Source organism: Prevotella sp. Sow4_E9_plate (assembly GCF_052116205.1).
Classification (GTDB): Bacteria; Bacteroidota; Bacteroidia; order Bacteroidales; family Bacteroidaceae; genus Prevotella.
In genome coordinates, this window is the sequence record NZ_JBQKLN010000003.1 from 115,343 (window position 1) to 173,013 (window position 57,671).

At 43.7% G+C, this 57,671-nt stretch carries 47 protein-coding genes and 1 riboswitch (2 of these 48 running past the window's edge); of the genes, 27 read left to right on the forward strand and 20 right to left on the reverse strand.

Features of this window, described 5'->3' with window-relative positions; all coding sequences use genetic code 11:
- The 3 genes in view from ACTQ53_RS02190 to ACTQ53_RS02200 are tightly spaced (at most 6 nt apart) and all read left to right on the forward strand, a layout consistent with a single transcriptional unit that may run on beyond the window.
- Nucleotides 1–811, forward strand: partial view of an SPFH domain-containing protein gene (locus ACTQ53_RS02190; RefSeq protein ID WP_117662731.1) — the 3' portion only. It extends 158 nt beyond the left edge of the window; 811 of the gene's 969 nt are visible here — the last part of the coding sequence; its start codon lies off the left edge, out of view; the stop codon is at nt 809–811.
- Between the two features lie 6 nt (nt 812–817).
- The gene (locus ACTQ53_RS02195) at nt 818–1,060 is read left to right on the forward strand and encodes a DNA-binding protein (RefSeq protein WP_295345853.1); all 243 of its coding nucleotides are present in this window, start codon (nt 818–820) and stop codon (nt 1,058–1,060) included.
- Entirely contained in the window at nt 1,050–1,805 is a 756-nt protein-coding gene (locus ACTQ53_RS02200) for a hypothetical protein (RefSeq protein WP_441931858.1), read from the forward strand. Before ACTQ53_RS02195 ends, ACTQ53_RS02200 begins: the two co-directional genes overlap by 11 nt.
- A 29-nt stretch (nt 1,806–1,834) precedes the next feature.
- On the opposite strand, the gene ACTQ53_RS02205 is transcribed toward ACTQ53_RS02200, so the two are convergent.
- Entirely contained in the window at nt 1,835–2,248 is a 414-nt protein-coding gene (locus ACTQ53_RS02205; protein ID WP_006846346.1) for a secondary thiamine-phosphate synthase enzyme YjbQ, read from the reverse strand.
- A 293-nt stretch (nt 2,249–2,541) separates the two neighbouring features.
- Nucleotides 2,542–2,653: riboswitch (SAM-I-IV-variant riboswitch) on the forward strand.
- On the opposite strand from ACTQ53_RS02205, the gene ACTQ53_RS02210 reads away from it, so the two are divergent.
- Nucleotides 2,653–2,904 (forward strand): hypothetical protein, encoded by a 252-nt coding sequence (locus tag ACTQ53_RS02210; RefSeq protein ID WP_441931860.1) that lies wholly within the window; start codon nt 2,653–2,655, stop codon nt 2,902–2,904. It overlaps the preceding riboswitch by 1 nt.
- 31 nt (nt 2,905–2,935) lie before the next feature.
- Here ACTQ53_RS02210 and ACTQ53_RS02215 read toward each other — a convergent pair whose 3' ends face one another.
- Complete coding sequence (locus tag ACTQ53_RS02215; protein ID WP_441931861.1) at nt 2,936–3,790, reverse strand: TIGR02452 family protein; 855 nt, start codon at nt 3,788–3,790, stop codon at nt 2,936–2,938.
- Nucleotides 3,791–3,945: 155 nt separating this feature from the next.
- On the opposite strand from ACTQ53_RS02215, the gene ACTQ53_RS02220 reads away from it, so the two are divergent.
- The 7 genes from ACTQ53_RS02220 to ACTQ53_RS02250 all read left to right on the forward strand — a co-directional run bounded on the left by ACTQ53_RS02220 (nt 3,946) and on the right by ACTQ53_RS02250 (nt 15,737).
- Nucleotides 3,946–4,188, forward strand: coding sequence for a hypothetical protein (locus ACTQ53_RS02220; protein ID WP_117586144.1), 243 nt, complete (start codon nt 3,946–3,948; stop codon nt 4,186–4,188).
- Between the two features lie 5 nt (nt 4,189–4,193).
- A complete protein-coding gene (locus ACTQ53_RS02225) occupies nt 4,194–4,412 on the forward strand; it encodes a DUF3791 domain-containing protein (RefSeq protein ID WP_441931863.1) in 219 nt (72 codons plus the stop codon).
- Nucleotides 4,409–4,888, forward strand: coding sequence for a DUF3990 domain-containing protein (locus ACTQ53_RS02230; protein ID WP_349225428.1), 480 nt, complete (start codon nt 4,409–4,411; stop codon nt 4,886–4,888). The genes ACTQ53_RS02225 and ACTQ53_RS02230 overlap by 4 nt, the downstream gene beginning before the upstream one ends.
- A gap of 586 nt (nt 4,889–5,474) precedes the next feature.
- A complete protein-coding gene (locus tag ACTQ53_RS02235; RefSeq protein ID WP_441931864.1) occupies nt 5,475–8,375 on the forward strand; it encodes an SNF2-related protein in 2,901 nt (966 codons plus the stop codon).
- A 41-nt stretch (nt 8,376–8,416) separates the two neighbouring features.
- A complete protein-coding gene (locus ACTQ53_RS02240; RefSeq protein WP_441931865.1) occupies nt 8,417–11,278 on the forward strand; it encodes a site-specific DNA-methyltransferase in 2,862 nt (953 codons plus the stop codon).
- A gap of 8 nt (nt 11,279–11,286) precedes the next feature.
- Complete coding sequence (locus ACTQ53_RS02245) at nt 11,287–14,535, forward strand: DEAD/DEAH box helicase family protein (protein WP_441931866.1); 3,249 nt, start codon at nt 11,287–11,289, stop codon at nt 14,533–14,535.
- Between the two features lie 281 nt (nt 14,536–14,816).
- A complete protein-coding gene (locus tag ACTQ53_RS02250) occupies nt 14,817–15,737 on the forward strand; it encodes an Rpn family recombination-promoting nuclease/putative transposase (protein ID WP_295345862.1) in 921 nt (306 codons plus the stop codon).
- Between the two features lie 1,399 nt (nt 15,738–17,136).
- Here ACTQ53_RS02250 and ACTQ53_RS02255 read toward each other — a convergent pair.
- Entirely contained in the window at nt 17,137–18,003 is an 867-nt protein-coding gene (locus ACTQ53_RS02255) for an SGNH/GDSL hydrolase family protein (protein WP_441931867.1), read from the reverse strand.
- 158 nt (nt 18,004–18,161) lie between these two features.
- Here ACTQ53_RS02255 and ACTQ53_RS02260 point away from each other — a divergent pair, with 158 nt between their 5' ends.
- The 3 genes from ACTQ53_RS02260 to ACTQ53_RS02270 all read left to right on the forward strand — a co-directional run bounded on the left by ACTQ53_RS02260 (nt 18,162) and on the right by ACTQ53_RS02270 (nt 20,466).
- Nucleotides 18,162–19,334, forward strand: a complete 1,173-nt coding sequence (locus ACTQ53_RS02260) for an MFS transporter (protein WP_441931868.1) — start codon at nt 18,162–18,164, stop codon at nt 19,332–19,334.
- Between the two features lie 243 nt (nt 19,335–19,577).
- Nucleotides 19,578–19,784, forward strand: a complete 207-nt coding sequence (locus ACTQ53_RS02265) for a hypothetical protein (protein ID WP_441931869.1) — start codon at nt 19,578–19,580, stop codon at nt 19,782–19,784.
- Nucleotides 19,785–19,920: 136 nt separating this feature from the next.
- The gene (locus ACTQ53_RS02270) at nt 19,921–20,466 is read left to right on the forward strand and encodes an AAA family ATPase (RefSeq protein ID WP_441931870.1); all 546 of its coding nucleotides are present in this window, start codon (nt 19,921–19,923) and stop codon (nt 20,464–20,466) included.
- A 203-nt stretch (nt 20,467–20,669) separates the two neighbouring features.
- On the opposite strand, the gene ACTQ53_RS02275 is transcribed toward ACTQ53_RS02270, so the two are convergent.
- From ACTQ53_RS02275 to ACTQ53_RS02295, 5 genes are all read right to left on the reverse strand, one after another.
- The gene (locus tag ACTQ53_RS02275) at nt 20,670–22,829 is read right to left on the reverse strand and encodes a six-hairpin glycosidase (protein ID WP_441931871.1); all 2,160 of its coding nucleotides are present in this window, start codon (nt 22,827–22,829) and stop codon (nt 20,670–20,672) included.
- Between the two features lie 226 nt (nt 22,830–23,055).
- Entirely contained in the window at nt 23,056–25,587 is a 2,532-nt protein-coding gene (feoB, locus tag ACTQ53_RS02280) for a ferrous iron transport protein B (protein ID WP_441931872.1), read from the reverse strand.
- A gap of 248 nt (nt 25,588–25,835) precedes the next feature.
- On the reverse strand, nt 25,836–29,180 hold the full coding sequence (secA, locus tag ACTQ53_RS02285) for a preprotein translocase subunit SecA (RefSeq protein ID WP_441931873.1): 3,345 nt from the start codon (nt 29,178–29,180) through the stop codon (nt 25,836–25,838).
- A gap of 236 nt (nt 29,181–29,416) precedes the next feature.
- Nucleotides 29,417–29,776 (reverse strand): hypothetical protein, encoded by a 360-nt coding sequence (locus ACTQ53_RS02290; protein WP_295346291.1) that lies wholly within the window; start codon nt 29,774–29,776, stop codon nt 29,417–29,419.
- Entirely contained in the window at nt 29,773–31,134 is a 1,362-nt protein-coding gene (locus ACTQ53_RS02295; protein WP_441931874.1) for an Lnb N-terminal periplasmic domain-containing protein, read from the reverse strand. The genes ACTQ53_RS02290 and ACTQ53_RS02295 overlap by 4 nt, the downstream gene beginning before the upstream one ends.
- A 100-nt stretch (nt 31,135–31,234) precedes the next feature.
- On the opposite strand from ACTQ53_RS02295, the gene ACTQ53_RS02300 reads away from it, so the two are divergent.
- From ACTQ53_RS02300 to ACTQ53_RS02315, 4 genes are all read left to right on the forward strand, one after another.
- Nucleotides 31,235–32,530 carry a hypothetical protein gene (locus tag ACTQ53_RS02300; RefSeq protein ID WP_441931875.1) on the forward strand — a complete coding sequence of 432 codons (1,296 nt, stop codon included), beginning with the start codon at nt 31,235–31,237 and terminating at the stop codon, nt 32,528–32,530.
- Nucleotides 32,531–32,592: 62 nt separating this feature from the next.
- Complete coding sequence (gene lptC, locus ACTQ53_RS02305) at nt 32,593–33,252, forward strand: LPS export ABC transporter periplasmic protein LptC (RefSeq protein ID WP_295346286.1); 660 nt, start codon at nt 32,593–32,595, stop codon at nt 33,250–33,252.
- Between the two features lie 12 nt (nt 33,253–33,264).
- Nucleotides 33,265–34,533: a hemolysin family protein gene (locus ACTQ53_RS02310; RefSeq protein WP_294971474.1), complete on the forward strand. Its 1,269-nt coding sequence runs from the start codon at nt 33,265–33,267 to the stop codon at nt 34,531–34,533.
- A 200-nt stretch (nt 34,534–34,733) separates the two neighbouring features.
- Nucleotides 34,734–36,881, forward strand: coding sequence for a peptidylprolyl isomerase (locus tag ACTQ53_RS02315; RefSeq protein ID WP_441931877.1), 2,148 nt, complete (start codon nt 34,734–34,736; stop codon nt 36,879–36,881).
- A gap of 1,080 nt (nt 36,882–37,961) precedes the next feature.
- Here the strand turns inward: ACTQ53_RS02315 and ACTQ53_RS02320 are convergent.
- The 3 genes from ACTQ53_RS02320 to rfbA form a co-directional block, all read right to left on the reverse strand.
- Nucleotides 37,962–38,390, reverse strand: a complete 429-nt coding sequence (locus ACTQ53_RS02320) for a BT0820 family HAD-type phosphatase (protein ID WP_295346283.1) — start codon at nt 38,388–38,390, stop codon at nt 37,962–37,964.
- Between the two features lie 91 nt (nt 38,391–38,481).
- Nucleotides 38,482–40,956, reverse strand: coding sequence for a GumC family protein (locus ACTQ53_RS02325; protein WP_441931878.1), 2,475 nt, complete (start codon nt 40,954–40,956; stop codon nt 38,482–38,484).
- A 170-nt stretch (nt 40,957–41,126) separates the two neighbouring features.
- Nucleotides 41,127–42,002 carry a glucose-1-phosphate thymidylyltransferase RfbA gene (gene rfbA / locus ACTQ53_RS02330; RefSeq protein WP_153125842.1) on the reverse strand — a complete coding sequence of 292 codons (876 nt, stop codon included), beginning with the start codon at nt 42,000–42,002 and terminating at the stop codon, nt 41,127–41,129.
- 210 nt (nt 42,003–42,212) lie between these two features.
- Between rfbA and ACTQ53_RS02335 the strand changes: the two genes are divergently transcribed.
- From ACTQ53_RS02335 to ACTQ53_RS02355, 5 genes are all read left to right on the forward strand, one after another.
- Nucleotides 42,213–42,863 (forward strand): hypothetical protein, encoded by a 651-nt coding sequence (locus ACTQ53_RS02335; RefSeq protein WP_217760389.1) that lies wholly within the window; start codon nt 42,213–42,215, stop codon nt 42,861–42,863.
- An 88-nt stretch (nt 42,864–42,951) separates the two neighbouring features.
- Nucleotides 42,952–43,245 (forward strand): hypothetical protein, encoded by a 294-nt coding sequence (locus tag ACTQ53_RS02340; protein WP_153125846.1) that lies wholly within the window; start codon nt 42,952–42,954, stop codon nt 43,243–43,245.
- Nucleotides 43,246–43,253: 8 nt separating this feature from the next.
- On the forward strand, nt 43,254–43,553 hold the full coding sequence (locus ACTQ53_RS02345; protein WP_218415721.1) for a cell division protein ZapA: 300 nt from the start codon (nt 43,254–43,256) through the stop codon (nt 43,551–43,553).
- 44 nt (nt 43,554–43,597) lie between these two features.
- Nucleotides 43,598–45,133 carry a ribonuclease Y gene (gene rny, locus ACTQ53_RS02350; RefSeq protein ID WP_294971458.1) on the forward strand — a complete coding sequence of 512 codons (1,536 nt, stop codon included), beginning with the start codon at nt 43,598–43,600 and terminating at the stop codon, nt 45,131–45,133.
- A gap of 110 nt (nt 45,134–45,243) precedes the next feature.
- A complete protein-coding gene (locus tag ACTQ53_RS02355) occupies nt 45,244–45,942 on the forward strand; it encodes a tRNA 2-thiocytidine biosynthesis TtcA family protein (RefSeq protein WP_441931880.1) in 699 nt (232 codons plus the stop codon).
- A 110-nt stretch (nt 45,943–46,052) separates the two neighbouring features.
- Here the strand turns inward: ACTQ53_RS02355 and ccsA are convergent, their stop codons facing one another.
- From ccsA to ACTQ53_RS02380, 5 genes are all read right to left on the reverse strand, one after another.
- Nucleotides 46,053–48,317 (reverse strand): cytochrome c biogenesis protein CcsA, encoded by a 2,265-nt coding sequence (gene ccsA, locus ACTQ53_RS02360; protein WP_441931881.1) that lies wholly within the window; start codon nt 48,315–48,317, stop codon nt 46,053–46,055.
- Between the two features lie 255 nt (nt 48,318–48,572).
- Nucleotides 48,573–49,313 carry a di-heme oxidoredictase family protein gene (locus ACTQ53_RS02365; RefSeq protein ID WP_441931882.1) on the reverse strand — a complete coding sequence of 247 codons (741 nt, stop codon included), beginning with the start codon at nt 49,311–49,313 and terminating at the stop codon, nt 48,573–48,575.
- Between the two features lie 215 nt (nt 49,314–49,528).
- The gene (locus ACTQ53_RS02370) at nt 49,529–49,933 is read right to left on the reverse strand and encodes a hypothetical protein (RefSeq protein ID WP_441931883.1); all 405 of its coding nucleotides are present in this window, start codon (nt 49,931–49,933) and stop codon (nt 49,529–49,531) included.
- Nucleotides 49,934–50,113: 180 nt separating this feature from the next.
- Entirely contained in the window at nt 50,114–50,275 is a 162-nt protein-coding gene (locus ACTQ53_RS02375) for a hypothetical protein (RefSeq protein WP_441931884.1), read from the reverse strand.
- Nucleotides 50,272–50,427 (reverse strand): hypothetical protein, encoded by a 156-nt coding sequence (locus tag ACTQ53_RS02380; RefSeq protein WP_441931885.1) that lies wholly within the window; start codon nt 50,425–50,427, stop codon nt 50,272–50,274. The genes ACTQ53_RS02375 and ACTQ53_RS02380 overlap by 4 nt, the downstream gene beginning before the upstream one ends.
- Before the next feature lie 362 nt (nt 50,428–50,789).
- Here ACTQ53_RS02380 and ACTQ53_RS02385 point away from each other — a divergent pair, with 362 nt between their 5' ends.
- Complete coding sequence (locus ACTQ53_RS02385) at nt 50,790–51,746, forward strand: LuxR C-terminal-related transcriptional regulator (RefSeq protein ID WP_294972030.1); 957 nt, start codon at nt 50,790–50,792, stop codon at nt 51,744–51,746.
- Between the two features lie 144 nt (nt 51,747–51,890).
- Here ACTQ53_RS02385 and ACTQ53_RS02390 read toward each other — a convergent pair whose 3' ends face one another.
- From ACTQ53_RS02390 to kdsA, 4 genes are all read right to left on the reverse strand, one after another.
- Nucleotides 51,891–52,523, reverse strand: coding sequence for a response regulator transcription factor (locus tag ACTQ53_RS02390; RefSeq protein ID WP_294972027.1), 633 nt, complete (start codon nt 52,521–52,523; stop codon nt 51,891–51,893).
- A gap of 21 nt (nt 52,524–52,544) precedes the next feature.
- Nucleotides 52,545–53,816 carry a cardiolipin synthase gene (cls, locus tag ACTQ53_RS02395; protein WP_441931886.1) on the reverse strand — a complete coding sequence of 424 codons (1,272 nt, stop codon included), beginning with the start codon at nt 53,814–53,816 and terminating at the stop codon, nt 52,545–52,547.
- Between the two features lie 57 nt (nt 53,817–53,873).
- Nucleotides 53,874–54,854 (reverse strand): KpsF/GutQ family sugar-phosphate isomerase, encoded by a 981-nt coding sequence (locus ACTQ53_RS02400; protein WP_295346271.1) that lies wholly within the window; start codon nt 54,852–54,854, stop codon nt 53,874–53,876.
- A gap of 223 nt (nt 54,855–55,077) precedes the next feature.
- Nucleotides 55,078–55,830, reverse strand: coding sequence for a 3-deoxy-8-phosphooctulonate synthase (gene kdsA, locus ACTQ53_RS02405; RefSeq protein WP_153125882.1), 753 nt, complete (start codon nt 55,828–55,830; stop codon nt 55,078–55,080).
- 221 nt (nt 55,831–56,051) lie between these two features.
- Here kdsA and ACTQ53_RS02410 point away from each other — a divergent pair, with 221 nt between their 5' ends.
- The 3 genes from ACTQ53_RS02410 to ACTQ53_RS02420 all read left to right on the forward strand — a co-directional run.
- Entirely contained in the window at nt 56,052–57,005 is a 954-nt protein-coding gene (locus ACTQ53_RS02410; protein WP_217760370.1) for an ATPase, read from the forward strand.
- A gap of 4 nt (nt 57,006–57,009) precedes the next feature.
- Complete coding sequence (locus ACTQ53_RS02415) at nt 57,010–57,147, forward strand: hypothetical protein (protein ID WP_294972014.1); 138 nt, start codon at nt 57,010–57,012, stop codon at nt 57,145–57,147.
- A 327-nt stretch (nt 57,148–57,474) separates the two neighbouring features.
- Nucleotides 57,475–57,671 carry the beginning of a glycoside hydrolase family 5 protein gene (locus ACTQ53_RS02420; protein WP_441931887.1) on the forward strand. It continues 1,117 nt past the right edge of the window, so the window shows 197 of its 1,314 coding nt (coding positions 1–197); the start codon lies at nt 57,475–57,477; its stop codon lies off the right edge, out of view.

Sequence of the window (57,671 nt, forward strand, 5' to 3'; positions counted from 1 at the left end):
ACTGCTTCTCATCCTGAGCATCATCTGCGTCTGCGGTTTCATCCTGGTGGAGCCGGGTCAGGCTCGCGTATTGCTTTTCTTCGGTAAGTATCGTGGCACTTTTACAGAGCCTGGTTACTATTGGCTGAATCCGTTCATCAGTCAGAAAAAGCTTTCGCTTCGTGTGCGCAACCTCGATGCCGAACCTATCAAGGTGAATGATAAGACGGGTAATCCGATTATGATTGGTATGGTGCTGGTATGGAAACTGAAGGATACCTACAAGGCTATCTTCGAGATTGATACCCAGACGATGGCTGAGGGTTCTACGGGTCAGGCAGGCATCGGTGCTTCTGCTGCACAGATCATGAATATGCTGGGCCGCTTTGTTCAGATTCAGGCCGATGCCGCTCTCCGACAGGTAGCTGGACAGTATGCCTACGATGATGACGAGGGTGGAAAGTCGAATCAGATTACGCTTCGAGATGGAAGTGATGAGATTAATAAGGAGTTGGAGGCTCGCATCGATGAGCGATTGGCAATGGCAGGTATCGAGGTTGTAGAGGCTCGCATCAACTATCTGGCTTATGCACCGGAGATAGCAGCCGTGATGCTTCGTCGCCAGCAGGCTTCAGCCATCATCTCTGCCAGAGAGAAGATTGTAGAAGGAGCCGTGTCGATGGTGAAGATGGCATTGCAGAAGTTGAGCGATGAAGATGTGGTAGAGCTTGATGACGACAAGAAAGCAGCCATGGTCAGCAATCTGCTCGTAGTGCTCTGTGGTGATGATACTGCTCAGCCTGTAGTAAATACGGGAACATTGAATCATTAAAAAAGTATGGCTAAAAAGGAAACAAATATAAAAAGTTTTATATTGCGCATCGATTCGGAAACGATGAGTGCCATTGAGGCGTGGGCTGAGGATGAGTTCCGCTCAACCAACGGCCAGCTGCAATGGATCATCGCCGAAGCGCTGCGCAAGGCTGGCAGACTGCCTAAGAAAAAGAAGGCTGCATCAAAGAAAACGAAGGAAGAAGTCGATTTAAATCAAATAGGAGGGGAAAAGAAAGATGAAGAATAAAATATTTTGTTTTGTGCTTGATTTATTCAAAAATGGCGATAAGGAAGAGCAGGCTGGCATCTTTGCGCAAGTCAAGATCTATCGTTCTACAACTGCCAGGGTCTTTGAATTTATTGTAGGAATCCTGGTTCTTGCCATGTGGCTGCTCACCATCAGAAACATCATTCATGCCACATCTGATGATTGGTTTCTGTATATTGTCATAGCTGCGGTAGGTACACTTGTTTCAGTTCAAAACTTGCGTCATAGCTATCATCCCACAGCCATTGATTTGCCTTTCGTCAAGATAGTTAATGCCCGACAGGTATATTATCTTTCTCTCAGCAGTCGCTTTGCTTCTGTAGGATTATCTCTCTTCTTTCTATGGATTAGTTGTGTTGATTTGATAGATAACGAGGATCTGTTTTTTGGAGGAATGGTAGCTTGCTTTGTTCTTTTATGTCTGAACTGTGTATTCTTTATCTATAAGATATACCAGTTGAGAAACCTGGTAGAACTAGAGGATCCTGAGCCAGCTATCAAAAACGAGAAACTCTTGACCATCGGTGTGTTGGTATTGACGATAATTTTAGGATTTGTGATGCATCTACTGCCGATTTGGGATTGTATGCCAAAGATATTAAGTGGATTTTTAAGAGGAATCCTCGTCATAGCAATGGTAGTAGGAATCGTCTGGGTATGCAAGAGATACTTCGGCCTTTTCCGTGAAATAGAAAAAGACGCCTCCGATTCTTTCAAAAAATAGAGGCGACTTCGATTTATTGCAACGATTCTTTATTCCCCGATAATCGTTGCGATGAGGTGTCGGCTTCCGCCTCCTTCTCTGAATTCACAGAGGTAAATTCCCTGCCAGGTACCAAGGTTCAGTCTTCCGTTGGTAATAGGAATGGTGAGCGATACCCCCACCATGCTCGATTTGGCATGCGCCGACATATCCGTAGGTCCTTCATCCTGGTGCAGATATCTTGGGTCACCATCCGGAACCAGTCTTTCGAAGATACCCTTTAAATCATGTCTCACATCAGGGTCGAAGTTCTCGTTCAGCGACAATCCGCAACTGGTATGTCTTACGAAGAGATTCAGTATCCCTGTCTTAGGCAGTGCCGGCAAGTTCCTCATCACCTCGTTGGTTACGAGATGAAAGCCGCGAGGAAGCGGGCGCAATGAAAATTCAACTTGCTGTATCATATCATTCTTTGTTTTTATATTTCTACTGTTTGTATCTTTCTGATTGTCAATTTACAAAGGTAATTATAATTTTATTATTATAATACTATTATAATGCAAATATAGGAAAGTTTAACCATTTAAGGGAATCTCCTTCAATCAAGTCGAGTATATCTCTTCTTATCAAGTCGGGTATTTTCTTGCTATCTGCTACCCCGAAAAAACTTCTTCTTTAGAAGAAGGAAAAAAACAGGAAAAAATAATCCCGAAAAAATTTGGTGGTTTCAGAATAATGATGTACTTTTGCACCCGAAATCAAGCATTAAGAGTTGCCCAGTTGCGGCACACCAACCGAGTTTCGCATAGAGATAACCACGGTGGTAAAAGAATGTGTAAGTGTTTAACAACTTAAAATAATTATCTTTATGAATCCAAATTCAGATTTAAAGAACAATGAGAGTGTAATGGCAGCTAATGCCGAGTCATCAACAATTAAGACAGCTGATGCCGAGTCAAGAATTTCAGAGTATGCAGCCCGTTTTGCCGCTTACAGCGATGAGCATTTGAAGCAGACCGTGGATCACGAGCGCAAGGTTCGTGGTTGGGGCAGCGAGCGCAGTTACTTCCTCGCCGCCTTGCGAGGTGAGTGCGAGAAGCGAGGCATTGATTACTGCTAATCAAGCCCCATCTGTGTAAATCTGTGGGAGCTTATGACTTGAATTCCTCGATGAAGGGTTGCAGGTTTCCACCTCTTGGCGAGTTATGGTCTTCAAGGATGGCGAAGGCGATGAGCTTGTACTTGTCCTTGAACTCCTTCTCGTCGATGACTTCGTGAAACAGTCTTGCGATATGTTTCGGAGGATTGTGGAAGGCACCGCAACCGAATGCACCGAGCACGATGCTGTCGTGTCCGTTCAGCAGACCGATACGCAGCATCGTCCTCATTTTGTTCTTTGTCAATGCGGCATCTTCTTCACAGATGTTCCCATCTCTATCTAAATCAGGATGATTGATGGCGGCTACTGCCACGAACGACATATAGTAAGGAGTATCGAGCAAGGCAAAGTTATCCTTGGCTCCAGCCCTGAATACGGTAGCGTCTGGCACATAGATACCTCCGAATCTCACAGGCATCGGATATTGGAACTTGCTTTTCTCCAGACCGTAATCCTCGGCATATTCCGCATAGCGATACATAGAGAGAAAGAGGTTGGTGCTGCGGAAGAGGCTTTCCTCCTGTGCCCGGCTTCCGTTCTTCACGCCACCACCCGGGTTGCGCCGGCTTGCCAGGTTGAGAACCACGGGATTGTATCCTTCCTGTTGCAACTGATGACCGCAATGGATGCTGTCGTCATTCTTCACTATAATCTTGGTGGAACCTTCTGCAAGACTAGGTACATTAGAAGCATCCAGTGGTTTGGTATAGAATCTGCTTCCCCTCAGCATCTTCGTGTTGTCGAGCAGTTTCACTTCCTCCCCATTCTCAGATGTGTAATGTCCCTTCAGTACAATATCTATAGTTTGCTGATACACGTCAGCCAGTTGTCTTCTGTCGTTTATCATGATTTCTTCTGTTTATTTTGTTTGTGTCACTAAAAATCCGTTTTTTTTGGCAAAATTATAAGTTTTCTTTGTATTCTCCAAACTTTTATATATAAAATATGTGGTATTCTCGATATTTCTTTGTAAATTTGCCCACAAAAGAAAAATATATAATTATGGAAGGACAAACAAAACTTTCTGCCGGACAGATAGGCATATTGATTAATGCCCGTATCAAAGATATGGCAATGTGGCTGATGGAAGACTTCAAGTATTCTCTTGAAGAAGCTTTAGATTGTGTTTATAATTCAGAGTTATTCGAGAAACTTCAGGATTTAGAGACAGGGCTATATTATCAGAGTTCTGGCTACAACTATGAGTTGCTGAAGGAGGAAATTAAATATGGAAAGGTAGGTTGAGAATTATGGAATTAGAAAGTAAGACTTATTACATTATATATTGTGTGAGCCAATTTGCACAGCGGTTTGGCATATCTTTGAAGCAATCCTATGCTTATCTGAAAAGGCATAAGGGATTGGATTTTTTGTATGAATGTTATGGAGCGGAGCATCTTCTTTCTTTAGATGATGCAGTGGATGATTTGGCTGTTATTTGTCATAGGAATGGAGGGGCTTTGGTATGATAGAGTTGTATCATGGATCCAATCTGTTTATAGACAAGATTGATTTTACTAAGTGTAAGCCTTATAAGGATTTTGGGCAAGGTTTTTATCTGACGGATATTTTTCCGCAGGCAATGGAGATGGCAATCAAGCGAACTCGTATTGTTGGCTCAGGTTCTCCTGTCGTAACAAAATTCTTGTTTGACGAGAAACTGTTGATTGATGGAAGTCTGAAAGTGTTGACTTTTGATAGTCCATCAATAGAATGGGCAAAATTTATCTTAGCTAACCGTAAAAGAAGTAAGGATAAATTTATTCATGACTATGATGTTGTGGTCGGTCCCGTTGCTGATGATGGTGTCGCTTTTCAATTGGAAAGATATTTGTATGGAGGACTGACTTTAGAGCAACTTGCAAAAGAGTTGACCTACAGAAAGCTGAATCGCCAGTATTTTTTCGGTACAGAGAAGGCTATAAGTTATCTTCAGCAGATTTGATATGTGTCGTATAGATTCATTAAGAGTCTGAGTAAGAAGCAGAGAGTGGATTATATGATTATGGACGACCAGTATTTCTCTTTTGATGCTTCAAGTAAAATTTACTCTATAAAAGATATTTTGAGGTATTAAGTTGCATATCTCATTTATTTTTTGTAACTTTGCCCTCGAAAGGGAAGAGGTTGCCGCAGGCGGCTGTTCCCTTGTAACATAAGTTGAACAAATAAAATAGAAAAATAAGAAACAGAAAGAATAAACTTTAGACATATAATATAATAATATACAAGCGTTTACGATTATTTGGAGTCTCTTGAAATTTGGCGATTGAAAAAAGACTGTACATTGTAAATATAAGTGAATGCTCACGCTCATAAGGCGTGAGCTAAACTTATCTATGTACAGCAGGTCACGCCAAATACCTAAGAGACTGATAAGTGAGGCTTACGCCTTTCTTATATAGTTTCGCCAACAAGGTATTTGTCTCTTCTGCATTGTTTTTGTAAGCCTGGAAGTTTGCTCAAGCATAGCAAAAATGTGACCTGCTATTTCCGATAAAGTTTACGCTCATAATCCCTTATAAGCGACGATGAAACAGGAAATCCCTTATTCATCTGCGCAGCTCTTGTATTATGCCTGGCAGTTGTCACGTAATAGGGGTGGTGCGGATGATGATAAGTTGACGGGTGTCTTGTCGGAGGCACGTGTCGATCTGAACCCCCATCAGGTGATGGCGGCTCTTTTTGCATTCCAGTCTCCTTTCTCCAAAGGTGTTATCCTTGCCGATGAGGTGGGATTGGGAAAAACGATAGAGGCTGGTATTGTTATCAGCCAGTTTTGGGCTGAACGTAAGCGTCGTATCCTCATCGTTGCTCCAGCTACCCTTCGCCGACAGTGGAGCATGGAGCTGGAGGAAAAGTTCTTTCTGGATTCTTTTATTCTCGAAAAGAAAAAGGGGATTTCTTTAGACCATCTTTCCGATGGCAAGCAAATCTATATCTGCTCTTATCAGTTTGCTTCCAGACAAGCCGAAATCTTGTCGCGCACTCATTGGGACCTGGTGGTTTATGATGAGGCTCATAAACTGCGCAATGTTTATAAGTCAACCCCTTCGATGGCTTCCCGTCTGAAATCAGCTTTTTCTGATAGTCATAAACTCCTCCTTACCGCCACTCCGCTCCAGAATAACATAGAGGAATTATATGGTCTGGTAAGTATCATCGATGACCATTACTTTGGTGACTTGAAGAGTTTCAAGGCTCAGTATTGCTATAGTAACAAAAACGATGATATTGCTTTTGGTGATCTTCGCAGGCGTCTTCGCCCCATCGTGCATCGCACGCTTCGCAAACAGGTTACGGAGTATGTAAAATATACTTCTCGTATCCCGATGGCGCAGGAATATTATCCTGCCGTTGAAGAGCAGAAACTCTATAATCAAATCAGCGAGTATCTTCGCCGTGATGATACTTACGGATTACCAACCAGTCAACGTCAGTTGATTACGCTGATATTTCGCAAACTCATGTCTTCATCAACCTTTGCCATCGGCTATACGCTCAAAACGCTTATCGACCGTTTGCAGACCAAGATTGCTCCATATTCTGCCGATAAACCACAAGGCTGGTATGGGGAAGATGGAAAAATAGCTATGGTTGCCGAAGATATGTTGGGCGATGATTGGGATGAATGGAATGAGCAGGATGAGAACGAACAGGAAGGAGAAATCCTTACTTCCGATGAGATAGAAGGTATCAAGAATGAAATCAAGGAACTCCAATGTCTATATGATCTAGCCAATAGTATCAGTAGCAATAAAAAAGGTGATTGCCTCTTGTCGGCACTCCATACCGGTTTTCAGAAGATGGAAGAGTTGGGAGCCAACCGCAAAGCAATGATATTCACGGAAAGTACCCGTACCCAGCTCTATCTGAAACAGCTTTTAGAGGAGAATGGTTATATGGGCAAGATAGTCCTCTTCAATGGTTCCAACAATGATGAAACTTCCCGAAAGATATATAAGGCATGGAAAGAGCGGAATATAGGCACATCAGCCTTAACCCCTTCTTTGTCGGCAAACAAGCGCCAGGCTATTGTAGATTATTTCAGAGACGAAGCCGAAATCATGATTGCTACCGAGGCGGCATCCGAAGGTATCAACCTTCAGTTTTGTTCACTTATTGTGAATTACGATTTGCCGTGGAATCCTCAAAGGGTGGAACAGCGCATAGGTAGATGCCATCGTTATGGACAGAAGAATGATGTGGTGGTGTTCAATTTCATCAATAAGGCAAATGCTGCTGATGTGCGTGTGTTCCAACTGCTTTCTGAGAAATTCCATCTCTTTGATGGTGTCTTCGGTTCTAGTGATGAGGTGCTGGGCAGCATCGAGTCGGGGGTTGACTTCGAGAAGCGGATGCTCAACATCTATCAGCAGTGCCGTACTCCTGAAGAAATCAATGCAGCTTTCGACCAGATTCAGCAAGAGATGGATGCAAGTATCAAGGCAACGATGCAAGATACGCGCAAGCAACTGCTTGAAAACTTTGATGAGGATGTGGTGGGACTGCTGAAGATTCGCCAAGGCAAGGATATGGGAAATCTGAATAAGTTCCATCGCTGGCTTTGGACGATAACCATTGCTACGCTTGGTAAGGAGAATGTAGAAGTAGTAGATGAAACTAATCTCGTCTTTCGCTTGAAGCACAATCCTTATCCTGATGTGGCAGCAGAATGTGGCATGTATCAGATAACGACGCTCCAATCGCAATACATCAATTATCGTTTGTCGCATCCTTTGGCTCAAAAGGTCATTGCCTTGTGTAAGCAGAATGCGCAAAGCCAGCAGAATCTCCTCTTCGATTATAGCCGATATCGTTATAAGGTGGCAGATATAGAACAATGTGGTTATGAAAGTGGATGGCTTCAGGCTCATCTTGTTTCTTTTATATCCGAAGGACAACAGGAACAGCACATTGTGCTGACGGCACTTGCGGAAGATGGAACGGCTTTGGGTCAGGAGTTTGCTGAAAAACTATTGAATGTTCCAACGATAAGTACCGGAAATGTTCTTGTGCAGGAGGAAGCAAGCCAGAAGTTGGCTTCCCTGTATGATAACCGGCGAGCAGCCTTGACCGTTCAGATAGAAGAACGAAACAAGGCTTTGCTTGATGCTGAAATTCAGCATATCGAGAAATGGGCAGAAGACCAGCAGCTCACTTTGGAGAATGAACTGAAAGACATCAAGGCTAAAATCAAGGAGAAGAAAAGATTGTTGAGTCGTTCGGAGAATGCACAGCAAACATTGACCCTGGAAAAGGAATTGAATACCCTTACTAGTCAGCAGAAGCGTAAGCGAGCCGAAATCTTTGAACTTGAAGATGAGATAGAGGAGAAGCGAGACGGAATGATAGACAAAGTGAAGGCATTTATCCAGCAGCATATTACGGAAGAAGAACTCTTCTGCGTGCATTGGACTTTAAAGAAATGAAACGGAATCAAAGCAAAAATAATATAACTAAGAAATAAACAATGACACAATACGAACAGAAATTTAGAGATATACTTGCAGAAATACTGCAACTCGACCAAGCCGAACTCGACTTTGGTATATATCGCATTATGAATCAGAAGCGTAAGGATATCGAGGCGTTCTTGAACAATCGCCTTGTTCCTGAAGTTACAAAGATTTTGAAGGCTCAAACTGCTGCAGGAACTGATATTTCTGCCATGGAGAATGAGGTGTTTTCTCATTTGGCTAAATTCTTTAGCCGTTATTATGAGGGTGGCGATTTTATCTCTAAGCGTCGCTATAAGGACGATGCCTATGCCATTCCTTATAGCGGTGAGGAAGTGAAATTGTATTGGGCAAATGCCGACCAGTATTACATCAAGACTTCTGAGTATTTCAAGAATTACTCGTTCGTGTTGCCGACCAGCCGTCGTAAGGTACACTTTGTTCTTCGTGATGCGGATACAGAGCAGAACAACAACAAGGCAGCCAACAATATGGAGCGCCGTTTCCAACTTTGTGAAGAGGACTGTGTCGCAGAGGAAGATGGTGAGCTAAACATCTTCTTTACTTATGAGCTGATGCCGAAGACTACCAAGCAGGATGCACTTATCAAGGATGCTGAGGCTAAGATTATTTCTTCGTTTGCAGAAGGAAAATATGCCGACTTTGCAGAGTTGGTCAATGAAAAGATGCCAACAGAAAAGAATAAGGAACGCACTTTGCTGATGAAGCATCTGCAAGACTATACGGCAAAGAACAATTTTGATTATTTCATCCACAAAGACTTGGGCGGTTTCCTTCGTAGAGAACTTGATTTCTATATCAAAAACGAGGTGATGTTTTTGGATGATTTGGATGCCACTCATATCATGGAGCATTTGGCACAAGTGAAAGCCATCAAGTTGGTAGGAGAGAAGATTATCACTTTCCTTGCCCAGCTCGAAGACTTCCAAAAGAAGTTGTGGCTCAAGAAAAAGTTTGTAGTCGGTTGTGATTATTGTATCACGCTCGACCGCATTCCTCGTACCCTTTATTCTGAGATTATAGCCAATGATGCCCAAAGACAAGAATGGGTTCGCCTCTTTGCCATTGATGAAATCAAAGGGGATATGATGACCGAGGGCTATAGTGAGCCATTAACAGAAAAGTTCCTGGAAGACAATCCTTTCCTTGTGCTTGACACCAAGTTCTTTAGTGCCGAGTTCAAGCATAAACTCGTGGGAAGTATGGAGAAAGTGGATGAGGAATGTAATGGATTGCTGATTAATAGTGAGAACTTCCAGGCTTTGGAATTGTTGCAGGAGAAGTATCGTGAGACTGTAAAGTGTGTATATATTGACCCGCCTTATAATACTGGTTCCGATAATAGTTTCTCTTATAAGGATAATTATCAGCATTCGTCTTGGGCTTCTATGATGAATGATAGGAGTAGCTTGATTAGGAATATGATGTCAATGTTATCAACTTTATGGGTTAGTACAGATGATGGGGAATATGCTAATTTGAAGCAAAATCTAGACAATGTATTTGCTCCAGAGAACTTTGTCTCGGATATTATTTGGAATAGTCGTAAATCTGTGTCTAATGATGCGTTAGTATCTGGTGCGATAAATCACACAACAGTATTTTCGAAGAATATGGATTTGCTTAAAGCTAATAAGGTAGATTTTAAGGTTGAGGCAAATGAAGAAGGTTTTATTAATCCAGATAATGACCCAAATGGTCCTTGGAAGTTAGACCCTATGGATGCACCAGGTATTCGTGTGAACCTATCGTATGGAATAACTAATCCACAAACAGGTCAAACGTTTTATCCTCCACAAGGAAGGTGTTGGCGTTTTGAAGAAAAGGATGTACTGCGTCTGATGGAAGAAGGACGCATATTATTTGGACGGAAAGGTACAACGAAACCTGCTTTCAAGCGATATAAATCAGAAGCTTTGGCTAAAGGTGATACTATCACATCTTTATGGGATGATGTAAAAACTACAGCGGAAGGAACGAAGTTGTTGCTGAATATATTTGGTTCTTCATTACCGAAGGAATTTATTGATGGGATAAAACCAAAGCCTGTAGAGTTTGTGGATAAGGTAGTTAATGTATCTACGAAAGATGATGGTATAGTAATGGATTGTTTCTGTGGTTCTGGAACAACAGGGCATGCTGCAATTATTCAAAATAGAAAAGGAAAAAAACATAAATACATTTTATGTGACGTCAATTATTATTATGATATACTTCCAAAGCCTCGCATTGAAAAAGTAATCTATTCCGAGGATTGGAAGGATGGCAAGCCTGTTTCCCGTAAAGGCATTTCTCAATGCTTCAAGTACATCCGTCTGGAGCAATATGAGGATACCCTAAATAACTTGCAGCCAAAGAACCAGCGACTCGACTTCGATAACGAGAATGGCAAGGGTGATTTCGAGGAAACCTATTTCCTCCGTTATATGCTCGATACAGAAACCAAGGGAGATCTCTTCAACCTGGAATGGTTTAAGAATCCGTTTGCCATGTCTATCAAGACAACCAAGGATAATGAGTTGGTAGATACCCATGTTGATATGGTGGAAACCTTCAACTATCTTATCGGTCTGAATGTAGAGACGCTCCGTTATCCTAAGGATGGCTACTGTGTGGTGGAAGGAACTACTCATATCGGCAATGAGCGAACTCTCGTGATTTGGAGAAACTGCAACAAGGTGAGCAACGAAGACTTGAATGAATTCTTCCGTAAGCAAGCCTACTGCACCACAGACTCAGAGTTCGATAAGATTTATGTAAATGGTGATAATACATTACCGAATATCAAGACGGATGAGGAGCATTGGAAAGTAGTACTCATTGAGGAAGAATTTAAGAAGAGAATGTTTGAATAGGTCTTATTATGGCTAAGAAAATACAGAAGAAAGGAAAACTGCAGCAGGCACTGGTCCTGTTTCATTATATCTTGCAGCTGTTTGGCTGTAAGGACTTGGAGGCTTTGTCTCGTGATCTCAAGGATCCTGCATACGAAGGATTGAATGATGACCACGAGTCAAAACTCTATCATGAGCTTTGTCATAAGCTCTATGCAACAGGTCCTTTGTCCATAGAACAGTTGTACTTTTACGACCAGCATATCGTGAAGTTTACTGATGAGATTAACGAGAAGCGAAGTGAACCAATCAAGTGGAAGTACTTCCAGTATCTATCCCTCTTGTTCACGGAAATCTATCTCGACCAGTATTTCAGTAATCCGCAGGCACTTTGCGACAACCTGAATCGTTTTCTGCATGATGACTTCAATCATCGTGCAGAAACTTGGCATGAGTTGCCCGACTTTACGGTTGATGACTTGAATAAGTTGGCTTATTGGAATGCTACCGGTTCGGGCAAGACTCTGCTGATGCATGTCAACATCAAGCAATATCAGGAGTATGCCAGGATTCATCATGCCAAGAAACTCAACCGCATCATCGTATTGACTCCGAATGAAGGATTGAGCCGTCAGCATTATGAAGAGTTGAAGGCTTCTAATATGGATGTTGCTATGTTCAGTAAGCAAGGTGTTGGTGGTTTGTTTCAAGGCAAGGCTGTAGAAATCATCGACATCAATAAATTGGCAGATAAGGATGGAGATAAAACGGTAGCAGTTGAGGCTTTCGAGGGCAACAACCTGGTATTGGTAGATGAAGGTCACAAAGGTTCCAGTGGCGATGTCTGGATGGGGTATCGCCAGAAGTTGACCGAGGAAGGCTTCTCCTTTGAGTATTCCGCTACCTTTGGTCAAGCCATTTCTGCAAAGAGTAATGCCAAAGACCGGAAGGCGATGTTCGACCAATATGGTAAGGCAACACTTTTTGATTATTCCTATCGTTATTTCTATGCCGATGGATATGGCAAGGATTACCGTATCATGAATATGAACGATTGGAATGATGATGATCTGCTCAATATGTATCTCACGGCATATTTGCTATGTCTTTATGAACAGACTAAAATCTATCAGAGTGATGTGCGGATTCATAACAGGTTTCTGGTGGAAAAGCCTTTGGGAATATTTGTGGGAAGTAGCGTAAAGGCTGTGAGCAAGGAAAATAAGAATCAGGTATCGGATGTAACTCAGATTCTCTTGTTCTTGCAGGATTTTATCCGGAATCGTACAGAGTTTTCAGGTTATATCCGTCGTTTGCTCAGTTCGGAAGATGGATTGAAAACAAAGAATGGTTATTCTGTATTTGGCAACTCTTTCCTGGCGCTTAAAGGTGGATATCTCGTAGAAGATGACAAACAGAAGTTTGCCGAGAACATCTACGATGCTATCCTGCGGAATCTTTTCCACTCCAATATCCATGGTGCCCAACTTCATATCGACCTTCAAAAAGGAGGTTTTGAGGAGATTGGTTTGAGAGTAGGAAGTGCTAAGGAATATTTCGGAGTCATCAATGTGGGCGATGGTAAGGAATTGCTGAAACTTTTGCAGGATAAAGGATTCCTTTGCGAAACGAAAGCATTCGGAACTTCCAGCCTCTTCAATAATATCAATTCTCAAGATTCAACCGTTAACATCCTGATTGGTTCCAAGAAGTTTACTGAAGGATGGAGTAGTTGGCGAGTTTCCGTGATGGGTCTGATGAATGTGGGACGCAGCGAAGGTTCTGAGATTATTCAGCTTTTCGGTCGTGGCGTTCGTCTGAAGGGATACAAGTATTCGCTGAAGCGAAGCAAAATGCTGGATGCCTGCTATCAGGACGAGATGATTCCAAAGAATTTGTCAACCATAGAGACTCTGAATATCTTTGGCGTGCGGGCTGATTATATGGAAGCCTTCAAGGCATATTTGGAGGATGAAGGTTTGCCAACCAATGAGATAGACTATGAGAAGATTGTTATCAAAACCATTAAGTCAGTTGATTTAGACGCTCTTCATCTTTCATTGCCGAAAGTCGTGGATGGCTATAACTTCAAGAAGTCTGCCGTGGTGGAACCTGCCGATGAAAGCCTGATGAAAAAGGTGAATGTAAAACTGGACAAATATCCAAAGGTGGATTTGCTGAGAAGCAAGAATGTTCAAACTGCTAATGCTGCAAGTCGCTATATAGGTGTTTTGGGACAGGAGCATATGAATTGGATAGACTGGACGGAAGTGTTTTTTGCCTTGCAGGGTATGAAGGCAGAGCGAGGATGGTATAATCTGGAATTGCGATTGGAAGACTTGAAGTATCTGATGGCAAATCCTTCCTGGTACGAATTGTCAATTCCTGAAGACCGTTTGAACTTTCATGATTTCGGAAAGAATGTGGAGTTGTGGCAGGATGTTACAATCAGTCTGCTCCGTGGCTATATGGATATGGCTTACAAGAAGGCTAAGTCGAAGGAAGAGCAAAAGCATCTGAAGGAGACACGCGTTACCTATTATAATATAGGTATGCCTGATGAATATGAAATAGAGGTTCGTAACGACCTGCTTAATGTGGTGGATCATTTGAAAACATTGCAGGCGCAGGTGGAGGCCAATGAATTTGGTAAAGACTTAGTTCTTGATCCTCCTTATTTCAAGGCTTTGAATGTGGAGGAACATCTGTATAAGCCTTTGGTTTTCCTTGCAGAGAAAGATGTCAATGGTAATCGTCCTTATGTAGATGTTGTAACTGGTGAGCCAAAGTTGAAGGTGTCTCCTGTGGCATTAAACTTGGGAGAACAGAACTTTGTTACTTCTTTCCGTGAGTATTGTAAGGCTCATCAAGACGATGTGCTGGCTGGTAAGCAGTTTTATCTGCTTCGCAATGAGAGCAAGAGGGGGTTGGGTTTCTTTGATGCAAACAACTTCTATCCTGATTTTATCTTATGGATATTGGATGGAGAGAAGCAATATATCACCTTCATCGATCCGAAAGGTATTCGCAATCTTAAAGGATTGGAGGATGATAAGATTCAACTCTTCAAGTATTTACAGACAGAAGTGGCTTCTCAGTTGGGCAACGTTCATCTGATGTTGAACAGTTTCATTATCAGCAATACGCCAATGGAGCAGGTTGAGTTTTGGTTGAAGAATCCATTTGAAAAAGTTGAATTCCAAAAGAATCATGTGCTGTTTAAGGATGATAAAGGCTATCTGGAAACGATGGTTGATATGATTTTGCAGTATATGTAGGAAAAAGTTTTTCTATTTTATTGTCACCTATTGCCACGCCTAGCTTGGGTTTATAACCACCATACAGCCATGTCATCCACCGAACAGGTATCAAGACATGGTCAAGGGGATATACGCCACCTGTTCATCGTGGCATATAGACCCTTGTCACAGATTTACACAGATATTTACCTTATAACATAAAATATGTGGGTTCCTAACTTTTTCCGTAACTTTTCCCAGAAATCCCTTGCAGATATGAAAATAAAGTCGTAACTTTGCGGCATGGATATTAAAAACAGATGATTATGAAGCAGGTAGAAGAAAGATATATCAGTTTGCTGACCGACTTCGGTTTCAAGCGAATTTTCGGAACAGCAATGAACAAGGATTTGCTAATTTGCTTCCTCAACAGCTTGTTTAATGGCAGACAGGTTGTGAAGGACGTATCGTATCTGAATCCAGAGCACGTAGGAGATGTCTATACCGACCGCAGAGCCATCTTTGATGTATATTGCGAGGGCGAAAACGGCGAGAAGTTCATCGTAGAAATGCAGAATGCCTACCAGGCGCATTTCAAGGACCGTTCCCTCTTCTACTCAACCTTCCCTATCCGTGAACAGGCACCAAAGGGGAATGACTGGGATTTCAAGCTCAATCATGTCTATACTGTTGCACTGCTTAACTTCAGCATGAACGAGGATGCATTCGACAAGGAGAAAATCCGCCATCATGTGCAGTTGTGCGATACTGCTACCCATAAGATTTTCTACGATAAGCTGGAGTTTATCTATGTAGAGATAGCCAAGTTCAACAAAACGCTGGAACAACTGGATACGCTCTACGAGAAGTGGCTTTATGCACTGAAGAACCTCTACAAGCTTACCCAGCGCCCTAAAGAACTGTGCGATAAAGTCTTCGACCGCCTCTTCGAGGAAGCCGAGATAGCCAAGTTTACTCCTCAGGAAATGAGGGAGTATGAAGCTAGTAAGAAGGCATATCGGGATATCAAGAATTCTATTGATACGGCAAAACAAGAAGGGCTAACGGAGGGTATAGAAATAGGTATGGCGAAAGGTATGGAAAAAGGTAGAGCAGAAGGCAAACATGAGGCAAACACAGAAACAGCACAACGGTTGCTGGCAATGGGACTTTCTGCCGAACAGGTTGCCAAAGCTACCCAGCTGTCTTTGGAAATCATTAAGAATCTGAGCAATTCATAAAAAAACAGAAAGCGGAGATGTAGATTACGAATGTCACCATATAATCAAGGGTCTATACGCCACCTTTTCATCGTGGCATATAGACCCTTGTCGTTTCCCGTGAAGTGCGGGTGAATATACTTCTTTTACTTCTGCTTTCGCAAAAGAAAAAGGAAGAATAAATGCAAGTATTGCTACCAGCAACCGATTTTTTGTTGTCAAATAATTTACCATATCATTCATTTGTTTTTTATCGTAAAGGTAAGAATCTGTCTCCAATTACAAGACAGGTATCCACCATAAAGCTAATTCATCCATTCTAACCGAAACTCACTCCAGGAAATACAAGAGGTTTGTCAGGAAGATAAATATGGATGCCAACAGCAAAAAGAAATAAAAGCGTTCTCTCTTGATGAAGTCACGAAAGCTATAGCGAGCCTTCCAATGATTCTCAAGATACATCCTGTACTCATGTATCATGGCATATCCGAAGATAATACATAATATGAGTACAAACACCCCGATAATGATCAGGGCTAATTCTATCCTTGGTATAGTTTCTATAATTTCTTTCATGGCACAAAGATAGTGTTTTTCATCAAAAAAAGGTGGCGCATTCCCCTGTCAAAGTGTCTACTTCCTATGTTTTAGGTGTCTACTTCGTAGGAAGTAGACACCCATTTTAACGATTTATTCCCTTTTATTATGCGTTTTTCTGATATTTATTGAAAATGGTTATTTTGGAGATTTTCGAGTTACTACTAACACAGAGATGACATAAATATCATTTCATTGACCTGCACAATCAAAAGACAAAATCGGAAAATTATCGTTGTTTTCAGTGTTATTGATGGCTATGTTTCATCGTATATATAGGAAAAAGTTTTCCTAAAATAATGCCACATCTGCCACACTTTGATATAAGTGGTTGATATATAGGAAGAAAGGCGTGGCAATAAGACATGTTTTTATTGCCACCTATTGCCACCTATTGCCACGCCTTATTTATATCACTTATTGCCACTCAGAAGCGTTTGATTCTGAGTGTCTACTATTTCAGTTTTATAAAATTGAGAGTGTCTACTATTTCAGTTTTATAAAATTGAAAGTGTCTACCTTTCTAGTTTATAAAGTAAAAAAGTGTCTACTGAAATCAGGAAAAGTCATTCAGAAGCGTTCTTGATTCTGTCCCCAAAGCTAGAGGAATGTGCCCCGAAGTATTGCCCAATTGTGCCCGAGACGTTGGGTACTTTTGCCCGAAGGCTTCGGTTATATTTCCTCATAGTTACGGGCAAATTTCCTCGTAGTTACGGTTATATTTCCTCGTAGTTACGGGGACATTTCCTCGTAGTTTGGGGCATATTTACCCGTAGAGTCGGACAAGTACTTGCGATGCTTCCCGCAATTATTTACGATATATTTAGAAATCGCAAGGCAATGCAGAGAGCTGCTGCATGATGGTCTTCGCCATGCGGGAGTGGCCGGCATCATTAGGATGAAGACGGTCGGTATCTGGCTTGTTGAACATCTGGGCACCAGCATCATAGATTGGGAAGAGACCGGAAAGGGAGTTGAGGTCGATGACAGGCACTGCCCAGACATTGCCCACTTCCTTAATTGCCTTCACATATTCGTCGAAGAAGATGCCACGTACGTTCTCGTACATCTCATCGGGCTGGATGTTCTTGTCGCTGCTTCCAAAGTAAGCACGATGGATAGGAGTCATCACCACAATTTGCTTGGTAGGATACATCTGCTTCAACTTCGACATGGCAATGTTGATGCGACCTTTCAGGGTATTCTTGTCCATACAGAAGTGGCGGTGGCGGCGCTGAACCATTTCGCTTGGCTTGTGAAGGGCTACTCTTACGCTGTCGAAAGTCTCCGTGTACCATTCACCGATAGGCACACCGTTGTTGTAATCGTTGGTTCCCATAAAGATGAGAATGGCATCAAAATCATCGCCATGCTCTTTCTGGAGTAGATCAGCCTGTCGGGGAATGTCGTTCCACTGTCTGCCGCTCACGCCATAAACGTAGGGGGTAATGCCGAGCCAATCCTGCAGGAATCCCCAGTATTTCACCTTCGATGCCTTGATTCTTGGATCGGTGATGGAATCACCGAAATAAGCCACCTTCTTTCCCTTCCAAGGATGCTGAAGGTTTTTGAAAGCCTTTTCTTTTTCTGCGATTTCTTTCTTGCTCATCGCCTTCTGGGCGAAGGTGGGCATGGCTGGCATCGCCAAAGTCAAGGCGAGTGCCAGGGTAATCATTGTCTGTTTCTTCATTGCTAGTTTGTTTTTAATTCTTTTTCTGAGTGCAAAGGTACGTCAAAAATCTCATACCGAGCTATGTTTTTTGTTCAAATATCGTTTTTTTCTGCTTTTTTTTGTAATTTTGCAGCCGCAAATAAAATAGGTATATATAAATAAAGGTATTAATAGGGATGACTGTAAGTTTGAATCACTTGGGAGATTTGGTCCGTAAGCGAGTGGCTGTTGCGGCTTATTATTTTGTGCCGGGAGTGGTGTTTGCCAGTTGGGCAAGCCGTATTCCTGATGTAAAACAGATGTTGCACTTGAGCAACGGACAGCTGGGAACGGTGCTTTTCGCCATTCCCATCGGTCAGCTTCTGATGATGGCTTTTTCGGGCGTTTTGGTGAGCAAGTTTGGCAGCAGGAAGATGATTCTGCTTGCTGAGGTGCTCTATGCTTTCGTGTTGTTCTGTATGGGAAGCAGTAGTACGGTATTCCAGCTGATTCTTTCTCTGGTGGCTTTCGGAATGATGGCAAATCTGATGAACATCGCTACCAATACGCAGGCTTGTCTGGTGGAGAAGATGTATGGGCGCAACATCATGTCTTCTTTTCATGGTCTGTGGAGTTTGGGTGGATTTTCGGGTGGTATCATCGGAGCCGTCTTTGCCAACACTCTGCTTCCGATAGAGGCTCACTTTGGAGCAGTCTTGGTGATGAGTCTTCTCATTATCGCTATCGGATTCAGATATCTGGTAGATGATGCTACGGCAAAGGCTGAAGAGGAGGATGTTCCTAAGTTCTCGTTCAAGACCATTGACCCGATTCTGTTTCTCCTGGGATTGATGGGATTTGCCGGCATGTTCTGTGAAGGAACTGTTTACGATTGGAGTGGTGTATATTTTTCATCAGTAGTAAAACCCGATGAGGCTTTTATCCGTGCGGGCTATGTGGCTGGTATGGGTGCGATGACGTTGGGTAGATTCATGGCTGATGGGTTTGTTACGAAATACGGCCCAGCCAGAGTATTGAAGGTTTGTGGTGGTTTGATATTGGGCGGTTTGTGGCTGGCTGCTGCCTTGCCTTATCTCATTCCTGCCACCTTGGGTTTCCTGCTGGTAGGTTTCGGCATCTCTTCGTCGGTTCCTATCTGTTACAGTATCGCCGGAAAATTGGGAACCATCAAGGCGAGCATCGCCATTACCATCGTTTCGAGCATCAGTTTCTTCGGTTTTCTGGTAGGACCTCCGGTTATCGGATGGCTTGCTGAGGCTACCGGTCTCCGCATTGCCATCAGCATCGCAGCCTGCCTGGGGCTGATGATAGCGTTTGTTTCCGCAAAGGTAGGAAAGAGATTATCTTGAATGAGATGAATATCTTGAAAACAAGATGAATATCTGAATAAAAATACAAAAAAATAAGCAAGGAATATTGCTGATAATAATTGGTATGGATTCTATTGTGACCGAAAAAACAACGAAAAACAATGAATAAGAAGATAATCTATGTTTATTGTACAAAATTATAGGTAAATATTGCTTTAAAATTTGTAATTTTGCCATAAATAACAAAAACTCTATAAAATAACAAAAACACTATAAATGAAAATGAAAACTAAAACATTATTTGCAGCGATGTCGTTCCTGACAATTTGCTCGATGGATGCCCAGGCGCAAATTCCGCAGCAGAGCATCCGATGGGATAAGCAAAGTCTTATCTTCGATGGTAAGCGAGTGGTGCCGGTGATGGGTGAGGTGCATTATTCACGTATCCCTCAGGATGAGTGGAGAGAGGAAGTAAGGAAGATAATGTAATGTAAATATAAGGCGAGATATAGTTCGAGTAATGAGGCAAATGCTGGATAGTAAACTGGCATTTGCCTTTTTCTTCTTAAAAAGCTTGGTATCTTGAAAAATAGTTGTATCTTTGCACTTGGAAAGGTAACAAAATATGGAAAAAGTTAAGGAAGTACCATACGGAGTGGCTGATTTTGTCACGGTGATGGAGCAGAATTTGTATTATGTCGATAAGACGATGTTTATACCCGAGTTGGAGAAGCAGCCCCGTAATCTCTTCTTCATCCGTCCTCGTCGCTTTGGCAAGAGCACATTTTTGAGTATGCTCCACTCTTACTATGACTGTAACCAAAGCGCTAAGTTCCAATCACTTTTTGGCAATCTCTGGATAGGACAGCATCCTACGGAGTTGCAGGGCAAGTACCAGGTGCTTTTTCTCGACTTCTCGCAGGTAAGCGGTAATATCGATTCATTGGAGCGCAATTTCGACTTCTATTGTTCCGTTAAACTGGATGGTTTCATGCGCCGCTATGGTGAGGCTTATTCCGAGGAGACGAGAGAGAAGGTGCGCAAGGCTGAGTATGCCATGGATAAGTTGGCTTTTATTCATGATGAGGCTGCGCAGAAGGGATTTGATGCCATTAGGAAAATACTTTTTGACAGTGATGGTAACAGGCGAACGTACGAATTGGTCGGATAAATCGAAGCGCCAGTTTGGTACGGATGATTGCTTTGTTAGAATAGATAAAGCTTATGTGTTCTGATCTTTGGTTATAAAAAAACAAAAGTCCGATAAGAGTATGATGACGTAGCTCTTATCGGACTTTTTCTTTATAGAGTCTTTTATTATTTATCTTTAAATTATCTGATGGAACATTTGTTCGATTACTATCAGATAGAAAGCTATTCATTGATTAACAGATAGTAAGCGAGTGCCCAATCCTGATCGTTGGCAAAGGCATCGGCAAAGTGAGCCTTTTCGCCATTGATGCGCTTTGGATAAACAAAGGCACAGCTTCCTGTTCCGTCTTCGAAGACATTGCAGAGGTTGTTTCTTACGATTTCTTTCGCCATCTTCATATACTGTTCTTTGCCTGTTGCCTTGGCATAATAGTAGTAGGCGTTGGCATTGATGCAGGTCCAGTAGTGTGGGAAGGTATCGCCAAATACCTGGCGCTTGCCAAACCAGTAGCAATCCCAGTGACGGATAGGAATCTCGTTGAGACGATAGTCAGGTTGGTTACCACAGAGGTTTTCCACCAGGGGCATCATCTTTTCTGCACCTTCCAAGTATTGATTGTCCTTGGTTTGAAGGTACATCTCTAAGAGAAACTGGGTGGCTGGGGCAACGATGGATTGCTCATAATTAACCTCCGATTTAGGGAAACGCAAGCCGTTTCTCATAAAAACATCTGCTGTCTTGGAGAAATCTATCAAGAGATCGTTATATTCTGCCATCATTCCTGCTTTTTTTAATGCCTTCAATCCTGTGGTCACAGGAATGTCAATGCAATAGAAACCGTATCCCGTATGATGATACAGGGCCTGCATCGTCTTGTATCCCCAGAGTGCATACTGCTTATCTTGAGTAATCTCATACATGTGGAAGAAGAAGTCGGCTGCCCACGCATAGTTGTAACCGCGGTTCCAGCCATCTTTTGTTACTCTGGAATAGGTGGTGAAATCTTCTGTCTGCAACTTTTCATGATAGAATTTGGCATAGCGGATGAGTGATTGTTTCAACTTTTCACTAGGATGTTTCATATACCATTTGGCAATAAGAATGCCCATACCCACACGTTCTCTACCTTCATCGCAGTCGTAGCTCTTTCTTTTGTCATCATTCTTGTAGATGGCTTGTTTTTCGTTGTCATATACCATGTAGGCGCCACATCGGGCATCCTGCGGGTCATTCATCTGCTGATGATCGATGATGAAATTCACACGCTTATCTATCAACGTCTCATAGCTACTTACCACGAGAATGGTGGCATGCGTTCTTTCTACCTTATTATATATAAGGTCTATGCGCTGCTCGCCCAGTTCTTCTGCCTTGAAATAAGCATAATAACCCTTGGCATCCTTTCTGGTTTTGATGGCTTTTGGCTCAGAAGTAATCTTGCCGTTGCGCATATCCTTGCCCGTGACGGTAGCAGAGAGCGATCTCAGCTTGTTCTTCTCCAGATAAATCTTCACCTCTTCGCCCTGTTGATATACATATTTGTCGCTTTGGGCGATGGCACCACCGGCAGCCAGGAGTTTCTGATAGAAATCTTCCTTGCCTTTGTGCTCGAAAATCTTCCATGCGATGGTGTATGATTTTCCTGCTTTCAGGGTCATGTCCGGCAGATCCATGGCGATGACACCACGGAAGTTGGAGTTGGCATTCTCTTTCTTGCGCTCCCATTCCTCGTAATCTGGCAGGGAACCTTGGGTGAGCATCAAGCCCACGTTGCTGCCTTCTATGGTGATATTCTTGTCCTTTTCCTTTTTGTTCTTGGCTTTCTCTGTTAAGATACCATTAGCACCCATACGGATGGCGCAGGTATATGCTGCGTTATCGCCAGCCCAGATATGAGCATTGCAACGGTTGGTCATGCAGGTGGCAGCATCAGGATAGTTATCATTCCATGGGGTATAGATTCCCCAATCAGAAATCTGTGCTGCTGTCTTACCTGTATTCTTGAAGGTGTATTCCTCGAAGAGTTCACCATTCTTCAGGGTTCTATTTACGGAGATGCGGATGTCGCCTGCCTGATAAACGGGTTCTCCCTTCTGGCTGATAGGAGTCTGCCATTCCAGCTTTTGTCCGTTGACGGTCATAAAACCGAGGCCCCAGCCGTATTTGCCGGTTACCCATTTATACTGCTTGCCGTCTAGCGTGAGCACCCAGTTCATCTTCTGTGCATCGTTGTCGATGGCAAGTTGTGCGATGGCACCGGTGCTTGCATCGGTTTGGAATGTGATACCTTGGGCAAAGCTGTTGCCGAGACTCAGTGCCATCAGGCATGAGATGGCTGAGGTTCTTAAACTCAAAATGTTTGTTGCTGTTCGTTTGTTCATATAGCTTTTGTCTTTTGATGTTATTCGACTGCAAAAATAACTCTTTTTTGTGGATTTGTGTCTGTATTATCATTCAATTATCGCCTAATTTCATTCATCGTCTGCTATTCTGCATCTTCTGCTTTTTCCAGAAGGCAAGAACGGTCTTCATTCTTATGAGCAACAAACAAAAAAGGGTGTGACTAATCGACTAGTCACACCCTTTTTCTGATTTCATGTTGTTCTGTTATATAAGCAAGCTTCCTATCTGGAAGACCAGGGCTGATACTACCCATGCCAATAGCGTGGTGTAGCCGGCGGCAAAGCCTGTCCATTTCCAACTGCCCGTTTCGCCCTTGATGGCGGCTATCGTGGCGATGCAAGGGAAGTAGAGCAATACGAAGAGGAGGAAGCAATAGGCGGTGAGCGTTGCCTTCGCTGCTGCCTCAGCATCGCTGTAACCGTAGGTCTTCTTCAGGTCAGAAGTCATCTGCTTCTTCAAAACCTCATATTTTCCGTCTTCATCGTTGTAATCCTGACCGTCAGAGAAACTGTCGTTGTTGCTGTAGAGCACGCCCATCGTTGAGGCTACAATCTCCTTGGCACCTACACCGGATACCAAGCCCACATCCAGTTTCCAGTCGAAACCCTGTGGGGTAAAGATAGGCTCGATGGTCTTACCGATTCTGCCGATATAGCTCTGCTCCTGCTGTGCCTGGTTATCAAGTTCCTCATTGTGAGGGAAGTAACCCAAAGCCCAGACGATGATACTTGCCACAAGGATGATACCTCCCATCTTCTTCAAGTACTGCTTACCCTTTTCCCAGGTATGGCGGCCTATCGCCTTCCAGGTAGGGAAGCGGTAAGGAGGCAGCTCCATTACGAATGGGGTATCTTCGCCCTTCACCACGAAACTGGCAAAGATGCGGCTCAATATCACGGCTAGGAAGATGCCGATGAGATAGAGCGATACCATGATGAGCGAACGGTATTGGATGGCAAAGAACGTTCCGATGACCATGATGTAGATTGGCAGACGAGCCGAACAGCTCATCAATGGCAATATCAGCATAGTAATCAGACGGGAACGTTGACTCTCGATGGTTCTCGTTGCCATTACCGCAGGTACGTTACATCCGAATCCCATAATCAGCGGAATGAATGACTTGCCATGCAGGCCCATCTTGTGCATCAGCTTGTCCATGATGAAGGCGGCACGAGCCATATATCCCGAATCCTCCATATAAGAGATGAAGAAATACAGAATCAGAATCTGTGGCAGGAATACGATGACCGCACCAACACCACCAATCACACCATCTACCAGCATATCCTTCACTGGTCCATCCGGCATCGTATTGCTGATGAATTCTCCCAGCCATGCCACGCCGTCCTCAATCCATCCCTTAGGGATTTCGCCCAGTACGAAGGTGGCTGAGAACATGATGAACAGCAGGAGAATGAAGATAGGGAATCCTACATATTTATTGGTCAGGATGCTGTCGATGAGGTGGGTTACCTGATAGGTATCCTTTGCCTTGCCCGGTTCGTAGCCTGCCTCCTGCAATGCGCCATGGATAAATCCGTATTTAGCATCCATGATGGCGGTTTCGCTATCCTCCAAGGTCTCTTCCTTCACGCGCTTGGCTGCCTCATCACGGGCTGAGAAGATTTCCTTGGCCGATTTCAGATGACTTACATATTCCTCTGCGTGCTTATCATTCTCCAACAACTTGATGGAGAGGTAACGTGTAGAGTAGCGCTGGCGGATGGAATCATCTGCCTTCAGATATTTCTGGATATGCTCGATGCCGTGCTCTATCTCATGTCCGTGGTTGATGTGGATATGGCGATAGTGAGCGCTGGAATCTTCCTTGCCTTCGTAGAGTTCGATGATGGTCTCGAAGAGCTTATCCACGCCTCGACCGTTGGTGAAGACGGTAGGAATCATTGAGATACCGAAGAGTTCGCCCAGTTTGTCGTAGTCGATGTTATCGCCACGTTTTTCGGTTTCATCAAACATGTTGAGGGCACAGACCATGCGGATGTGCATATCTATCAACTGGGTGGTGAGATAGAGGTTGCGCTCCAGGTTGCTGGTGTCGATAACGTTGATGACGATATCCGGTGTATGCTCGATGAGCTGCTTGCGCACATAAAGCTCTTCCGGAGAATAGGCAGAAAGGGAATAGGTGCCCGGCAAATCTACCAGGTTGAAGTGATAGCCGTTGTATTCGGCTTCGCCCACCTTGGCATCCACGGTTACGCCGCTGTAGTTGCCCACACGTTCGTGAGCACCCGAAGCAAAGTTGAAGAGGGAAGTCTTACCGCAGTTTGGATTTCCCACCAGTGCCACGTTGATGACGCGGTGGAGTCGTTCAGCTTCCTGCTCAGCCAAAGCCTCGTTGCTGGCATTGTCTTTTCTTTCAGCCACGAGCATCTTGTCGCCGAGCGCCTGCTCGTCGCTATCGTTGGAATCTACTACTTTAGAGTCAATTACCTGTTGGCGGTCTTCTTCTTCCGTCTTGCTGAGCTTTGCATCGTTCTTGGCTTCATCAATGGAAACCACCTCGATATGGTCAGCTTCGCTGTGGCGGAGTGACACCTCGTAACCCATAATCTTGTATTTCACAGGGTCCTGGAGTGGGGCATTGAGCAGGACATCTACCTTCTTGCCCTTGATGAATCCCATCTCGATGACTCTCTTGCGGAATCCACCGTGACCGGATACCTTGACGATGACGCCGCTTTCACCTGTTTTAAGTTCTGATAATTTCATATATCTTTCCTTGAATTAACTTTGTTTTCTCTTAAAACTGGCTTTATTGCCAGCTTTTTTTCTTTTCGACTGCAAAAATACTAATAATTATTTGCAACTCGGTAGCAATGGTGTTATTTAAAATAAAAATACCTAGAAATGATGAGAGTATCATCAAATCTAGGTATTCTTATCATTATTTATGATGATGGATGTTCCTATACCTTAATTATATATAGAGAACATCATCATTTCTTATGAATCATTCTTTATGCCTGCATGTTTCTGCCATGGCAGTTCTTGAACTTCTTACCGCTACCGCATGGGCATGGATCGTTAGGACGAGGCATGCGCTCTGCACGGTATGGAGTGCGGTTTACTTCTGCGTTCTCGCGAGTATCCTGGTTGGCTGCTGCCTCCTGAGCTGCACGCTCTGCATCGATGTCAACCTTGCTCTCTACGTAGTTCTGCTGGGTGTGCTGCTCTGGTGCTGCTTCCTGAACCTGCTGCTCCTGTTCCATTACTGGAATCTGTCCACGCATCAGGATGCTGCTGATACGGTCGTACATGTCGTTGATCATGCCGTCCCAGATCTTGGCACTCTCCAACTTGAAGATCAGCAATGGATCCTTCTGCTCGTAGCTTGCGTTCTGTACAGAGTGGCGGAGTTCATCGAGCTTGCGGAGGTTCTCCTTCCAGTCGTCATCAATCATCTGGAGGACAACGTTCTTCTCGAATTCCTTCACAACGCTCTTAGCCTCGCTCTCGTAAGCCTCCTTCAGGTTGCATGCGATGTTGTACATGCGCTTGCCGTCTGTGATAGGCACCATGATGCGCTCATACATAGTACCCTGGTTCTCATAAACCTGCTTGATGATAGGCATGGCTGTAGCCTGAATGCGCTCAGTCTTGCGCTTGAATACTGCCATAGCCTCCTGGAAAGCACGCTCAGCCAGCTCGTCGCGTCTGCCGTTCTCGTACTCATCCTCTGTGAATGGAATCTCCATAGCAAGAATCTTCAGGAACTCTTCCTTAGCACCGGTGAAGTCGTTGTTGTTGACGATGTTTAATACGCGGTCCCAGATGATGTTGGCGATATCCATACCGATACGCTCACCCATCAAGGCATGGCGACGCTTCTCGTAGATAACGGTACGCTGACGGTTCATCACGTCATCATACTCCAGGAGGTGCTTACGGATACCGAAGTTGTTCTCCTCAACCTTGCGCTGAGCACGCTCGATGCTCTTGCTGATCATTGGGCTTTCGATACGCTCACCATCCTCGAAACCGAGACGGTCCATTACCTTGGCGATACGCTCTGAAGCGAACAGACGCATCAGCTTATCCTCCAATGATACGTAGAAAACTGAAGAACCTGGGTCACCCTGACGACCGGCACGACCACGGAGCTGACGGTCAACACGACGGCTCTCATGACGCTCTGTACCGATGATGGCAAGACCACCTGCAGCCTTTACCTCAGGAGTCAGCTTGATATCGGTACCACGACCTGCCATGTTGGTAGCGATGGTTACGGCACCCTTACCATTTACTGAGCGACCTGCCTCGGCTACGATCTGAGCCTCCTGCTGGTGCAACTTGGCGTTCAATACATTATGAGGAATGTTGCGCATCTTCAACATCTTGCTCAACAACTCAGAAATCTCGACAGAAGTGGTACCTACCAATACTGGGCGGCCTGCATTACGTGTCTCCTCGATTTCGTCGATAACGGCACGATACTTCTCGCGGGCTGTCTTGTATACACGGTCATCCAAGTCCTTACGCAGGATAGGACGGTTGGTAGGAATCTCCACTACATCCAGTTTGTAGATGTCCCAGAACTCACCTGCCTCTGTGCTTGCTGTACCTGTCATACCGGCGAGCTTGTGATACATACGGAAGTAGTTCTGAAGAGTGATGGTAGCGAAGGTCTGGGTAGCAGCCTCCACCTTTACATGTTCCTTAGCCTCAACAGCCTGGTGCAAGCCATCGCTCCAACGGCGACCTTCCATGATACGACCTGTCTGCTCGTCAACGATCTTTACCTGACCGTCCATGACAACATACTCGTCGTCCTTATTAAACAAGGTGTAAGCCTTCAGCAACTGCTGCAAGGTGTGAACACGCTCGCTCTGTACACCATAGTATGCCAGATACTCATCCTTCTTGTCGAGGCGAGTCTGGTCGTCCAGGTCTGTACGTGCTTCCAATTCACTCAATTGGGATGTGATATCAGGCAAAACGAACAGTTCCTTGTCGTTAACCTGCTTAGCCAGCCAGTCTGTACCCTTGTCGGTAAGGTCGGCTGAATTCAACTTCTCATCAACAACGAAGTACAATGGTTCTACAGCCTTAGGCATCTCACGGTTGTTGTTGGCCATGTAGTACTCCTCAGTCTTCAGCAAGCCAGCCTTGATACCTTCTTCAGAGAGGTACTTGATCAATGGCTTGTTCTTAGGCAAAGCCTTGTAAGAACGGTAGAGTGAGAGGAAACCTTCCTCAAGCATCTGCTGGTTCTTGTTCTTTGTTCCCTCAGTAATCTTCTGCTTAGCCTCAGCGAGCAACTCGGTAGCCTGCTTGCGCTGTACCTCGTAGAGCTTCTCTACCAGTGGCTGATACTGCTCGAACATCTGGTCGTCGCCCTTTGGAATTGGACCGGAGATAATCAATGGAGTACGGGCATCATCAATCAACACGGAGTCAACCTCATCGACGATAGCGTAGTTGTGCTGGCGCTGTACCAAATCGCTAGGGTTGGTAGCCATGTTGTCACGCAAGTAGTCGAAACCGAACTCGTTGTTGGTACCGAAGGTGATATCAGCCATATATGCCTTGCGACGAGCGTCAGAGTTAGGACGATGCTTGTCGATGCAATCTACAGAGAGACCGTGGAACATATAGAGAGGGCCCATCCACTCAGAGTCACGCTTAGCCAAGTAGTCGTTCACGGTAACGACGTGAACACCATTACCTGTCAGGGCATTCAGGAAGATAGGAGTTGTACCTACGAGAGTCTTACCCTCACCGGTAGCCATCTCGGCAATCTTACCCTGGTGGAGAACGACACCACCGAAGAGCTGAACGTCGTAGTGGATCATTTCCCACTTCATATCGTTGCCACCGGCTGTCCAGTGGTTGTGATAGATAGCCTTGTCGCCATCGATGGTAACGAAGTCGTTCTTTGGATCAGAAGCCAGTTCGCGGTCGAAGTCAGTAGCAGTAACTACTGTCTCCTCGTTCTCTGCGAAACGGCGGGCGGTATCCTTTACGATAGCGAACACCTGAGGCAATACCTCGTTGAGGGCGATTTCATACTTGTCGAGAGCTTCCTGCTCCAACTTGTCAATCTGGTTGAAGATACCTTCACGCTCATCGATAGGAGTGTCTTCAATCTTAGCTTTGAGTTCGGCAATCTTAGCCTTCTCTTCCTTAGCGTACTCTTGTACGTACTTCTGGATTTCTTTTGTTTTTGCACGGAGTTCGTCATTGCTCAAGGCATTCATCTTAGGATATTCTGCCTTGACTTTCTCTACGATTGGCTGGATCAACTTCATATCGCGAGTTGACTTGTTGCCAAACAATGACTGAAGAATTTTGTTAAAGTTCATTGTATATTTATTTTTTATTATTATTCGATGTATGATATATGAATAGGAGAAGTTAAGGAGTTAAAGGAGTTCTGGCAAATGTACTCTGTCAGTCCTTTTTCTTCTTCTGCTTTTTCCTGTTCTTTGTTTACTAGCTTGCAAAAATACAAAAAATATCTGTAAATCTGCAATATTTTTCCGATTATTGCCCTTTCTGGCAGCATTTCTTGCTTGTTTTGCTGTCAGAAAGCAAATAATCAGCAGTTTGGCCCTCGAATAACGATGCTCCCGTATGGTGCCATATACTTATGTGCAATAACGGGATAAAAATAAATATGTGAATGTGAATCTGTCAGAATGTCAGTATTTGCCGCTATAATGATAGCCGGCTGATGGTAGTGATATTCTGTGCTGCTTTCATACTCGGAAGCCTGCTTGATGGCTTTCAGGACATAGAGGATGTCCTCCTCCAATGCCTTCGCTTCCGGTTGTTGGATGAATTCATCGTAGGATATATCCGTAAGCGCAAACTTCAGCGCCTGCTGATAAGTCTGCGCCTCCATGCCAGTTGCCGCAAGGACAACCAAAAGGGCTGTGATATATCTGTTTACCATCATTTTGTTATTTCTTGTTTTCTTTTGTTTCTATAAAATTTATTGTGTACGTATTTGTGCAATCCGTAGCTGTTAAGTTCTAGCATGGTTGACTTGATACCGTTTCTAATCAGCAAAGTACATGCCAAAATGCTCATGCCCTCTGCATAGGTCTGCCAGATTTGCAGGAACAGCGACAGCAGAAGCAGCCAGCCATAAAGCTCGAAATACCAATACTGCTTGCCCCTTCTCATCTTTTTCGTTACTTTCCATACGAAGATGAGGTTCAATGGGTTGAGGATGAGTATCTGGAAATTAAGCTGTACTGTAGGGTGCTGGGAAAATACCATCGCCAGGAGGATAAGACCCGGTAATCCGGTGAGTACCAGTAGGGTGGTGTCTAGCCACCATAGATTCTTCTTGCGATAAATCTCCAGGATAGTAAGAACAGCTATGACAAGCGCAAAGCCTATTGCGACTTCTTGTGGGGTGATTCCACTAGCTTGCTCTACATTCTCCTGACTGACTGGTGGTATTACATAAAAGGTACTGTCTACCAAGGTGATGAAACCGTTTGATGTGACAGGACTGACACCGTCTTCTACCGAAGATTCGTTGACAAAGTCTTTTCTTCCCTCTGTTGCAAAATCCTTACTCAGGTTGTCTGGCAGGAATTCCCAGTTCCTTCTCTCTAAATCAGAGTCTGCGTATACACCTAAAAGAAGGTCGTTTCCAAATCTCGCCCAATGGTCTTGCTCATTGAGCTTATGTATCTCTTCTCTGTATGAAGTACGGACATTGTTGTCTTTGAAGTTGGTGTTGCTGTAGCCTATGTTGGTGAGTATCATCTCTCGGGCACGGGTGGTACAGTTGTCATAGAAGAAATTGTATCTGTACGTGCGGTTCTCTGGCTTGGCATTTTCTTCTATGGCACGCAGAATCTTCAGCTTCTCCTGTCTTGAGAGCTGGAGACGTTGTTGTCTTACCCATCTGCCTTCTGCTGAATATTCCGCAATGAAGTCGCTCATTGGGAATATGCCAATCTGGTAGTCGGTAAGTCCGAAGACGAATCTGAGCACAAAGAAAGGCTGTTTGAAACTGAACATACCCCAGTTGACGGCAACATCGCTGTCATGAACCTTATCTTGGATGCGCAAAGCGGTATGTCCATAGTACGACCACACTTCCTGACCAGGGCCACAAGTAAGAAGTGATATATCTACTGAGTCGAGCCAATTCGTGGCGTTTTCAAAGGCACGACTGTTCTGCACAGAAATATCAGACGTATAATTGCCTGAAAAATCCTGTGCAATCATCTTAGAAGTTAAATTGGTTGAAATAACGGCTAAAATGACTCCGAAAATATGCTTAAAACGTTTCACGATGCAAAAATACCTTATTATTTTCAATTATCCTTCTTTTTTCTAGATTTTTTTTAATACTTTTGCACTCTGAATATAAATTTGACGGTTTTATATATAAATGAGAAAGATTTTTATGGCAGTCCTCATGTTGGGGGCGACTCTTTTAGCAAATGCCCAAAGTGGTACCAATTCTCCATACAGCCAGTATGGTTTAGGCGTGTTGTCTGACCAGACTTCCGGCTTCAATCGTGGTATGAATGGTGTGGGCCTTGGTTTTCATGAGCATAATCAGGTGAATTATCTGAACCCTGCTTCCTATGCATCTCTCGATTCCATGACCTTCATCTTTGATGCTGGTATCTCTGGTCAGATTACTAACTTTGAGGAGAACGGAGTGAAGAAGAATGCCAATAATTCCAATTTCGAGTATGTGGTAGCCGGCTTCCGTCTTTTCCGTCATCTCGGAATGAGTTTCGGTGTGGTTCCTTTCACTAATATTGGATATGATTATTCTTCTTCTGATTGGGTAAATGCATCTGATAAGGATGTCTATTATACCAATACCTTCCATGGTGAGGGTGGTTTGCATCAGGCTTATGTCGGTGCTGGTTGGGAACCAATCAAGGGACTCTCGGTTGGTGCCAATATTTCCTATCTTTGGGGTGATTATACCAAATATATCACCAATAGTTACAGCAATGCATATTATAAGACTTTGACCAGAACTTATAATTCGAAGATAAACAGCTACCGTCTGGATTTTGGTGCTCAGTATACTAAGCAGGTTACCAAGAAAGACTGGGTGACAGTGGGTGCAACCTTTACTCCTGGACATAATCTGGGAGGTTCTGCTGATATGAACATTATTTCTAGTAATGCTCAGACCAATACTTCGGATACCATTCCGTTCTCTATAAGCAAGGCTCATAGTCTGCCGACCATGTATGGTGTTGGTTTGATGTGGAATCATAGCAACCAGTGGAAGGTAGGTCTTGATTATACGCTTCAGAAGTGGGGTGCAGAAGGTTATCCTACTTTCGAAATGAAGAACAATGAAGCTACTTATAGCCTGAAAGACGGTATTTACAAAGATAGAAGTAAGTTCAATTTCGGTGCTCAGTATTGCTACAATGAGCGTGACCGTGCTTTCCTGAAGCGTGTTCAGTATCGCTTAGGTGCCAGCTATGCTACTCCTTATTATAAGATGAATGGGGTGGATGGTCCAAAGGAAATATCAGTGAGTGCCGGTTTCGGCATTCCTATCATGAACAGCTATAATAGTCGTTCTCTCCTGAACATCAGTGGTCAGTGGGTCAAGAACTCAGCTGATGGCTTGATTAAGGAGAATGTTTTTCGAATCAATATCGGTCTGACATTCAATGAAGGCTGGTTTAAGAAGTGGAAGATGCAGTAATTCTTTGCTGCATCTCTTCTGCGTTCATATAGATAATACATATCTCGCACGTATATATAATAATGTATAAGCTAAGAAACTCTTTTCTGATAGGAATATTGATGTCCATGATTCTGGCAGGTTGTCAGGAGCAGGTGGAGCATACGGCAGCTGCTATCCATGCCAAGGATTCGGTTGCCATGATGACGTCGTATGGTGTCAATACCCTTATCAGTGATTCCGGAGTGATCAAATATCGTATTGTGACTGAGCGATGGGAGGTAAATACCAATCGCAATCCTTCCCGTTGGATTTTCAATAAGGGACTTCTGCTCGAACAGTTTGACGAGAAGTTTCATATCAATAGCTATATCCAGTGTGATACAGCCTATTATTTTGATCAGCAGCGTGTTTGGAAATTATATGGTCGAGTGAGAATTCTGACCAAGGATGGCTTGCGCTTCAGCAGCGAACAGCTTACCTGGGACGAGAACAGACACGAGATTTCCAGCAATGTATTCAGTAAGTTAATCACACCGGAGCGTACCCTTCAGGGTACCCATTTCTGGAGTGATGAGAAGATGACTCGCTATTTTGTCAGCAATTCTAAAGGTAGTTTTGAAAAGGGTGACTTTGGCGGGAATGATTCTGGAGCTGCTCCTGCTCCAGGTGATTCTACTGCTGCACCTATCCGCCAGCAGGCTACACCTGTTAGGGCGACGACTATCCCTATCATGCATTAAATTATAGAATAAATGGAACAGGTTGATTTAAGTCTTATCGTTGGTATAATCATTACGATGGTTTTCTCTGCTTTCTTCAGTGGTATGGAGATTGCCTTTGTTTCCTCCAACCGTATGTTGGCGGAAATGGATAAGGAGAAAAACGGTCTTACGCAACGTTTGATTTCTTTATTTTATAACCATCCTAACGGCTTCGTCAGCACGATGCTGGTGGGCAATAATATTGCCCTCGTCGTGTATGGTATTCTGATAGCCAGACTGTTTGATAATACAATCTTCAGCGGGATGGATGCGGCCTTTACGGTGCCGGCTGATACCATTCTTTCTACCTTGATCGTCTTGTTTACTGGCGAGTTCTTGCCCAAGACTCTTTTCAAGGCCAATCCTAACCGCCTGCTTGCCATCTTCAGTCCCATAGCCTATCTATGCTATGTGGTTTTGTGGCCGATAAGCAAGTTCAGTACCTTCTTGAGCAAGGTTCTGCTTCGCCTGGTGGGCATGAAGATGGATACTGAATCGGGAGATGAGGGCTTTTCCAAGGTGGATCTTGACTATTTGGTTCAGTCGAGCATTGATAATGCTACCAATGAAGATGAAATTAATGATGAAGTCAAGATATTTCAGAATGCGCTCGACTTCAGCGATACCAAAGTACGTGACTGTATGGTTCCACGTACAGAAATCCAGGCAGTAGAGAAGAATACGTCTTTGGAGGAATTGCGTCAGAAATTCATAGAAAGCGGTAACTCGAAAATCATTGTATATGAGGAGGATATAGACCATATCATCGGCTATATCCATAGCTCGGAACTCTTCCATAATCCTGTGAAATGGCAGGATCATGTGCGCACTTTGCCTTTTGTTCCTGAAACGATGCAGGCGCAGAAGCTGATGCAGACTTTCCTTCAGCAGAAGAAGTCGCTCGGTGTGGTAGTAGATGAGTTCGGCGGTACCAGCGGTCTGGTGAGTCTGGAGGATATCGTAGAGGAAATCTTTGGCGATATTGAGGATGAGCATGATGCAGAAAAGTATGTTGCCAAGCAGACGGATGATGGGGATTACCTGTTGTCAGCTCGACTGGAAATTGATAAGGTGAACGAGAAGTTTAATCTCGATTTGCCTGAGAGTGATGACTATATGACCGTGGGTGGCTTGATACTTCATGAGTATCAGAGTTTTCCTAAGTTGAACGAAGTCATTAAGTTCAATCACTTTGAGTTTAAGATAATCAAGTCTACTTCTCGTAAAATAGAGTTGGTTAAACTTCATATTTTAGGTTAAAACTGAGCTTCGGCTCAGTTTTTTTTATGTTTTTCGTTATCAGTTTTAAAAAAGCTAATGAAAAATTCCCTATTCTCGTTTATTTTTTGTAATTTTGCAGACAATTGGCTAGTTTTAAGGATTTGAGAATCCTCATCATTCTTATGGCGATGCTAACTTAATAATAAGAAAATAAAAATAAAATAAAAATTAAAAACGTAATGGCAGCATTAGGAACAATTAGAAAAAGAGGCGTCATTCTGGTATGTATTATCAGTTTTGGCCTTTTCGCCTTCATTGCCGAAGAAGCTTTCCGTTCATGTGATTCTGCAAAGAACAATGAGCGTCAGCAGATTGGTGAGGTATATGGCGAGAAAATCAGCGTGCAGGAATTCCAGAAGCTCGTTGATGAGTACACAGAAGTTATTAAAATGCAACAGGGTCAGGAGAATCTTCCTGAGCAGCAGATGAATCAGATTAAGGACATGGTGTGGAACACTTATGTTCAGAATCAGATGATTGCTAAGGAAGCTGGCAAGCTCGGCTTGACAGTTACTGACGCTGAACTTCAGGACATCTTGAAGACTGGTACCAACCCAATGCTTCAGCAGACTCCTTTCGTTAACCAGCAGACTGGTCGTTTCGATGTATCTGCTCTCCAGAAGTTCTTGGCTGATTATAAGACTCAGAAGGCTAACCCAGCCAACGCTCAGTTGATGGATCAGTATACCAAGATTTACAACTACTGGTCATTCATCGAGAAGACTCTTCGCCAGCAAACTTTGGCTCAGAAGTATCAGGCTCTTCTTGCTCACTGCTTCATTTCAAATCCTGTAGAGGCTAAGATGGCTTTCAAGGAGGAGAATGAGGAGAGCCAGATTCAGTTGGCTGCTTTCCCTTATTCTGATATCCAGGACGATAAGGTAAAGGTTGAGGAGAGTGATTTGAAGGCTAAGTATGATGAGTTGAAGGCTCGTTTCAAGCAGCCTGTTGAGACTCGTGACATCAAGTATGTAGACATCGAGGTGATGGCTTCTGCTGCTGACCGTGCAGCTCTCAACAAGGATTTCGCTGGTTTCCAGACACAGCTCGCTGCTGCAGCTGATCCTGCAGAGGTTGTTCGTAAGGCTGCTTCTACTGTATCTTATCTTGGTATTCCTGTCAGCAAGGAGGCTTATCCTTCTGATATCGCAGCTGTTTTGGATTCTATGGCAGTAGGTTCAACTTCTGCTGTAAAGGCTAATACTGCTGATAATACTTTGAACATCGTTAAGTTGGTTAGCAAGCAGCAGTTGCCAGACTCAGTACAGTATCGCGTAATCCAGGTAGCTGCTAATTCTGTAGCTGAGGCTAAAACCAAGGCAGACTCTATCCAGGGTGCTATCGCTGGCGGTGCTGATTTCGAGGTTATCGCCAAGAAGTATGGTCAGACTGGTGAGAAGGCTTGGATGACAACAAAGCAGTATGAGTATGCTCAGACTATGGACAAGGACAACAGGGCGTTCATCAATACATTGAATACAGCTTCTGTCAACTCTCTTAACCAGCTCCAGTTGGGTCAGGGTTACGTAGTTCTTCAGGTTCTTGACCGCAAGGCAATGGTTAACAAGTATGTTGCTGCAGTCATCAAGAAGACTATTGATTTCTCACAGGGCACATATCGTACAGCTTACAACAAGTTCTCTAGCTTCGTTAGCGGCAACCAGGCTTCAGCTGATTTGTTGAAGAATGCTGCTGGCAATGGTTACAAGGTTCAGGAGTTGAAGGATATGACAACAGCTTCTCATTATGTAGCTAATATACATTCAACCCGTGAGGCATTGAAGTGGATCTTCGAGGCTAAGGAAGGTGAAGTTTCTCCTCTCTATGAGTGTGGCGACAACAATCACCTTTTGGTTGTAGTACTTAACAAGATTCATCGCATTGGTTACCGCGACTTGAGCGATCCTGATGTAAAGGAGATGGTAAAGGCTGAGGTTATCAAGGACAAGAAGGCTGAACAGTTGATGGCTAAGGTAAACGGCGTAAAGAGCATCGCAGCTGCTAAGGCTAAGGGTGGTAAGATTTCTTCTGTAAACCAGATTACTTTCGCTGCTCCTACATTCATTGCAGCAACTGGTGCTAGCGAGCCTGCTCTTTCTGGTGCTGTTTCTGCAACAAAGAAGGGTGCTTTCTCTGCACATGCTGTTAAGGGTAATGCTGGTGTTTACCTCTTCCAGGTTACTAACAAGACTAACCGTCCTGTTAAGTTCGATGAGAAGACATACGAGCAGAAGTGTCGTCAGAAGTCTATGCAGTATGCTGGTAACTTCATGAACGAGCTTTATATGAAGGCTCACGTAGTGGACAACCGCTACTTGTTCTTCTAAAGAATAAAAAATCATTTAGTAAATCAATAATAGGGGATATACCATTCATCAGGTATATCCCTTTTTCTTGTATGCTCGGCATGAGCTTATTCTAATGGGTGCAAGTCCCTAACGAACCCTAATAGCGGGAATCGTATAGCCAAGAGCAAGGGTGTCCACTGCGAGGTGGAATCTGAAAGAAGCTGGCGGCAAACATCTGACCTAACGTACAGAAACTTCATATAAGGCATTTGACCATGGATGAGATTGCAAGACAAATCAAAGTCCCATAGCTATTCGGAATGGTTGGTGTAAATGAAGTGGGTATAAGATGGAAAGAATAAGCCCTTATCCGAGGAGGTCTCACGGACGCATGGGTGAAGATGAATAATTCGATGTACAATGACGGAGTAAAGCTTGCCGTAAGAAGTCAGCAGAGGTCATAGTACCCAAGGCACGTGTGCTTATAGGGAAGGACTGAATCGTGCAGTGCAATAGTAAATGAATGTTACCTTGTGAGACACCTCATCAGATGTCCGAAAGGAACTCTCTATCCAAGACGATAGGACGGAATCCGACAATAGGATAGAAGTGATGCTACTCATAGGGATAGCTGAAAACAACTTGCCACACATCGCAAGATGAGAAAGCACGAAACCGCCGTATGCGGAACCGCACGTACGGTGGTGGGGGAGGTCGGTAAATGTGAAAATAGGAGGCAAATGCCTTTTATGATTAGCATTTACCTCCTACCCGATTTGACTGTTCTTTGACGTTGATGGCTTTCCTTATACCGTATAGGACTTTGTTCTTTCTGAGTAGCAGTTTCTTTTCTCTCAGAATGGCTTTCCTTTTATACAGAGATAGTCTTTCGGTTAGATAGGAAAAGTTGTCGTGTTATATAGGTATAGTTCTTCTAGAAGCTAGCTCTCTCGTCCGCACATCAGCTGTTATGCACCCGCACAACAGCTGTTGTGCGGTCGTCTGACAGCTGATGTGCGCTTGTCTTCCATCTGTTGTGAGATAAAAAGACAGCGGGTGTATCAACTTTAAGAGTGATACACCCGCTGTCATATTTTGGACTTGGTTGGAACTGTTGGATTATCCGCGACTCCACCAGTGTTTCTTTTTAGGAGTCTCCTGCTCTGCGCAGTATTTCTGCTTTAATACTCTGCGGTAGTTGGTATGGTTGGTGATAATCTGATAAATCTCTCCCCAGTCTGGCAGTCCACCGATACCACGGTCGTCGATAAACCAGTCTGCCTTCAGCTTTCTAGAGAAGTGATTGTTGTTCTCGAGACTTTCTTCCGGATAGTCCTTGTTGACAGCCCAGAATTCAACTCCACGCTCTCTGCACCATTCTACAGCCTCATCCAGGAGCTTGCCTTCGCGTACGCTCCAGAGAATGAGTTTGTGGTGGTCTTTTATCAACATCTTCAATGTTTCTGTTGCGAAAGGTAACTCTGTACCAATCTTTGGGTACTCATGGGTTACGATAGTACCGTCAAAATCTACTGCTATTGTTGCCATAGTCTTTATATCTTTTAATCTAAAAGAGTCTTCCTATAAAAAATATAGAAAGACTCTCTTTATATAAATAGTTTAATGATTCAATATTCAATTACTTCTTGATACTTGTGTCGTTGGCATTGCCGTAATGACTGTTGCTATAGTTGCCGTAGCTACCATACTGTCCGTAAGTTCCATACTTTCCATACTTTCCGTATGAACCATAGCTTCCATAGTTACCATACTTGCCATATTTGCCATATTTGCCCACTCCGTAGTAGAAACTGTGTTTCTTCTTTGAGAGGTCAACGCCGTTGAGCACGAGGCACATGTTAGGCAATTTGTTTTCGGCACTCAAGCCGTTGATCATTCCGAAGCTTGCCTTTGGAGTATAGTCTGCACGGCAAACATATACGCAGAGGTCTGCCAGACGACCGAGCTGCAAACTATCATTTACCAGACCCACAGGAGCCGTATCGAGAATTATATAGTCGTAATGCTGCTTCAGCTGGTTGATGATGTCGTCAAGACTTGCTCTTGTTACCAACTCACCTGGATTAGGAGGTACAGGACCAGCCATCAGAAGGTCGAGCTTGCTGTTTACGCCAGATGAGAGAATCTGGTTCTGGATGTCTTCCCAAGAGTTGTGGTCTCGTACAATCAGGTTGGTGATACCGTTATGGTGGTTGTCTATCTGGAACAACTCAGCCAGACGCGGCTTACGGATGTCAAGACCCACCATGATGACCTTCTTGCCTAACAAGGCGAGGGAGATACCGATGTTTGAAGCTACGAATGTCTTTCCTTCGCCTGAAGTAGAAGAGGTAAACATTATCACCTTCTCATCGCTCTTCAGTATAAACTGAATATTGGTACGTAAGCCTCGGAAGATTTCCTCCATCAGGTTGTTGACATTCTGGTGAACCACAATATCTGCCTTTCCTTCCTTCTTGGCAGCATCACTGGCAACAGGGATGTCTGCTATGACTGGAATCTGTGTCAACTTAATGACATCTTCATGACCTTCAATCTTGTACTTGAAGAACTCAATAAGGAAGAGGATGCCTGCAGGAATTGCCAAGCCGAGAACCAATGCTATGAGCATGATGATTGAGCTCTTTGGGCTCACCTTGCCGATAAAGGAAGGTGCATCGATGATCTTGCCCTTATCTGCTGTTGCAGCCAGGGAGATAGAGTTCTCTTCTCGTTTCTCAAGCAGCATGAGGTAAAGACCAGACTTTACTTCCTGTTGGCGGCCAATCTGTGTCAGAACTCTTTCCTGCTCTGGTGAGTTGCCGATTTGTCCTGCATATTCTGCAGCCTGCTTAGCGATGCTGTTGCGCTGTATCTCCATGCCCAGCTTAGCTTGTCTCATGGCACGTTTGATAGATGTTGTGAGTGCATCCAACTGTGCGGTCAGAGGAGTTACTGTAGGAGAAGTCTCGCTGGCTGCATGCAAGGCGTTGTTGCGATCCAGGGCTATTTTGTTGTACTGGTTGATGAGTTCTGTTGAACTTTCATCAGTCAAACCTACGTTGGATGGGATAGGCTGATATTTGTTACCTGGCTCGTTCATGTACTTACCAAGCTCGTTCAGCAATTCTACCTGGGTATTGGCATCCTGAAGCTTTTGAGCATAAGCGTCAGAGTTTGCGATGGTAGCTGTAGCGTTCAGCTTCATCTCAATCACCTTGTTGCGCTTCTTGTAGCTTTCGAGCTGTCCTTCTGTATTGCCCAGCTCCGCATTGATCTTTTGCAAACGGTTGTTGATGAATTGCTCTGTGCGGTAGGCAATTTCGTTCTTGTCTTCGTTTGCCTGACGGTTGTAAACCTTGAGGAGTGTATTCAGATAGTCTAAAGCTCTCTGAGGGTTTTCGTCGTTCAATACGAGTTCTGCAATCGTTGTAGTCTTGGATGTCTGACTGACAGTCAGGTTCTTTGTATACTGCTTGGCAGCCATTTCCGGAGAGACAATGACAGCTTTCAGTACTTCTCCATCTTCCAGTTTGTAAATCTTGCTAGGAGTAAAGGTCAGCGTACCCACTCTTGTGCTGATAGTTGCTGGCAGACGGTCGAAAGTTTTCTCAAATTCACTGGTCTCTTTTTCGAAAGAGAAAGCATCAATAGGTAAATTGTATGTACCCTTGACGTGATACTTTGTACCTTCCTTTTCGATGCTGAGCTTGATAGGAGCGTTCAGCTTCTTGAGATGTGGCAGATCCAGGTCTACTGATACTTCCTGCTCTTTATATACCAGAGGGTCCTTGAAAGCGCTCTTATGATAGTAGTTAACGTATATTTTCATATCGTGAACTGCGAGTTGAGCCAAGTCATGAGCCGACAAAATCTCAATCTCGTTATCAATACCATTAGAGTTTGACATAAAGCCGAGGTTGGCAGCACTTTGAATCATGCTACTACCCAAACTACCTCTGCGTTTGCTGTCATCATCGTCTTTAATGAGTACCTTGGTAGATGCTTGATAGGCTGGAGTAGCATATCTCAGGTAAAGATAGCCTAAGCCCAGGCAAACGATAAGAGAGAGTACGAACCATTTCCAGTTGAGAATCAGATTTGTATAAATCAACTGAAAGTCAATGGCAGATTTCTCTTCCTGTTCCTGAACTGCGCCTTCTAATTGTAAGTTCTAGTTCTCTTCCATTATTCTTTTAATGTTGTTATTTGAATTATACCTTATTATATATTATCCCAACCACTTCTATGAAAGTGGCAAGAATACTGATAGATTCATTTTTATTATTTGCCCAAAGCTAGTTCCTGCAAATATTTTCCATATCCGTTCTTTTGCATAGGTTCTGCAAGTTTCAACAGCTGTTCTTTGTTAATCCAACCTTGTTTAAATGCAATTTCTTCCAGACATGCTACTTTCAGTCCCTGTCTCTTTTCGATCACTTCAATGAACGTACTTGCTTCTGACAAACTGTCGTGAGTACCGGTGTCCAACCAGGCGAAACCTCTTTGGAGAGTTCTTACTTTAAGTGTGTTGTCTGACAAGTAATGTTGGTTGACAGTAGTAATCTCCAGCTCGCCACGTGCACTTGGCTTGATATGCTTGGCAACATCTACCACACTGTTTGGGTAGAAGTAGAGTCCTACAACCGCGTAATTGCTTTTTGGATGTTTGGGTTTTTCCTCAATACTGAGGCAATTGCCTTCTTTGTCAAACTCAGCAACACCGTATCTTTCCGGATCATTGACATAATAGCCGAAGACACTTGCCAATCCTTCTTCTGTAGCTTTTACGCTGGCTTTGAGAAGTCCGGTAAATCCGGCACCGTAAAATATGTTGTCGCCTAATACCAGGCAGACATTATCATTGCCGATGAATTTCTCACCGATAATAAAAGCCTGTGCCAATCCATCTGGAGATGGTTGTTCTGCGTATTCGAAATGTACTCCTAAATCGCTTCCGTCTCCAAGGAGACGTTTAAAACCAGGTAAGTCGAATGGTGTTGAAATAATAAGAATATCCTTGATTCCAGCCAGCATCAAAACTGATACCGGATAGTATATCATCGGTTTGTCGAATATGGGAATCAACTGTTTGCTGATTCCTTTAGTGATTGGATAAAGTCTGGTGCCAGACCCGCCTGCTAAAACTATTCCCTTCATATATCTTCTCTGTTGGAACACAAATATTAATTAACGTGGCAAAGGTACTAAAAATAATTGAAACTTGAATAGCAAAATCGATAAAATCGTTGTTTTTCCAAGAAAAAACATATTTATGAAGAAAAAACGCCCCTTTGATTTTGATATTTAGTGATTTTATTGTATTTTTGCAGAACAATTGAAAACATTAAAGTATAAAACGAAATAAGAATGGGAATATTTTCAAAACTATTCAGTCATAAAAATGACGATAAGAAAGTAGGTGGAATGGAAGATTACATGACGCTGGTCCGTGTATACTTCCAGGCTGCATTGGCTTCTCAATTAGGTATTACTAATCTGGCAATGTTGCCAGACTTGCGAGTGTTCAAGACCAGTTTGCATGTTCCAACTGTAAACAATCGTCTTGGTATCGGCGAGAAGGCGCAGGTTAAGAAAATGATGAAGAATATCTATGATACTGATGATTCTTTCTTCAAGGAGATTGATTCTAGTATCCGTAAGAACTGTCAGAAACTGCAGGATGTGAATGTGTATCTCATCCAGTTCCAGAACTTCACCCAGGATTTGATGATGCTGATGGGCAACTTGATGAAGTTCAAGCTGCGCTTGCCTAGCTTTATGAAAAATTCTTTATACAAGTTGACAGCAAAGACTGTAGATGATATCTTCAACAAGAATGATTACAGCGATGCCAGCACATTGAAGACTGTGTTCCAGTTGCGCCAATTCAACAAGCGATTAGCTTTCAGCCAGCAGTGGGTGACAGATTTTGCTTTTCAGGTATTGATGCTTGCAAAGAAGGAGCCACGTCCATCTGATGAAGATGTTGAAAAGGCAAAGCAAAAGATGGGAAAGTAAGTAAATCCCTTTAAATTTTAAAAAAGATAGTAGAAAATTTGTTTTTTTCAAATTATTCTCTTAAATTTGTAGCCAAAAACAAAAAAGCATGAGTGCAAATGAGAAAACAATCAATACGTTTGCCACGAGAGTAAGGCAGATGATTCTCAAGTTTGACGAGGTCAAGCAGGAGAATACGGAGCTTTATGCCATGGTGGATGAGCGTGATGCCAAAATAAAGGAATTGGAGGATAAGTTGACTCAGGCGCAGCATGATTACGACAGTTTGAAGATGGCGAAGATGATGACGATTTCTGATGCAGATATTGAAACTACTCAGAAACGTATCGCCAAGCTTATCCGAGATGTCAATAAATGTATTACGCTACTGAGCGATAAATAATCGGACCGATGGTAGATCAAACACAAGACAAGTTACAGATTAGGTTACATGTCTATGATACTGACCTCTCGGTAAGAATACCTAGAGAGGATGAGGAGTATTATCGTAAATCTGCAAAATTGATTGACGATATAGTGAATTCATATACAAAAATCTATAAAGGCCGTAAGAGCGACAAGGAGATTTTGTATATGGCACTACTTGATGTGGCGCTGAGATATGAAAAGGAAGAGGGTAAGAATGATACCCAGCCTTATAATGAGATTCTTGAGAAGTTGACTGCCGAGATAGAAGACGCTCTGAAATAATAAGCAGCTAACTTTGAGTGAATTTTAATAAATATATATAAATAATGATGGTAACAATTATAGCAGCCTTAGTCGGTCTCTGCCTTGGTGGAGCGGTGGGCTTTTTCATTTTCCGTTATGTTATCAAGGGAAAATATAATGAAATGATTGATACTGCCAATAAAGAGGCAGAAGTATTAAAGGAGAAAAAACTTCTCGAAGTGAAAGAGAAGTTCCTCAATAAGAAAGCTGAGTTGGAGAAGGAAGTGCAGCAGCGCAATTCCCGTATTCAGCAGAGTGAGAATAAACTTAAACAGCGCGAAATCTCTCTCAACCAGCGTCAGGAGGATCTCGGTCGTCGCAAGCAGGAGGTTGATCAGTATCAGCAGCGTGTTGATAATGAAAAGAAACTTCTCACTGTCAAGCAGCAGGAACTTGAGAAGATGCAGAAGCAGGAGCAGGCTAAGCTGGAAGAACTTTCCGGATTGAGCGCTGAGGAAGCTAAGAATCGTCTCGTGGAGAGTTTGAAGGATCAGGCGCGTCTTGATGCTGCCAGCTATATCAATGAAATTATTGATGATGCTAAGCTGAATGCTAACCAGCAGGCTAAGAAAATCGTTATCCAGACTATCCAGCGCGTGGCTACGGAGACTGCTATCGAGAACTCTGTCAGTGTATTCCATATTGATAACGATGAGGTGAAGGGCCGTATCATCGGTCGTGAAGGTCGTAATATCCGTGCATTGGAGGCTGCTACCGGTGTAGAAATCGTAGTGGATGATACTCCTGAGGCTATCGTTATTTCTGCTTTCGATCCAGTGCGTCGTGAGGTTTGCCGTCTGGCTCTCCATCAGTTGGTTGCTGACGGTCGTATTCACCCAGCCCGTATCGAGGAGGTAGTTGCCAAGGTGAAGAAGCAGTTGGAGAATGAGATTATCGAGACTGGTAAGCGTACTGCTATTGACCTCGGCATCCATGGCTTGCATCCTGAGTTGATTCGCATCGTAGGTAAGATGAAGTATCGTTCTTCTTATGGTCAGAACCTTTTGCAGCATGCTCGTGAAACTGCTAATCTCTGTGCTGTCATGGCTTCTGAGTTGGGCTTGAACCCAAAGAAGGCAAAGCGTGCCGGTCTTTTGCACGATATTGGCAAGGTACCTGATGAGGAGAGTGAGTTGCCACACGCATTGTATGGTGCCAAGATAGCTGAGAAGTATAAGGAGAAGCCAGATATCTGTAATGCCATTGGTGCTCACCATGATGAGATGGAGATGAACACCTTGTTGGCTCCTATCGTTCAGGTATGTGATGCTATCTCTGGTGCCCGTCCTGGTGCACGTCGTGAGATTGTTGAGGCTTACATCAAGCGTTTGAACGATCTGGAGGCAATTGCCATGAGTTATCCTGGTGTAACCAAGACTTATGCTATCCAGGCTGGTCGTGAGCTTCGTGTTATCGTTGGTGCAGACAAGATGACTGATGAGCAGAGTATCAAGCTCTCAGACGAGATTGCTACCAAGATTCAGAATGAGATGACTTATCCTGGTCAGGTTAAGATTACCGTCATTCGTGAGACACGTAGCGTAGCTTACGCTAAGTAATTTTTGAGAATATTGAAGTTTAAATTGTCGTTTCCTTACCGTTGGTTGGGGAATGTATCTTGATAAAGCCGTGCTCTTTTTATAGGGTACGGCTTTTTTTTCTAAATAATATGATAAAGGCAGAACAGAAAGTATTAAAGCGTTTCAACAAGGGCTGTGTGGATTATCATCTTCTGGAAGATGGTGATCGCATTCTCATTGCTTTGAGTGGCGGTAAGGATTCCCTGGAACTGGTTAGGCTGCTGGCTCAGCGTGCCCGTATCTTCAAACCGCATATAGAAGTGGAAGCAGCTCATATCATCATGGATAATATTCCTTACGAGACTGACCGCTCTTATCTTCAGGATTTCTGTGATGAGAATGGCATCCGGCTCCATATTCTGCACAGTTCTTTCGATGAATCCACCGATTCCCGCAAGACCCGTTGCTTCCTCTGTGCCTGGAACCGACGCAAGACGCTCTTCGAGTTTGCGGTAAATAATGGTTTTAACAAGATAGCCTTGGGCCATCACATGGATGATATCCTCGTTACGCTTCTGATGAATATTACCTTTGAGGGTTTACATTCCACGATGCAACCAAGTCTTCCTTTAAAACATTATCCGCTCACCATCATCCGCCCCCTTTGTCTGGTGCATGAGGCGGATATCCGTCAGGTGGCAGAAGAGTTGCATTTCACTAAGCAGAAGACGTTGTGTCCTTACGAAGAGACTACCCGCCGTTCGGATATGCAAGCCATCTTCCAGCAGTTGGAGCAGTTGAATCCCGAAGCCCGCTACAGTCTTTGGCGATCTGTTTTTGTGGAATAAAATATGGTAGAAGAAGCAATCAAAAACGAAAGTAGTTGCATGAGTACATGCAACTACTTTCACTGGACAATGTATTAGGCTTCATTTGCCATTGAAGCCTATTGCATTTTTTATGCATATGAGTGCATACCCGTAAGGAAGTAATTTACTCCGAAGTATGTCATGGCAATGCTCATGAAAGCCAGGGTGATATAGATGTGATACACCAGCGGCTTGCGGAAGACCGGCAAGCTTTGTGTATGTACCACCACAGCATAAATCATGAAGGTGATGAGTGCCCATGTCTCCTTGCTATCCCAACTCCAATAGTTTCCCCAGCTGACATTCGCCCAGATGGCACCGATGAAAATGCCGAATCCCATGGCAGTAAGGGCAGGGTAGAGGAATATGCGACTCAAAGTCTGTAGTTCCTCTGCATGAGATTGCATGCAGATGCCCATAATGCCACAGATGAAGGTTAGCGACAGAAGGGCGTAGCTCATCATGATGATGCTTACATGAATGCTGAGCAGCGGGCTGTTCAGTACGGGCATCATCTGTCCGATGGCAGGATCCATCTGGTTGATGTGGCTTACGAGCAGGAAGAAACCTGATAGCATGAATCCGAATACCATCACGATGCGGATGCGGAACTGCATGAAGATGGAGATTAGCAACACAAGCCATGCCACGCTGAGCATGCTCTCATAGCCATTGGATAATGGTACGTTTCCGCTGATAATCCATCTCAAAGCCAAACCGAATGTCAAGGCAAGGAAGGATATGCAGAGCAATATCGGTAAGGTAATGTCCAAAGCCTTTAATTGGCGATTTTTTGTCATGCGATAGATGGTGTAGAAGAGGGCGATGAAACCCAATGTAAGGTTCACCATAAATAGAATGGTAGCGAAAGGAAAGTCATTGTTGATTCGTTCTGCCTGGTATTGAATCTTTGACGGCAAAGAACTTCCACTACTTACCTCTTGGTATTTCAGCATCTTGTCGAAGAAGATGTTCACACGATCCATGTTACCTTTTTGCACATCGCCATAAAGCAATGAGAATACATTCTTGATATAGAGTGCATGTTGATACTCTACTGCAAGTGGCAACTTATCTACAGGAGCGAACCAAGTGGTGGTGCCAGCCTTGATGAAAGAATGATCCTTGGTAGCCTTCACGTTCTTGGTAAAGGTATAGGGAAGAACCTTTAATGAGTTACCTTCCCGCAATTCCATGATGATTTGTATTTTGCTGTCGATATCAGCGGCTTGCTGGTGGAATTTGTCCTGCTGGCCATTGTAGTATTCCTGCACATACTGTCCGATGGTGTAGCCCCCCATCTCACGATTGAAGAAAGTATTGAGCGAAGCATAGTCGGGCAGATTCATCGCCGTTTTCATTTCTCCGCTCTTGATCTTGATGAAAGGCTCGTTTGCCCAAGTATTTCCATAGAATACCCAACCAGAGAGTACCTGTTCTGCAGTCAATCCCTGATAGCTTCTGGATCCATATATCTTCTTGCAGAAATCGAGGGCAAAGGTCTGTACCGGACAGATGCGGTCGTTGTAGAGAATATGAAGCTCTCCAAACTTCTCTGCAGTTTCCTTTGGCAATACAGCATTTTGGAGATTGCCTGTTGCAGATTCTGCATGCAGTGTCTGTATATTGCCCATGCTGAGGATGAGTGCTGCCATCAAGGCTCCCTTCTTGAGCAAAGGACTCTTCAGTAGTTTGCGATAACCGCCCTTAGGGTCGATGAGCATCCATACCAGAGAGATGAAGAGCAGCGCATAGCCAGTATAGGTGACTGGTATGCCGTATGGATCGGCATTGATGGCGAGCACGCTTCCCTTGCCGTCTTCATCGTAAGATGACTGATAAAGACGGTAAGACCGGTGGGAATAGATGTTGTTCATCGAAACTTCGCCTTCGCTCTTTTCATCTCCGTCTATTACAGTGAATTTTGAAGAATAGTCAGCCACGGCGTTGGTTCCATCGTGCATCTTCGCTTCAAACTTCTGCAGGCATAGCAAGAAAGGGAGTTTCTCTTCCTTCATACCCTGCTCTTCATCCTGAGCCATATAAGTATCTGTAGGCTGACCGATGCGCAGATGAATCATGCCCCGTTTAGCCGATATATGTGTGAGCAATGCCCCGGCAAGGATGATGATGAAGGAGAGATGGAGTGCCAATGTAGAAGCGCACTTCACTTTTCTTTTGATGATGTAGAAAGCACCGAGGGCAGCAAGTACTGCCCAGATAAGAATGAACCACCATGCCCCATAGTAGTGGGCATGGGCATAATCCGTGCCCTGGCTTTTCTCCACGATGGTGGCGGCTGCCATGCATACGAGCACAAGGATGTAAAGAATGAATATAATCTTTTTAACCATACTTTGTTGGAATCTTGATAGAATTTCCGTTGCAAAAATACGATATTATTCGGAGACGAGCAAGAGATAATCCGTATATTTGTAGATTCTGATAAAAAAAGCTGCCAAATGCTTTTGATAGCCTGGCAGCTTTTCTTATTTTTGTTTCTTCATGTAAAGGCTCAGATAGCATTGATGAATGCCACTACAGCATCACGCTCTTCCTTGGTTGCATTATAGAAGTTGAGGGCTGAGTTGTAAGCATCACTGCGTTTGTCATAGCAGTGCCACATGATAGACTCTACTACGTTGCGGGCACGGCAGTCGTGCAAACGGTCGCTGCGACCAGTGATAAATAGTCTGGTTTGGATACTTTGGCAACATGGTGTTAGGATCCTGACCAATGCTCTTAGCGTAAGCCTTGATAGCATTATCTACCCAATAGTTGTCAGAACCAGTCTTCCATGATGGCTTGTGGCAAGTAGCGCAACCCCACTGGGTGAAGAGCTTCTTGCCTTCCTGAACCTGTGCGTTGTCGAGGTTACGAGCTGCAGGAACTGCCAGACCACGATGCCATACCATGAAGTCATAGTAATCCTTGTCGCTCATCTCTTCCTCGCCATTGTAAGGAGCACCATTCAATAGGTATTTCTCGAAAGTAGCTGACTTGGCTGCATTGTTACAGCTCAGAATCTCGTTTACTCTCTCCTTGATACCTTCGTCAGTTCCATCTGCATAGTATGGGTGGAGTACAGAAGATTCGTCAGCACCATGCTTCTTGATATAACTGATTACTTCTGGGTCTTCGCTCTGATACTTTGCCCAAGCTGGACTGGTATAGAGGTAATGACGGTCGGAACGTGTTACGTTGGTGATGTTCCATATGGCATTGGCACCTGTTCCATCCTGCAGGGAAGCACGGGTCATGGCATAGGTAAACTTCTTCACCTTCTTGGTTCCATCTGCCAAAGTGTACCAGGCACCTGAAGCCCAATCATTCTTTGCCTTGTCCCACATGCCTGGATTCAACTCTACGTGTTCCGCCTCATTCTGATAAACTTTCTGCTGCGTAAGCCTTTCCGTCAGCGGTAGTACCTGCTGTAGGGTGATAAATTACGAGCAGATAGCCGTTGCCAAACTGGTCTGCCTGATACTGGTTCTGGAACTTACCATGACCATAGTTAGGATGGCAGTGGATACAACTGCTGCGAACCCATGCTGGGCCAAGACCCTTACGTGGAGCCTCTGTGATGGTATTCTGCCTTTACTACAATCTGTTTTACTGGATAGTAATTGATACCAACTGCCATACGCTGTACGTTTGTGTAGTCGTATGATGTATTTTTGGTTTTGGAAGCGTATGGATTATAGTGCTCATAACGGTCAAAGAGATACAGCTTCTGGTTGTCCTGACGGAGTTTTTCAATTTGTGAGAAAACATTGTAGCCAGCCTCGATTCCGTATGCAAAAGCATTCTTGCTGATAAATGCTGAGTGATGGAATGGAGAGAGACCATTTAGACGATTAGTAAAGTACTTCAACTGTTTTGCATCACTCAGGTAACCATAGTCTGCCTGACCGCGTACAATCCAGTTATAATTATTGTATGTGAAGTCGATGGCTCCGATAGCTACCACACCTTTGTACTTAGATTCTGCTCCATCCTTGTTGTTTGGATAAGAGTTGCCGATGGCATGACCATAGTATCCGCTCAGACCGATGCGTAAGCCCTTGATGCAGTAGTTGTCGATGCGGAGGGCTGTACCATATTTTATTGCAATTTCACCTTCGGTAGGAGTGCCTGGTCCCTTATTGATCTAACCTGTGTTGGTAAAGTTGTCTGAGTTCAAGCCTGCCAGGAATTGCAATTCATATCTCCAACCCTTGGTACGTCCCCAAAAACTGACACCTGTCTGATGCCAGGTGCTTGGAAGAACCGTATTCTCACCTTCAGGACGATAAACAGTGAAGAAATTCAATGGCTCATGGCAACCTCGCCATAACCACCTACGCTGAGGCGCTTGCCGTTTACATGCTGCATCACACTATCGGTAGCCACAGTTTGTGCACTTGCCGTTGCCAAACCGGCAACCAGGGCAGCGGACATCAATCCAATTCTTAAACTGTTCATCTTTATTATTTTGAATTTATTGTTATCGTATAATCCTTAGTATAATAAAGAAAAGAGCGCAGATGTCTGTTTGCGGTCTCGACACTTTAGAGGCCTAGTATCTCCTTAAAGCCCTATAGCTTAATAAGGAATTACGCAGCTCTGCCGCTCGGGAGTGGCAATCATCACTGCGCTCTTTCTCGATTTCGGGTGCAAAGGTACGGAGTTTTAAAAAATCTTGCAATACCTAAAAATCGGTAAACAGTGGCATCCCCATTTCTAGGTATTGCGAGTTTCAAAACTTTTTAGTATATTTGCAGCCGAAATAGAAACATTATGAATGTTCTTGATACAAGGATGTTTTCATTTAAGGATAAAAGAAGATGAAAAATCAGAAGATGTATGAAGCTGACGACAAGATGATCAGCATCATTAGAGACAATTACAATATCTTGCAGAGCCTCGGTAGCTTCGGCATCAACCTGGGCTTTGGCGACAAGACTGTGCGTGAAGTTTGCGACGAGCAGAAGGTGGATACCTATACTTTCCTGTCCGTGGTAAACCTGACGATTAATGGTTACAAGGAGTATGACAATGCCGACCGCCTGTCGCTGCCGACCCTCTTGCATTATCTCAAAGCATCGCATGCCTATTACATAGATTTCCAGTTGCCGTTGATCCGTAAGGAACTGGTTGAAGCGCTGGATGAAAAGGATAATCTGGCACGCCTTATCCTCAAGCTTTATGATGATTATGCCCATAGCATCACCAATCACATGAAGTATGAGGAAAAGATGGTATTTCCTTATGTTCAGACACTTATCGATGGTAATGCCAGTGCGAACTTCGATATAGAGACCTTCTCGAAGCATCATGCTCAGGTGGACTTAAAGTTGAAGGAGTTGAAGAGCATCATCATCAAGTATCTGCCTTCGGATGGACTGCATAACAACCAGCTGAGTGCTACCCTCTATGATATATATAACAATGAGGTATGGTTGAAGCATCACTCTGAGGTGGAGGAAGAAATCTTTATTCCTGCCGTGAGAAATGCTGAACTTAAATTGAAGCAGAATGATGTGAGTGCAAAGATTTCGAACATGATTAACCAGACACCGATGAGCGATGAACAGTTGAGCGATCGTGAGAAAGATGTGATTGTAGCCTTGGTTCAGGGTATGACCAATAAGGAGATTGCGGATCATCTTTTTATATCTATCAACACGGTAATCACTCACCGCAGAAATATCGCCCGAAAGCTTCAGATTCATTCTCCTGCAGGCTTGACAATTTATGCCATCGTGAACAATCTGGTTGACATTTCTACTGTGAAACTCTAGTTTTTCCTTAGGAACAGTCATCATTGAAATGTTATTTTTTATAAAATGATAGTGCCTTCCCCACAAGCTGTGAGGAAGGCACTATCATTATATTTAGGTATGTGGAATCTTGTCGTCACCATTTAAGAGGATAATTTTGCTCGTTTAGATTTTGTTGATGTCCACATATCCATGCATCACGGCATAGATAGTGAGTGAAGAAACGTTTTTAATTCCTAATTTTTCCTGGATATTCTTGCGATGAGTAATCACGGTAGTGAGTCCGATACATAGTTGATCGGCAATTTCTTTGTTGATTTTGCCTTGTGCTATCAGGGACAGAACTTCGATTTCTCTATCAGTCAACACTTTTTCTTTTGGAGATGAGTCGCCCATCATCGGAATATGTTCACCATGGGGGTGACCTGAATGTTGCAGACTCATCAGTTCCTTGATCAGTTGCGTTTCTGGTACGTTGGTACAGATACAGTGGAAACCTTGCAGTTGCGAGTTGGGATCGAAACTGGGAGTCAGTACGATGGTATGATGGCGATGCTTTTCGTCAATGAAGAAGTAGCGATGCGCTAATACGATAGGCATTGCTACAAAATAGTGCATGAATCGCTCGGGTACACTCGATTCAAATTCACCGAATGTACCGAAGGTTTTGATTCTTACCATCGGAATAGCGCTTTCCAGCAGACTTTTCAGTCCCAATGCTGCCAGCGTATTATTATCTACAATGGCTAGTTCGGGCATTGATTTCCCTGCCATTGCTTTCATCATTTCTTCATTCATTATATCTTCTTTTTTATATATTTATAGGAAAGGGGTCAGGAAGGTGGCTGCAAACCATCCCTTGAATCTCTGCCACCCCGTGCGCCATTCTCTCCAGTTCTTTTCGTTGAGCAGGAAACTGTCTTTCTTCTCTCCATCGAAGAGCTTTACCAGCTGGTCTGTAGTGTAAGGGTCTACAATTACAGCATTCTCTTCGTAATCCCATCTAAGGCTTCTGGCATTGAGATTGGCGCTGCCCACCGTACAGAACTTTCCATCTACCATGATAATCTTGGTATGATGGAAGCCTGGTGTGTACATCCATACATGGCAACCAGCCTTCATCAGCTTATGGGCATTATAGAAACCGCAATCTGGAGTCAATGGAATATCGCTCTTGGTAGAGAGCATGATTTCTACCTTTACGCCTCTTTTTACTGCATTCTTCAGTGCTTTCTTCAGTTTGTGGCTTAGGGTGAAGTAAGGACTGATGAGCTTGATGCTGTCCTGTGCGTCGTTGATGGCGTTCACATAGAAATAACGGATGATATCCTTGGTGATATGGGGCTCACGGTTAATGATGCCTACCGTTTTATGATAGGCGGTAGCAGTGGTGTCGGGTTTGAGATTCTCTACCAGATAATCTTTTTTCTCCTTGCGGTAATACTCTTCGCCGTCAATATGCTGACCGCTAACCTTGTTCCACATCTTGAGGAATATCTTTTGCAGGGTATTCACCTCGCTACCATCAATGCGGCAGTGCATGTCATGCCATTCGCCTACTACTTCTGTCCCATTGATATAATAGTCGGCAACGTTCATACCTCCTGTATATGCAATCTGTCCATCAATGACCACGATTTTACGGTGATCACGGTTGAAGATGGCATGTACCCATGGAAACTTAACCGGCTTGTATTCATATATTTCAATGCCATTGGCACGTATTCTCTTGAGATGCCGTTTGCGCAATGGCTTGTTGTTGGATGAGTTTCCGAATCCGTCATACAAGGCTCTTACCTTTACACCCTCCTTTGCCTTCTCAGCCAGGAGGTCGAAGAGTAGGGAGGCGATGCTGTCATTGCGGAAGTTGAAGTATTCCAGATGAATGCTGTGTTTGGCTTGACGGATTGCCTGAAACATATCATCAAATTTCTCCTGTCCGCTCATCAGGAGCGTAACAGAATTATCGTGAGAAAAACTCACACCTTTCCCACGAAGCTGATTAACTATCAATGAATCGCTGGTCTGTGCGCTGCACAGCGAACTGGCAAGCATCAGTGTTATCGTTGTTATTATCTCTCTGAGTCTCATGTCAACTCCTAATAATCTATTTGCTATAAATTATTAATTATAAATTATTAATTAAAATCACACCATGCAGGCATAGTGATCAACGATGCCTTTCAAATGATTATCCTTATCTACTACGAGTACTGTATGTACCTTGTACTTATGCATAATGCGCTGAATTTCCGAAATCTTGGTCTTCGGAGTCACCATCTTAGGAGTGGTGGTCATGATGTCGTTCACCGTCTTGTTGAAGAACTCAGCCTGCCATTTCTCCATGGCACGGCGGATATCGCCATCAGTAATCAATCCGATGACACGATTGTCTTCATCAAGCGAGATTCCCAATCCCAGTTTGCCCTTGCTGACGTGGATGATAGCCTCGCCCAGGTGCATCTCCTTAGGGATGATTGGCATATCGTCGCTGCGCATCACATCTTCTGCGGTAGTCAGGAGGCGCTTACCTAATTCGCCACCAGGATGGAACTGTGCAAAGTCGCGCGGCTTGAAGTGGCGTACCTGCATCAGGGCTATTGCCAAGGCATCTCCCATCGCCAAAGCCGCAGTGGTACTGCTGGTTGGAGCAAGGTTTAGCGGACAAGCTTCCTTCTTTACCTTTACTGTGATATGGTGATTGGAATATTTCGCCAACAGGGAATTGGGATTTCCCGTAATCGAAATAATAGGCACATTCATGTGGAGTACCATTGGAATGAAGCGAAGCAACTCATCGGTCTGGCCACTGTTGCTCAGTGCCAGAACTACGTCTTTATCTGTCATTACGCCTAAATCACCGTGATATACATCCAGAGGATTGATATAGAAAGCAGGTGTACCTGTTGATGCCAGAGTAGCTGCAATCTTGGCACCTATGTGTCCACTTTTGCCTACACCGGTTACGATAATCTTTCCTTCGCAATGATACATCATATCTACTGCCTTCTCAAAATTACTATCCATATAGGAAATTTGATCGAGTATGGCTTGAGCTTCGTCACGAAGGGCTTGCTCTCCATACGAGCGGACTGTCATGTTGTCAATATCGTTTATCTTGTGACTCATTATTTTCTAAAATAAATGTTCTTTATTGAATGGAACTAATATATTAGACAAGCAAACTAATATACTTAGACAAGTTAATTAATATACTTAGACAAGTAAACTAATATACTTAGACAAGTAAATTAATATACTTAGACAAGTAAACTAATATACTTAGGCAAGTTAATTAATATACTTAGACAAGTTAATTAATATACTTAGACAAGTAAATTAATATACTTTGTTAAGCGAGCAAATCAGCTATGAGAGCCTCCAGCTTGTCTAATTCCAGCATATTGGCAGCGTCACTTTTTCCCTGATCAGGGTCTGGGTGTACCTCAAAGAAGTAACCGGTTGCGCCGAATGCCTTGGCTGCCATGGCCATGGCTGGTACGAACTTGCGGTCGCCCACGGTTTTGCCATCGCCAGCGCTTGGTCGCTGCACACTGTGAGTGCAGTCCATGATGACATTAGGAACAATCTCCTTCATATCAGGGATATTACGGAAATCAACCACGAGATTGTTGTAGCCGAAGCAGTTGCCGCGCTCGGTGAGCCATACTTCCTTGGCACCGCTGTCCAAGGCTTTTTCTACAGGATATTTCATATCTCTTCCGCTCAGGAACTGTGCCTTCTTGATGTTGACAATCTTACCCGTTTTAGCAGCAGAAACCAAAAGATCGGTCTGTCGGCAGAGGAAGGCTGGTATCTGGAGAATATCGCATACTTTGCCTACAGCCTCAGCCTGATAACTTTCATGAATATCTGTGGTGATGCGAAGTCCATACTTTGACTTGATATCGCTGAGCATCTGTAGACCCTTTTCCATACCAGGACCACGGAAAGAGTGGATGCTGGTTCGGTTTGCCTTGTCAAATGATGCTTTGAATATAATATCGGTTCCTAACTTCTGGTTGATGCGAACGAGTTCCTGAGCTACTGTGTCCAGTAGTTCCATCGACTCGATGACGCATGGTCCTGCTATGAATGTTGCCATAATTATACGTGTTTTATTGTTATTGACTGCAAAGTTATTAAAAAAAGAAGAGAAAAGCAAAGATTCATGAACCTTTTTTGAGATATTATCTTTTGGGGCGTATCTTTTTCAATTTATTATGATGATATTTCAATGAAATTCTGTAAATTTGCAGTGTCTTAGAAGTTACTTGGATGAATGTTCTAAGGAAGAAATAGTATTGATTAATAGAATAGTCGAAGATGAAACTGATAGCAGATAGTGGTAGTACCAAGACCGATTGGGCATTGATAAGTGACCAGGGGGATGTGTTGATGACTTGTAATACTCAAGGCATCAATCCGATTCATCAGAGTGATGCTGACATATTGCAGATTCTCTGTGATAAACTAGTGTTGAACGAGCAGCCTCAGGAAGTGTTCTTTTATGGCAGTGGTGTAACTGAGGCGATGAAACCTCGTATGCAGTCCTTGTTGCAGCAGTCTTTCCCGGAAGCTAGGGTAGAAGTGGAAGGTGATATGTTGGGTGCTGCTCGTGCTCTGTTTGGTGATAAACCGGGTATTGCCTGTATCTTGGGTACAGGTGCCAACAGTTGTCTTTATGATGGAAAGAACATCGTTATGAATACTCCGCCGCTGGGTTACATCCTGGGGGATGAGGGTAGTGGAGCTGTATTGGGTAAGCTGTTTCTGAATGGTATCTTCAAGGGAACACTTCCTGCTTCTCTCAAGGAGAAATATCTGGCATGGTCAGGACTTGATTACCCTACTATTATTAATAAGGTATATAAAGAGCCTTTAGCCAATCGCTTTCTGGCTTCTATCTGTCCTTTTATTTCCCAGCAGATAGCCGAGGGAGAGAAACATGAAAACGGTAGCGATGAGCTGAACGAAGCCATGGCGCTCTACCGGATGATATTAAGTAGCTTTGACTTGTTTTACCGTAACAATCTAGTTCCTTATATTGATTATGTGAAGGCCAGCGTTGAGGACATCAGCAGGTTGACGTCGGGAGTGAAAGCTTGGGATGCTTCTTTGGGCGAAAATCAGGAAGTAGGGTTTGTGGGAAGCATTGCCCACTATTTCGAATCGCCTCTCAGAAACGTGATGGAAGATGAACATCACCTGAAGATTGCTCTCATATTAAGAGCCCCAATGAAGGGGCTGATTGCCTTTCATTCTCTTCGGAAAGGGTAAAAGAATGGCTGTGAAGAAAAAGCTGGTGACGGGTGCTGCCATCAACTCGGGTAAGAACGCCTACGACTGGAGTAAGTACAAGAGTATCTATGATACCAATGGCGATTTGCTTGATACCGACTGGGTAGATTCCCAAGTATGACCATCTTCAACCGTGCCAGTGCATCAGTCAGCAATGCCAATATGTTGGAGGGTATTCAGGAGGCTGTGAAGGCAGCCGCTTGGCCTGTTAAATAAAGAAAGTTATGTGAAGTTTTTGGGTTTGGCATAAGTGTTCCGGGCGCATGTCGGAGAGTCTTTCTCTGGTGTGCGCCTTTTTTGTGTAGCAATTTTTTCCCCAAAAAGACAAAAATATGCCCTTGTAACATTCTGTACGTATCTGTTTAACAAATTACTACATAGGTGTAGCCGTTTTTTCTTTATCTTTGCACCATAACTACATAGAACTATAACAATTTATATAATTAACATGAGAAAGATAGTTATGATTTTGGCGGCAGCTGCCCAGTTTGCATGGGCTAGTGCACAAGTGGCACCTGCTGATAGACGTATGACGAAGATGGGACTTACTGCAGCCCAGTTGGCGCATTATATGGCGCCAGGCGTCAACCTTGGTAATACGATGGAAGCTTGCGATTGGAATGATATCTTTACCAACAACGCCGG

Bases quoted from the DNA above. Each gene is read 5' to 3' on its own strand.
- ACTQ53_RS02195 (WP_295345853.1), top strand. From the start codon at position 818: ATGGCTAAAAAGGAAACAAATATAAAAAGTTTTATATTGCGCATCGAT.
- ACTQ53_RS02200 (WP_441931858.1), top strand. From the start codon at position 1,050: ATGAAGAATAAAATATTTTGTTTTGTGCTTGATTTATTCAAAAATGGC.
- ACTQ53_RS02205 (WP_006846346.1), bottom strand. From the start codon at position 2,248: ATGATACAGCAAGTTGAATTTTCATTGCGCCCGCTTCCTCGCGGCTTT.
- ACTQ53_RS02210 (WP_441931860.1), top strand. From the start codon at position 2,653: ATGAATCCAAATTCAGATTTAAAGAACAATGAGAGTGTAATGGCAGCT.
- ACTQ53_RS02215 (WP_441931861.1), bottom strand. From the start codon at position 3,790: ATGATAAACGACAGAAGACAACTGGCTGACGTGTATCAGCAAACTATA.
- ACTQ53_RS02220 (WP_117586144.1), top strand. From the start codon at position 3,946: ATGGAAGGACAAACAAAACTTTCTGCCGGACAGATAGGCATATTGATT.
- ACTQ53_RS02225 (WP_441931863.1), top strand. From the start codon at position 4,194: ATGGAATTAGAAAGTAAGACTTATTACATTATATATTGTGTGAGCCAA.
- ACTQ53_RS02230 (WP_349225428.1), top strand. From the start codon at position 4,409: ATGATAGAGTTGTATCATGGATCCAATCTGTTTATAGACAAGATTGAT.
- ACTQ53_RS02235 (WP_441931864.1), top strand. From the start codon at position 5,475: ATGAAACAGGAAATCCCTTATTCATCTGCGCAGCTCTTGTATTATGCC.
- ACTQ53_RS02240 (WP_441931865.1), top strand. From the start codon at position 8,417: ATGACACAATACGAACAGAAATTTAGAGATATACTTGCAGAAATACTG.
- ACTQ53_RS02245 (WP_441931866.1), top strand. From the start codon at position 11,287: ATGGCTAAGAAAATACAGAAGAAAGGAAAACTGCAGCAGGCACTGGTC.
- ACTQ53_RS02250 (WP_295345862.1), top strand. From the start codon at position 14,817: ATGATTATGAAGCAGGTAGAAGAAAGATATATCAGTTTGCTGACCGAC.
- ACTQ53_RS02255 (WP_441931867.1), bottom strand. From the start codon at position 18,003: ATGAAGAAACAGACAATGATTACCCTGGCACTCGCCTTGACTTTGGCG.
- ACTQ53_RS02260 (WP_441931868.1), top strand. From the start codon at position 18,162: ATGACTGTAAGTTTGAATCACTTGGGAGATTTGGTCCGTAAGCGAGTG.
- ACTQ53_RS02265 (WP_441931869.1), top strand. From the start codon at position 19,578: ATGAAAACTAAAACATTATTTGCAGCGATGTCGTTCCTGACAATTTGC.
- ACTQ53_RS02270 (WP_441931870.1), top strand. From the start codon at position 19,921: ATGGAAAAAGTTAAGGAAGTACCATACGGAGTGGCTGATTTTGTCACG.
- ACTQ53_RS02275 (WP_441931871.1), bottom strand. From the start codon at position 22,829: ATGAACAAACGAACAGCAACAAACATTTTGAGTTTAAGAACCTCAGCC.
- feoB (WP_441931872.1), bottom strand. From the start codon at position 25,587: ATGAAATTATCAGAACTTAAAACAGGTGAAAGCGGCGTCATCGTCAAG.
- secA (WP_441931873.1), bottom strand. From the start codon at position 29,180: ATGAACTTTAACAAAATTCTTCAGTCATTGTTTGGCAACAAGTCAACT.
- ACTQ53_RS02290 (WP_295346291.1), bottom strand. From the start codon at position 29,776: ATGATGGTAAACAGATATATCACAGCCCTTTTGGTTGTCCTTGCGGCA.
- ACTQ53_RS02300 (WP_441931875.1), top strand. From the start codon at position 31,235: ATGAGAAAGATTTTTATGGCAGTCCTCATGTTGGGGGCGACTCTTTTA.
- lptC (WP_295346286.1), top strand. From the start codon at position 32,593: ATGTATAAGCTAAGAAACTCTTTTCTGATAGGAATATTGATGTCCATG.
- ACTQ53_RS02310 (WP_294971474.1), top strand. From the start codon at position 33,265: ATGGAACAGGTTGATTTAAGTCTTATCGTTGGTATAATCATTACGATG.
- ACTQ53_RS02315 (WP_441931877.1), top strand. From the start codon at position 34,734: ATGGCAGCATTAGGAACAATTAGAAAAAGAGGCGTCATTCTGGTATGT.
- ACTQ53_RS02320 (WP_295346283.1), bottom strand. From the start codon at position 38,390: ATGGCAACAATAGCAGTAGATTTTGACGGTACTATCGTAACCCATGAG.
- rfbA (WP_153125842.1), bottom strand. From the start codon at position 42,002: ATGAAGGGAATAGTTTTAGCAGGCGGGTCTGGCACCAGACTTTATCCA.
- ACTQ53_RS02335 (WP_217760389.1), top strand. From the start codon at position 42,213: ATGGGAATATTTTCAAAACTATTCAGTCATAAAAATGACGATAAGAAA.
- ACTQ53_RS02340 (WP_153125846.1), top strand. From the start codon at position 42,952: ATGAGTGCAAATGAGAAAACAATCAATACGTTTGCCACGAGAGTAAGG.
- ACTQ53_RS02345 (WP_218415721.1), top strand. From the start codon at position 43,254: ATGGTAGATCAAACACAAGACAAGTTACAGATTAGGTTACATGTCTAT.
- rny (WP_294971458.1), top strand. From the start codon at position 43,598: ATGATGGTAACAATTATAGCAGCCTTAGTCGGTCTCTGCCTTGGTGGA.
- ACTQ53_RS02355 (WP_441931880.1), top strand. From the start codon at position 45,244: ATGATAAAGGCAGAACAGAAAGTATTAAAGCGTTTCAACAAGGGCTGT.
- ccsA (WP_441931881.1), bottom strand. From the start codon at position 48,317: ATGGTTAAAAAGATTATATTCATTCTTTACATCCTTGTGCTCGTATGC.
- ACTQ53_RS02365 (WP_441931882.1), bottom strand. From the start codon at position 49,313: ATGTGGGACAAGGCAAAGAATGATTGGGCTTCAGGTGCCTGGTACACT.
- ACTQ53_RS02380 (WP_441931885.1), bottom strand. From the start codon at position 50,427: ATGAACAGTTTAAGAATTGGATTGATGTCCGCTGCCCTGGTTGCCGGT.
- ACTQ53_RS02385 (WP_294972030.1), top strand. From the start codon at position 50,790: ATGAAAAATCAGAAGATGTATGAAGCTGACGACAAGATGATCAGCATC.
- ACTQ53_RS02390 (WP_294972027.1), bottom strand. From the start codon at position 52,523: ATGAATGAAGAAATGATGAAAGCAATGGCAGGGAAATCAATGCCCGAA.
- cls (WP_441931886.1), bottom strand. From the start codon at position 53,816: ATGAGACTCAGAGAGATAATAACAACGATAACACTGATGCTTGCCAGT.
- ACTQ53_RS02400 (WP_295346271.1), bottom strand. From the start codon at position 54,854: ATGAGTCACAAGATAAACGATATTGACAACATGACAGTCCGCTCGTAT.
- kdsA (WP_153125882.1), bottom strand. From the start codon at position 55,830: ATGGCAACATTCATAGCAGGACCATGCGTCATCGAGTCGATGGAACTA.
- ACTQ53_RS02410 (WP_217760370.1), top strand. From the start codon at position 56,052: ATGAAACTGATAGCAGATAGTGGTAGTACCAAGACCGATTGGGCATTG.
- ACTQ53_RS02415 (WP_294972014.1), top strand. From the start codon at position 57,010: ATGGCTGTGAAGAAAAAGCTGGTGACGGGTGCTGCCATCAACTCGGGT.